This is a genomic window from Micromonospora sp. NPDC005252 (assembly GCF_042872475.1).
GTDB lineage: Bacteria > Actinomycetota > Actinomycetes > Mycobacteriales > Micromonosporaceae > Micromonospora.
This window is the reverse complement of record NZ_JBIAKN010000017.1, coordinates 1-57,671: the sequence shown is the minus strand read 5'-3', so window position 1 is coordinate 57,671 and position 57,671 is coordinate 1. Positions and strand designations below refer to the sequence as shown.

47 protein-coding genes, 1 tRNA gene and 1 pseudogene (1 of these 49 running past the window's edge) are annotated in these 57,671 nt (G+C 71.7%); 29 read left to right on the top strand and 20 right to left on the bottom strand.

What is annotated here, in order from left to right; genetic code table 11:
* Positions 1–50, bottom strand: partial view of a pyridoxal-dependent decarboxylase gene (locus ACFYPH_RS28860; protein WP_355068182.1) — the beginning only. 1,390 nt of this gene lie to the left of the window's left edge; the window shows 50 of its 1,440 coding nt (coding positions 1–50); its start codon is at positions 48–50; the stop codon falls past the left edge of the window.
* Positions 51–300: 250 nt separating this feature from the next.
* On the opposite strand from ACFYPH_RS28860, the gene ACFYPH_RS28855 reads away from it, so the two are divergent.
* Entirely contained in the window at positions 301–2,586 is a 2,286-nt protein-coding gene (locus tag ACFYPH_RS28855; RefSeq protein ID WP_387186185.1) for a cellulose binding domain-containing protein, read from the top strand.
* A 199-nt stretch (positions 2,587–2,785) separates the two neighbouring features.
* Here ACFYPH_RS28855 and ACFYPH_RS28850 read toward each other — a convergent pair whose 3' ends face one another.
* Positions 2,786–3,781, bottom strand: a complete 996-nt coding sequence (locus ACFYPH_RS28850) for an LLM class flavin-dependent oxidoreductase (RefSeq protein ID WP_387186182.1) — start codon at positions 3,779–3,781, stop codon at positions 2,786–2,788.
* A gap of 60 nt (positions 3,782–3,841) precedes the next feature.
* Positions 3,842–4,321, bottom strand: coding sequence for an Lrp/AsnC family transcriptional regulator (locus ACFYPH_RS28845; RefSeq protein ID WP_354861434.1), 480 nt, complete (start codon positions 4,319–4,321; stop codon positions 3,842–3,844).
* Between the two features lie 83 nt (positions 4,322–4,404).
* Between ACFYPH_RS28845 and ACFYPH_RS28840 the strand changes: the two genes are divergently transcribed.
* A complete protein-coding gene (locus tag ACFYPH_RS28840; protein WP_387186178.1) occupies positions 4,405–5,583 on the top strand; it encodes a trans-sulfuration enzyme family protein in 1,179 nt (392 codons plus the stop codon).
* Here the strand turns inward: ACFYPH_RS28840 and ACFYPH_RS28835 are convergent, their stop codons facing one another.
* The 3 genes from ACFYPH_RS28835 to ACFYPH_RS28825 form a co-directional block, all read right to left on the bottom strand.
* On the bottom strand, positions 5,584–6,234 hold the full coding sequence (locus tag ACFYPH_RS28835; RefSeq protein ID WP_387186175.1) for an epimerase: 651 nt from the start codon (positions 6,232–6,234) through the stop codon (positions 5,584–5,586).
* 153 nt (positions 6,235–6,387) lie between these two features.
* Entirely contained in the window at positions 6,388–7,155 is a 768-nt protein-coding gene (locus tag ACFYPH_RS28830; RefSeq protein WP_354861440.1) for a transcriptional regulator, read from the bottom strand.
* An 18-nt stretch (positions 7,156–7,173) separates the two neighbouring features.
* Positions 7,174–7,248: transfer RNA gene (locus tag ACFYPH_RS28825), tRNA-Leu, on the bottom strand.
* A 97-nt stretch (positions 7,249–7,345) separates the two neighbouring features.
* On the opposite strand from ACFYPH_RS28825, the gene ACFYPH_RS28820 reads away from it, so the two are divergent.
* The 8 genes from ACFYPH_RS28820 to polA all read left to right on the top strand — a co-directional run bounded on the left by ACFYPH_RS28820 (position 7,346) and on the right by polA (position 17,400).
* Entirely contained in the window at positions 7,346–7,969 is a 624-nt protein-coding gene (locus ACFYPH_RS28820) for an ANTAR domain-containing response regulator (protein ID WP_234584542.1), read from the top strand.
* 55 nt (positions 7,970–8,024) lie between these two features.
* Positions 8,025–9,212: a hypothetical protein gene (locus ACFYPH_RS28815; protein ID WP_387186172.1), complete on the top strand. Its 1,188-nt coding sequence runs from the start codon at positions 8,025–8,027 to the stop codon at positions 9,210–9,212.
* Positions 9,213–9,577: 365 nt separating this feature from the next.
* Positions 9,578–10,729 carry a branched-chain amino acid ABC transporter substrate-binding protein gene (locus ACFYPH_RS28810; protein WP_354861444.1) on the top strand — a complete coding sequence of 384 codons (1,152 nt, stop codon included), beginning with the start codon at positions 9,578–9,580 and terminating at the stop codon, positions 10,727–10,729.
* A gap of 64 nt (positions 10,730–10,793) precedes the next feature.
* Positions 10,794–11,777, top strand: coding sequence for a branched-chain amino acid ABC transporter permease (locus ACFYPH_RS28805; RefSeq protein ID WP_354861446.1), 984 nt, complete (start codon positions 10,794–10,796; stop codon positions 11,775–11,777).
* Entirely contained in the window at positions 11,774–12,931 is a 1,158-nt protein-coding gene (locus tag ACFYPH_RS28800) for a branched-chain amino acid ABC transporter permease (RefSeq protein WP_354861447.1), read from the top strand. The genes ACFYPH_RS28805 and ACFYPH_RS28800 overlap by 4 nt, the downstream gene beginning before the upstream one ends.
* Positions 12,924–13,865 (top strand): ABC transporter ATP-binding protein, encoded by a 942-nt coding sequence (locus tag ACFYPH_RS28795; protein ID WP_354861448.1) that lies wholly within the window; start codon positions 12,924–12,926, stop codon positions 13,863–13,865. Before ACFYPH_RS28800 ends, ACFYPH_RS28795 begins: the two co-directional genes overlap by 8 nt.
* The gene (locus ACFYPH_RS28790; RefSeq protein ID WP_387186167.1) at positions 13,852–14,565 is read left to right on the top strand and encodes an ABC transporter ATP-binding protein; all 714 of its coding nucleotides are present in this window, start codon (positions 13,852–13,854) and stop codon (positions 14,563–14,565) included. Before ACFYPH_RS28795 ends, ACFYPH_RS28790 begins: the two co-directional genes overlap by 14 nt.
* 135 nt (positions 14,566–14,700) lie before the next feature.
* Positions 14,701–17,400, top strand: a complete 2,700-nt coding sequence (polA, locus tag ACFYPH_RS28785) for a DNA polymerase I (protein WP_363935964.1) — start codon at positions 14,701–14,703, stop codon at positions 17,398–17,400.
* Between the two features lie 173 nt (positions 17,401–17,573).
* Here the strand turns inward: polA and ACFYPH_RS28780 are convergent.
* From ACFYPH_RS28780 to ACFYPH_RS28765, 4 genes and pseudogenes are all read right to left on the bottom strand, one after another.
* Positions 17,574–17,918, bottom strand: a pseudogene (locus ACFYPH_RS28780) (DUF3140 domain-containing protein); the annotation flags it as partial.
* Positions 17,905–18,123 carry a DUF2945 domain-containing protein gene (locus ACFYPH_RS28775; protein WP_354863267.1) on the bottom strand — a complete coding sequence of 73 codons (219 nt, stop codon included), beginning with the start codon at positions 18,121–18,123 and terminating at the stop codon, positions 17,905–17,907. The gene ACFYPH_RS28775 and the pseudogene ACFYPH_RS28780, both read right to left, overlap by 14 nt.
* Positions 18,124–18,159: 36 nt before the next feature.
* A complete protein-coding gene (locus tag ACFYPH_RS28770; protein WP_354863266.1) occupies positions 18,160–18,711 on the bottom strand; it encodes a Uma2 family endonuclease in 552 nt (183 codons plus the stop codon).
* Between the two features lie 108 nt (positions 18,712–18,819).
* Positions 18,820–19,626, bottom strand: a complete 807-nt coding sequence (locus tag ACFYPH_RS28765) for a class I SAM-dependent methyltransferase (protein WP_355068195.1) — start codon at positions 19,624–19,626, stop codon at positions 18,820–18,822.
* Positions 19,627–20,096: 470 nt separating this feature from the next.
* Here ACFYPH_RS28765 and rpsA point away from each other — a divergent pair, with 470 nt between their 5' ends.
* Positions 20,097–21,596 carry a 30S ribosomal protein S1 gene (rpsA, locus tag ACFYPH_RS28760; protein ID WP_109819865.1) on the top strand — a complete coding sequence of 500 codons (1,500 nt, stop codon included), beginning with the start codon at positions 20,097–20,099 and terminating at the stop codon, positions 21,594–21,596.
* A gap of 538 nt (positions 21,597–22,134) precedes the next feature.
* Positions 22,135–23,319 carry a dephospho-CoA kinase gene (coaE, locus tag ACFYPH_RS28755; RefSeq protein ID WP_363940077.1) on the top strand — a complete coding sequence of 395 codons (1,185 nt, stop codon included), beginning with the start codon at positions 22,135–22,137 and terminating at the stop codon, positions 23,317–23,319.
* A gap of 31 nt (positions 23,320–23,350) precedes the next feature.
* Here coaE and ACFYPH_RS28750 read toward each other — a convergent pair whose 3' ends face one another.
* Entirely contained in the window at positions 23,351–24,934 is a 1,584-nt protein-coding gene (locus tag ACFYPH_RS28750; protein ID WP_387186162.1) for a hypothetical protein, read from the bottom strand.
* A gap of 341 nt (positions 24,935–25,275) precedes the next feature.
* On the opposite strand from ACFYPH_RS28750, the gene uvrB reads away from it, so the two are divergent.
* The gene (gene uvrB / locus ACFYPH_RS28745; RefSeq protein WP_363940081.1) at positions 25,276–27,384 is read left to right on the top strand and encodes an excinuclease ABC subunit UvrB; all 2,109 of its coding nucleotides are present in this window, start codon (positions 25,276–25,278) and stop codon (positions 27,382–27,384) included.
* Between the two features lie 152 nt (positions 27,385–27,536).
* Positions 27,537–28,394 (top strand): helix-turn-helix transcriptional regulator, encoded by an 858-nt coding sequence (locus ACFYPH_RS28740; RefSeq protein ID WP_363940083.1) that lies wholly within the window; start codon positions 27,537–27,539, stop codon positions 28,392–28,394.
* Positions 28,395–28,507: 113 nt separating this feature from the next.
* Here the strand turns inward: ACFYPH_RS28740 and ACFYPH_RS28735 are convergent, their stop codons facing one another.
* Positions 28,508–28,801 carry an antibiotic biosynthesis monooxygenase family protein gene (locus ACFYPH_RS28735; protein WP_387186159.1) on the bottom strand — a complete coding sequence of 98 codons (294 nt, stop codon included), beginning with the start codon at positions 28,799–28,801 and terminating at the stop codon, positions 28,508–28,510.
* A 387-nt stretch (positions 28,802–29,188) separates the two neighbouring features.
* Between ACFYPH_RS28735 and ACFYPH_RS28730 the strand changes: the two genes are divergently transcribed.
* A complete protein-coding gene (locus ACFYPH_RS28730) occupies positions 29,189–30,187 on the top strand; it encodes a TerC family protein (RefSeq protein WP_387186156.1) in 999 nt (332 codons plus the stop codon).
* Positions 30,188–30,224: 37 nt separating this feature from the next.
* Here ACFYPH_RS28730 and ACFYPH_RS28725 read toward each other — a convergent pair whose 3' ends face one another.
* Positions 30,225–31,142 (bottom strand): NlpC/P60 family protein, encoded by a 918-nt coding sequence (locus tag ACFYPH_RS28725; protein WP_355068203.1) that lies wholly within the window; start codon positions 31,140–31,142, stop codon positions 30,225–30,227.
* 59 nt (positions 31,143–31,201) lie between these two features.
* On the bottom strand, positions 31,202–32,299 hold the full coding sequence (locus tag ACFYPH_RS28720; RefSeq protein WP_354861414.1) for a dipeptide epimerase: 1,098 nt from the start codon (positions 32,297–32,299) through the stop codon (positions 31,202–31,204).
* A 44-nt stretch (positions 32,300–32,343) separates the two neighbouring features.
* Between ACFYPH_RS28720 and ACFYPH_RS28715 the strand changes: the two genes are divergently transcribed.
* Entirely contained in the window at positions 32,344–33,141 is a 798-nt protein-coding gene (locus ACFYPH_RS28715; RefSeq protein ID WP_387186153.1) for a tyrosine-protein phosphatase, read from the top strand.
* Here the strand turns inward: ACFYPH_RS28715 and ACFYPH_RS28710 are convergent.
* From ACFYPH_RS28710 to typA, 3 genes are all read right to left on the bottom strand, one after another.
* The gene (locus tag ACFYPH_RS28710; protein WP_355068207.1) at positions 33,110–33,811 is read right to left on the bottom strand and encodes a lysoplasmalogenase; all 702 of its coding nucleotides are present in this window, start codon (positions 33,809–33,811) and stop codon (positions 33,110–33,112) included. The genes ACFYPH_RS28715 and ACFYPH_RS28710 overlap by 32 nt on opposite strands.
* A gap of 55 nt (positions 33,812–33,866) precedes the next feature.
* Complete coding sequence (locus ACFYPH_RS28705; protein WP_387186149.1) at positions 33,867–34,718, bottom strand: serine hydrolase; 852 nt, start codon at positions 34,716–34,718, stop codon at positions 33,867–33,869.
* A gap of 113 nt (positions 34,719–34,831) precedes the next feature.
* A complete protein-coding gene (typA, locus tag ACFYPH_RS28700; protein ID WP_387186146.1) occupies positions 34,832–36,700 on the bottom strand; it encodes a translational GTPase TypA in 1,869 nt (622 codons plus the stop codon).
* A 133-nt stretch (positions 36,701–36,833) separates the two neighbouring features.
* Between typA and ACFYPH_RS28695 the strand changes: the two genes are divergently transcribed.
* Entirely contained in the window at positions 36,834–38,249 is a 1,416-nt protein-coding gene (locus ACFYPH_RS28695) for a DedA family protein (protein ID WP_387186143.1), read from the top strand.
* Between the two features lie 33 nt (positions 38,250–38,282).
* Positions 38,283–39,167 (top strand): transglycosylase SLT domain-containing protein, encoded by an 885-nt coding sequence (locus ACFYPH_RS28690; protein ID WP_387186140.1) that lies wholly within the window; start codon positions 38,283–38,285, stop codon positions 39,165–39,167.
* 58 nt (positions 39,168–39,225) lie between these two features.
* On the opposite strand, the gene ACFYPH_RS28685 is transcribed toward ACFYPH_RS28690, so the two are convergent.
* Positions 39,226–41,352, bottom strand: a complete 2,127-nt coding sequence (locus ACFYPH_RS28685) for an efflux RND transporter permease subunit (RefSeq protein ID WP_354861425.1) — start codon at positions 41,350–41,352, stop codon at positions 39,226–39,228.
* Between the two features lie 122 nt (positions 41,353–41,474).
* On the opposite strand from ACFYPH_RS28685, the gene ACFYPH_RS28680 reads away from it, so the two are divergent.
* The 5 genes from ACFYPH_RS28680 to ACFYPH_RS28660 all read left to right on the top strand — a co-directional run bounded on the left by ACFYPH_RS28680 (position 41,475) and on the right by ACFYPH_RS28660 (position 46,670).
* A complete protein-coding gene (locus tag ACFYPH_RS28680; protein ID WP_354861427.1) occupies positions 41,475–41,990 on the top strand; it encodes a MarR family transcriptional regulator in 516 nt (171 codons plus the stop codon).
* A 2-nt stretch (positions 41,991–41,992) separates the two neighbouring features.
* The gene (locus ACFYPH_RS28675) at positions 41,993–43,666 is read left to right on the top strand and encodes a CocE/NonD family hydrolase (RefSeq protein WP_387186136.1); all 1,674 of its coding nucleotides are present in this window, start codon (positions 41,993–41,995) and stop codon (positions 43,664–43,666) included.
* Between the two features lie 161 nt (positions 43,667–43,827).
* Entirely contained in the window at positions 43,828–44,709 is an 882-nt protein-coding gene (locus ACFYPH_RS28670; protein WP_363939670.1) for a hypothetical protein, read from the top strand.
* Between the two features lie 108 nt (positions 44,710–44,817).
* Positions 44,818–45,393, top strand: coding sequence for a metalloregulator ArsR/SmtB family transcription factor (locus ACFYPH_RS28665; RefSeq protein ID WP_355134706.1), 576 nt, complete (start codon positions 44,818–44,820; stop codon positions 45,391–45,393).
* On the top strand, positions 45,390–46,670 hold the full coding sequence (locus ACFYPH_RS28660) for an MFS transporter (RefSeq protein ID WP_363939671.1): 1,281 nt from the start codon (positions 45,390–45,392) through the stop codon (positions 46,668–46,670). Before ACFYPH_RS28665 ends, ACFYPH_RS28660 begins: the two co-directional genes overlap by 4 nt.
* Before the next feature lie 48 nt (positions 46,671–46,718).
* Here the strand turns inward: ACFYPH_RS28660 and ACFYPH_RS28655 are convergent, their stop codons facing one another.
* Entirely contained in the window at positions 46,719–46,922 is a 204-nt protein-coding gene (locus ACFYPH_RS28655; protein ID WP_007462771.1) for a cold-shock protein, read from the bottom strand.
* A gap of 195 nt (positions 46,923–47,117) precedes the next feature.
* Here ACFYPH_RS28655 and ACFYPH_RS28650 point away from each other — a divergent pair, with 195 nt between their 5' ends.
* Both ACFYPH_RS28650 and ACFYPH_RS28645 read left to right on the top strand, forming a co-directional pair.
* The gene (locus ACFYPH_RS28650; protein ID WP_354863203.1) at positions 47,118–47,801 is read left to right on the top strand and encodes a 50S ribosomal protein L11 methyltransferase; all 684 of its coding nucleotides are present in this window, start codon (positions 47,118–47,120) and stop codon (positions 47,799–47,801) included.
* A 101-nt stretch (positions 47,802–47,902) separates the two neighbouring features.
* On the top strand, positions 47,903–48,511 hold the full coding sequence (locus ACFYPH_RS28645) for a VTT domain-containing protein (RefSeq protein ID WP_363939673.1): 609 nt from the start codon (positions 47,903–47,905) through the stop codon (positions 48,509–48,511).
* 228 nt (positions 48,512–48,739) lie between these two features.
* On the opposite strand, the gene ACFYPH_RS28640 is transcribed toward ACFYPH_RS28645, so the two are convergent.
* Positions 48,740–49,393, bottom strand: a complete 654-nt coding sequence (locus ACFYPH_RS28640) for an MBL fold metallo-hydrolase (RefSeq protein WP_354862801.1) — start codon at positions 49,391–49,393, stop codon at positions 48,740–48,742.
* A gap of 294 nt (positions 49,394–49,687) precedes the next feature.
* Between ACFYPH_RS28640 and rsgA the strand changes: the two genes are divergently transcribed.
* From rsgA to uvrC, 4 genes are all read left to right on the top strand, one after another.
* Positions 49,688–50,758 (top strand): ribosome small subunit-dependent GTPase A, encoded by a 1,071-nt coding sequence (rsgA, locus tag ACFYPH_RS28635; protein ID WP_354862803.1) that lies wholly within the window; start codon positions 49,688–49,690, stop codon positions 50,756–50,758.
* 180 nt (positions 50,759–50,938) lie between these two features.
* Positions 50,939–53,884 (top strand): excinuclease ABC subunit UvrA, encoded by a 2,946-nt coding sequence (uvrA, locus tag ACFYPH_RS28630; RefSeq protein WP_355067596.1) that lies wholly within the window; start codon positions 50,939–50,941, stop codon positions 53,882–53,884.
* A gap of 160 nt (positions 53,885–54,044) precedes the next feature.
* Positions 54,045–54,530: a Rieske (2Fe-2S) protein gene (locus ACFYPH_RS28625; RefSeq protein ID WP_387186129.1), complete on the top strand. Its 486-nt coding sequence runs from the start codon at positions 54,045–54,047 to the stop codon at positions 54,528–54,530.
* A gap of 140 nt (positions 54,531–54,670) precedes the next feature.
* On the top strand, positions 54,671–56,659 hold the full coding sequence (gene uvrC / locus ACFYPH_RS28620) for an excinuclease ABC subunit UvrC (RefSeq protein ID WP_387186127.1): 1,989 nt from the start codon (positions 54,671–54,673) through the stop codon (positions 56,657–56,659).
* The last annotated feature ends 1,012 nt before the right edge of the window (positions 56,660–57,671 follow it).

Here is a 57,671-nt window from a genome sequence, read left to right as displayed (position 1 = left end):
GCGTGGCCGGCGCGGCGGAACTCGTCCGGGTCCATGTGCGGGGCGCTCACCCGTACGAGTTGATCAGGCATCCCACCGCGGGGCAAGAGCACACGGTTCACGGCGGGGTGTGACATCCGTCGATATTGCGGAGCGGAAAGCGCTTGCCTTACGATGCGGCTGAGCCGGATCCGCGAGTTCCAGGGCGTTTCACCCCGACCAGATCGCCGTTCGTCGCTGCGGCGGCGGGCCGTTCACCGTGCTTCCCGGGCAGGGCAGGTGGACCACAGCGGTCATCACCGGATCCTCCGGAGGCAGTTCATGCACCCGTCCAGACAACGGCTGATCCTGCTGGCCGCGTCGACGGCCACCGCCGTCGTGGCCGGCGCCGTCGGCACGGTCGTCGCCTCGGCCGCCGCCGTCGGCTGTCGCGTCGACTACCAGGTCACCAACCAGTGGCAGGGCGGCTTCGGCGCCAACGTCACCATCACCAACCTCGGCGAGGAGGTCAACGGCTGGGCCCTCACCTGGTCGTACGCCGCCGGCCAGCAGGTCACCCAGGCGTGGAACGCCACCGTCACCCAGTCCGGCGCCCAGGTGACCGCGCGCAACGTCGACTACAACGGCGCCCTCGCCACCAACGGCATCGCCTCGTTCGGGTTCAACGCCTCGTGGACGAGCAGCAACCCGGTGCCGGCCAGCTTCGCGCTCAACGGCGTCACCTGCACCGGGGCGCCGGCCACCGACGGCCCGACCACCCCGCCACCGACCACCCCACCGCCCACGACGCCACCGCCCACGACGCCGCCGCCGACCACTGCGCCGCCGACGACGCCGCCACCCACCACGCCTGGAGCCGGGGCGAAGCAGATGGAGAACCTGGACCGAGGGTTGATCAGCGTCCGCTCCGGCAGCGGCAACCTGGTGTCCTGGCGGCTGCTCGGCACCGAGACCTCCGGCGTGGCGTTCAACCTCTACCGGGGCTCGACCAGGGTCAACGCCACCCCGATCACCGGCGCCACCAGCTACCTCGACAGCGGCGCGGCGGCCGGGTCGGCGTACACCGTGCGGGCCGTGGTGGGCGGCGCCGAGCAGGCGGCGTCCGCGCCCGCCCTGCAGTTCGCCAACGGCTACCTGGACGTGCCGTTGCAGGTGCCGGCCGGCGGGACCACCCCCAGCGGGGAGAGCTACACCTACAGCGCCAACGACGCCTCCGTCGGCGACCTCAACGGCGACGGCACCTACGAGATCGTGCTCAAGTGGGATCCGTCCAACGCCAAGGACAACTCCCAGTCCGGCTACACCGGCAACGTCTACGTCGACGCGTACACCCTGACCGGCACCCGGTTGTGGCGGATCGACCTGGGCCGCAACATCCGCGCCGGCGCCCACTACACCCAGTTCCAGGTGTACGACTACGACGGTGACGGCCGCGCCGAGGTGGCCATGAAGACCGCCGACGGCACCCGCTCCGGCACCGGTCAGCTCATCGGTTCGTCGTCGGCGGACTACCGCAACTCCAGCGGCTACGTGCTCTCCGGCCCGGAGTACCTGACCATGTTCAACGGTCAGACCGGCGCGATCGCATCCACCGTGAACTACGACCCGCCGCGCGGCACCGTGTCGTCCTGGGGCGACTCGTACGGCAACCGGGTGGACCGGTTCCTCGCCGGCACCGCCTACCTGGACGGGCAGCGTCCCTCGCTGATCATGGCCCGGGGCTACTACACCCGGGCGGTCATCGCGGCGTGGGACTTCCGCAACGGCACGCTGACCAAGCGCTGGACGTTCGACTCGAACGCCTCCGGCAACGGCGCCGCCGCGGGTCAGGGCAACCACCAGCTCTCCGTGGCCGACGTCGACGCCGACGGCCGCCAGGAGATCGTCTACGGCGCCGCCACGATCGACGACAACGGTCGGTTGCTCTACTCGACGGGCAACGGGCACGGCGACGCCCTGCACGTCGGGGACCTCGACCCGGGCCGCGCCGGCCTGGAGGTGTTCAAGGTCGACGAGGACGCGAGCAAGCCCAGCTCCTGGTTCGCGGACGCCCGTACCGGTCAGATCCTGTGGTCCACGCCGGCTTCCGGCGACAACGGCCGGGGTGTCTCCGCGGACATCTGGGCGGGCAGCCCCGGCGCGGAGTCGTGGTCGGCGGCCGTGTCCGGCCTGGCCAGCACGCGCGGGCAGAACGTCGGGCGCAAGCCGTCGTCGACGAACTTCCTCGCCTGGTGGGACGGCGACCCGGTCCGCGAGCTGCTGGACGGCACGAAGATCGACAAGTACGGCACCAGCGGCGAGACCCGGCTGCTCACCGGCGATGAGGTGGCGTCCAACAACGGCACCAAGTCCACGCCGGCGCTCTCCGGCGACATCCTCGGCGACTGGCGCGAGGAGGTGATCTGGCGAACCACCGACAGCCGGGCGCTGCGCATCTACAGCACGCCCACCCCGACCAGCACCCGGATCCACACCCTGATGCACGATCCGCAGTACCGCGTGGCGATCGCGTGGCAGAACACCGCCTACAACCAGCCGCCACACCCGGGGTTCTTCATCGGCGACGGAATGGCCAGCCCACCCACCCCGAACATCTACCTACGCTGATCTGACCCTGGCGGTCCTGATCGGGTTCGCCTAGGGTGGCAGGCACCGGGCCGCAGCCGCGGAATCCGCACAGCTCCGGCCCGGTGCTCCACACCGCGGCATTCCCGACCCGTCCCGACCGGGAATGCCGTACCACCACCGGCACCAACATTAGGCACCGTCCGGGTCGCGGGGGTGACGCTGACGTGAAGATCGTGTTTCACGCGTCCCGGCGCAGGCCCCCCGCCACCTGCTCGGCGATCAACTCGTACGACCGCACCCGGTCGGCGACGTCGTAGACCAGGGTGGTGAGCATCAGCTCGTCCGCGCCGGTGCGCTCCTGCAACTCGGTCAACTGCCGGCGCACCGTCTCCGGCGAGCCCAGCGCCTGACCGTCACGGCGCTGCAGCACGAACTCCCGCTCCATCTCGGTGTACGGGTACGCCGCCGCCTCGTCGGGCGTCGACAGCGGCTCCGGTCGACCGGAGCGCAGCTTCAGAAACGACAGCGCGCTCGGCCCGGCCAGCCACTCGGCCCGCTCGTCGGTCTCGGCGCAGACCGCGTTGACGGCCACCATCGCGTACGGCTTGTCCAGCCACTGCGACGGCCGGAAGTTCTGCCGGTACAGCGCCAGCGCCGGCAGCGTGTTCGCCGAGCTGAAGTGGTGCGCGAAGGAGAACGGCAGACCCAGCAGGCCGGCCAGCTGGGCGCTGAAGCCGCTGGAGCCGAGCAGCCAGACGGCCGGCTGCTCACCCCGACCCGGGGTGGCGATGATCTGCCCCGGCTTCTCCCCGCTGAAGTAGTTCATCAGGTCCGCCAGCTCACGCGGGAAACCCTCCGCCGACAGGCCCTCCATGGTGCGCCGCAACGCCAGCGCGGTCACCTGGTCGGTGCCCGGGGCCCGCCCGATGCCCAGGTCGATCCGACCGGGGTGCAGCGCCTCCAGGGTGCCGAACTGCTCGGCCACCACCAGCGGCGCGTGGTTGGGCAGCATCACCCCGCCCGAGCCGAGGCGGATCGTCGACGTGTTCGCCGCCAGGTGCGCCAGCAGGACCGCCGGCGCGGAGCTGGCGATCGCCGGCATGTTGTGGTGCTCGGCCACCCAGAACCGGTGGTAGCCCAGCTCCTCGGTGCGTCGGGCCAGCTCGGTGGTGGCCTGCAGGGCCGCTCCGGCGGTCGTCCCGCGAGCGACCGGGGCAAGATCAAGAACAGACATCGGTACGGTGATCACACGCAGTGCCAACTCCCTGGCCTGCCCATTCATTCCGGCTGCCGCTCACCCCACCCCGCGGGCCTGCTCGAAGATCAGGCTGGTCTGCGTGTGCTGCACCACCGGGTCGACCGCGAGATGATCCAGCACGAAGTCCCGCAGCGCGTCACCCGACGCCGCCCGCACGTGCAGCACGTAATCCTCCGCGCCGGCCACGTGGAACACCGACACCACCCCGGGCAGGCGCACCGACCGGGCCCGGAACGCGTCCACCGCCGCCCGCTCGTGCGCGGTCAACCGCACCGACACCAACGCCTGCAACGGCAGACCCAGCGCGGCCGGATCCACCTCCGCGTGGAAACCCCGGATCGCCCCGCGCTCGCGCAACGCCCGCGTCCGTGTCAGGCACGTCGACGGCGCCACTCCCACCCGCTCGGCGAGCGCGTTGTTCGGCAACCGGCCGTCCGCCGCCAACTCGGCGAGGATCGCGCGGTCCACCTCGTCCAGGGCCGGATACGGCCGCACTTCGTTCGGCTCAGGGGGCATCCGAGCATCCTCCACCGAATATCCCGACGAAGCCAGCCCTCATCTCAGAATTATTCACCAAACCATTGCCCTCTCGGCACCGGATGTTCGACGCTACCGCCATGACGACGGTGGACACCCGGGCCGTACACGCCGGCCGCGACGACCTGCGCACGCTCGGCGTGCACGTGCCACCGATCGACCTCTCCACCACCAACCCACTGCCCTCGGTCGACGACGGCGGCAACGCCTACGAACAACTCGCCACCGGCGGCACCCTCCCCGCCGACGGCAGCGCCGTCTACCAGCGGCTCTGGAACCCCACCGTCGCCCGCTTCGAGACGGCCCTCGCCGAACTGGAGGGCACCGCCCAGGCCGTCGCCTTCGCCAGCGGCATGGCCGCCCTCACCGCCACCCTGCTCGCCGCCACCCGCGACGGCCACCGCCACATCGTCGCCGTCCGACCCCTCTACGGCGGCACCGACCACGTCCTCGCCACCGGCCTGCTCGGCACCACCGTCACCTGGGCCCACCCCGACCAGGTCGCCGCCGCCATCCGCCCCGACACCGCGCTGGTCGTCATCGAGACGCCCGCCAACCCCACCCTCGACCTCGTCGACATCGCCGCCCTCGCCACCGCCGCCGGCGACGTACCCCTGCTCGTCGACAACACCGTCGCCACCCCCGTGCTCCAGCAACCCGCCCGGCACGGCGCCACCCTCGTCCTGCACAGCGCCACCAAGAGCATCGGCGGGCACGGCGACGTCCTCGCCGGCGTCGTCGCCTGCGACGCCGACTGGGCCGTCCGACTGCGCCAGGTCCGCGCCGTCACCGGCGCGATCCTGCACCCCCTCGGCGGCTACCTCCTGCACCGCGGCCTGCAGACCCTGCCGCTGCGGGTCCGCGCCCAACAGGCCACCGCCGAGAAACTCGCCGGCTGGCTCGCCGACCACCAGGCCGTACACCGGGTGCACCACCCCTCGGCGTACGACCCGGCGGCGCTCGTCGGCCGGCAGATGTCCGGACCCGGCAGCCTCCTGGCCTTCGAGGTACGCGGCGGTGCGCCCGCCGCCGCCACCGTCGCCGCCGCCTGCCGACTGATCACCCACGCCGTGTCCCTCGGCGGCGTGGACACCCTCATCCAGCACCCCGCCTCGCTCACCCACCGGCCCGTCGAGGGCGACGCGAAGCCCGACGGCGCGCTGCTGCGCCTCTCCGTCGGCCTGGAAGACCCCGACGACCTGCGCGCCGACCTCGCCCAGGCGCTCGACACGATCGCCTGATCAGCGCAGCTCGCGGTTGCCCAACACCCGGGTCGGCGCGCCCTCCCGGGCCACGCGCAGCATCGCCCGACCGATCCCGTCCGTCGTGGTGACCTGGTTGGGGAAGAGGCGCCGCAGCACCGGGAACAGCGGACGGGTGACCGCGTACCCCAACCGGTACCACCGCGTCTTCGACACCGCCCCGTGCGTCGGCTGGATGAAACCCGGTCGCGCCGCGTACCCGTTGGGCAGCAGATCGATGATCGCGTTCTCGGCACGGCCCTTGACCCGCGCCCACATCACCCGACCCTGTTCGGTCGAGTCGGTGCCGACGCCCGAGACGTAGACGAACGTGACCCGCGGGCTCACCTCGGCCAGCAACCGGGCCGCGGCGAGGGGATAGTCGTAGCTGATCCGGGTGTACGCCGCCTCGTCCAGACCCAGCGACGAGACGCCCAGGCAGTAGAAGCAGGCGTCGACGCCGGTCAGCTCCGCGCGTACCGTCTCCAGGTCACCCACGTCGGGGACCGTCAGCTCCCGCAGCTTCGGATCCTGCCGACCGGTCGGCCTCCGGCCGACGGTGAGCACCTCCCGCACGTCCTCGGCGAGCAGACACTCCCGCAGCACGCCCTGGCCGACCATCCCGGTCGCACCGAAAATGACCACCCGCATCAGAACCCGCCCTCTGTCGTCGACCCCCGCACAGGCTCCCACGCACGCGATGCCGCTGCCCCATCCACCGGTCGATCATGAAGTTATCGCCTTCGATGTCGGCGTGTCGGCGCAATAACCTCATGATCACCAGGGTTGGGCGGCCTGGCGGGGTCAGGACTTGGGGCCGACGTGCCGGTCGAGCGCGGCTACCGCGTCGCGCCGCGCCACCGACAGCGAGTTGCGACGGTTCATCCGCCAGGCGATGCCGAGCAGGTCGAGGCCCCACTGGCAGAGCCCCATGATGTCCGTCGACTCGTTGACAAACATGTAGCGCGGGTAGACGTACGCCCTGCCGCGCATGGTCACCCGGTTGGCGATGCGGCAGCCGTCGGAGTGGAACAGCCCTCTCAGGAAGTCGCCGGGGTGCTGCTCCATGATCGGCCTTTGCCAGTCGGCGAGGACGATCGGTCGCTCGTGCTTCTTGCCGGGACCGTGCTGCGGGAGCAGGCAGGGCCAGTGGAGGCCGTAACTCTGCACGCCCACGCAACCCTGCTTCTGGACCCGTTGCACCTTCGAGGCCAACACGGCTCGCATGGCCACATCGCACGCCTCGATCAGCCCGGGCCAGGCATTGGAACAGTAGATGCGCAACACCGGAACACGCGCCGCCGTCACCAGGTGGCCGTCGCCCAGGTAGAGACCGAGCAGGTAGGCGTAGGCCGCGGGGTCTGTCGGACTATCGACACCTTCACGGCAGCGGAAACACCGGAGCTGGGTGCCCTGGAACTTCGCTTCCGGCCGGTCGTTGCACCAGTGCCAGACCGTGCGATATGGCAGACCGACAGCCCGAGCGGTGTCGGCGACAGTGCCGCCCGCGAGGAAGAACTGGCGTGCACGAGCACGGATCTCAGGTGGATGCACGGGACCATGCTCGAACATCCGTACGACATTAATTTGTGCCCTCGGTGGGATTCGAACCCACACTGTATGGAGTTTGAGACCATTGCCTGCTGCCAGTTGGGCTACGAGGGCGCTTCCCTGATTCAGCCCTGACAGGATACCCACTACGCTGAGGGCGGTGACACCCGGCTGGGCGGGTGTCGGGTTCGAACTGGTGGGGGTAGGGCTGGTGGCTGAGATGCCGACGGATGCCGAGCGCAGGCGCGTACTGATCGCCGAGGACGAGGCGCTGATCCGGCTGGACCTCGCCGAGATGCTTGTCGAAGAGGGCTACGAGGTGGTGGGGGAGGCCGGCGACGGCGAGACCGCCGTGCGCCTCGCCGAGGAGCTGAAGCCCGACCTCGTCATCCTCGACATCAAGATGCCGATCATGGATGGGCTGGCCGCCGCCGAGCGGATCGCCGGCGCCCGGATCGCCCCGGTGATCATCCTGACCGCGTTCAGCCAGCGGGACCTGGTGGAGCGGGCGCGGGCGGCGGGCGCGATGGCGTACCTGGTGAAGCCCTTCCAGAAGAGTGACCTGGTCCCGGCGGTGGAGATCGCGCTGTCGCGCTACTCGGAGGTCGCGGCCCTGGAGGCGGAGGTCGCGAGCCTGACCGACCGCCTGGAGATCCGCAAGACGGTCGAGCGCGCCAAGGGCGCGCTGATGACGACGTACGGGATGACCGAGCCGCAGGCGTTCAAGTGGATCCAGCGCACGGCGATGGACCACCGGATGACCATGAAGGAGGTCGCCGAGCGGATCCTCGCGGAGACCGCCGGCGGCGAGGTGGCGCAGCAGCCGACCGTCTGAGCGGCTGCTCTGCTCGGGGTCACCGCGGGCGGCGGGTGGTGGTTAGCATCGACGGGTGTCCGTCCGACGGGTGATCGCGGTGTTCGGCCTCTTCGCGCTGCTGCTCGCCGGCTGTGACGGGCCGGCCGCGTCGACCGGTGAGCGGCTGTCCGCTGGTGCCGCGCCCGCGCTGCGGCCGGCATGGCAGGCGTTGACGCTGCCGGCGCCGCCGGGTGGCGCGGGCCGCCTGTTGGTACGCGACGTGGCGGCGTGCGCGGGCCGGTGGTTCCTGGTCGGCGGCGTCGCGGACGCCGCTGGCGGCACGCGCCCGGCGGTCTGGACCAGCGTGGACGGTACGGCGTGGACGGTCCTGCCGGTGCGGGCGGATTCGTTCTACGGCAAGCAGAACGTGCTGTCGTCGGTGGCGTGCCGCGACGGCCGGGCGGCGGTGATCGGCGCGAAGGTCGGCGGGGCGCACGGCTATCCGCGGGTGAGCACGTGGCGGCAGGTGGCCGACGGCGCGCTCGTCGAGGTGCAGGCGTCCTTCGAGACGTACGGCGGACCGAAGGCGGTGAACGTGTCCCGCCTGGCGGCGGGTCCGTCGGGCTGGTTGATCGTGGGGAACCGTTCGGCGGGTGCGGCCTCGTGGGTGTCGTCACCGGAGGCGGCGGAGTTCGCGCTGGTGGAGGGCGCGCCGGGGCTGGCGAGTGACACCACGGGGGTGACCTGGGCGTTCGACGCCGCGGCGACGTCGTCGGGTTGGCTGGCCGTGGGTGGTCTGCTGCCGGCCGGCCGGATCGACCGGGACCCGGCGGTGTGGTCGTCGCCGGACGGGCGGTCGTGGCAGCGCACGGTGTTGCCGGGTGGCGCGGAGTACGAGGAGTTGCAGCGGGTGGCGCTGGCCGGTGGGGTGCCGGTGGCGGTCGGGCTGCGGGGTGCGACGTTCGGCGCGTGGCGTCAGGAGGCGGCGGGCTGGGTGGCGGCGGGGACGTTCGGGCGGCGGTCCGCGGCGGGGGTGCCTCAGGTGGCGTCGCTGGTGGCCTCCGGTGATCGGCTGTTCGCCGCGGTGACGGACGGTGCGCGTTACTCGGTGTGGGTGTCGACCGATCGGGGTGGATCGTGGCGGGAGGCCGCGATGCCGCTCGATGTGGCGGCGGGTGCCGACCGGGACGTGGCGCTGGTCGCGGTGGGTGAGCGGTGGTGGCTGGCGGTGGACGACGGTTCGCGGTCCGGGCTGTGGTGGGCGGGCGGGGTGGGCGCCTGAGGGTGGGGCCTGGTGGTCCCGTGGCCGGGCGGCCGACTGTCCGGATTGTTTGCGCAGGTCAGATCGTCTTTTCGGTGGGCTCCGTCGGTCCGGGTGGGTGGGCGGGCGCTCAGACCGACCGTGGGCTTAAGGACCGATCGACGGATTCACCTGTTACGGGCATCGACAGGATTGCCCGCGTCTTCGTAACGGTTTCGCAGACCCCGCGTTCAGGCCTTCCGGGACGGTATGCGGTGTCGGTACGCTCCGCCATCACGAGCCGTTACGCAGGGGGCGTCCCTGCGGGGTGGGTGGATCTGCGGTCCGCGTGCTGTCGCCGTCACTACGGGTCAGCCGCGTCCGCATCTGGAGGAGGTCAGGAAGCCGTGAGGCGAAGCTATGTACGGGCGCTGGGCACTGTTGCGCTCGCCGCGACCCTGGTGGTCGCGGCTGGTTGCCAGGATTCCGGTGGCGGCGACGGTGGGACCGCGTCCGGTGACTGCGGTGGCAAGATCGCGATCTTCGGCGCGTTCACCGGTGACAACGCGGGTCTGGTGATCCCGTCGCTCAACGGCGCGAAGCTCGCCGTGAAGCAGTTCAACGAGGCGAACCCGAACTGCAAGGTCGAGATGCAGCCGTTCGACACCCAGGGTGACCCGGCTGTCGCGACCCCGTTCGCGAACCAGATCGCGGGTGACAAGTCGTTCCTCGGTGTCATCGGTGGCCACTTCTCCGGTGAGTCGGACGCCACCATGCCGATCTACCAGGCCGCTGGCCTGGCCATGATCAGCCCGTCGGCGACCCGTACGGACCTGACCCAGAAGGGCAACACGTCCTTCTACCGGGTCGTCGGCAACGACGGCACGCAGGCCGGCGCGGTGGCGAGCTACCTGAAGGCGCAGAACGCCGCCAAGGTCTTCATGATCGACGACGGCAGCGCCTACGGCGCGGGCATCACCGCCGAGCTGGGCAAGAACCTCGGCCCGGCGCTGGCTGGCAGCGACAAGATCCAGGAGAAGCAGTCGCAGTTCGACGCGACCATCTCCAAGATCAAGGCGAAGCAGGCCGACTTCGTCTTCTACGGCGGTTACACCCGTGAGGCCGCTCCGCTGGTGAAGCAGATGCGCGCCGCCGGTGTCCAGGCCAAGTTCGTCGGCCCGGACGGCCTGTACGACCCGGCGTTCCCGGCGGGTGCCTCCGGCGGCGCCGAGGGCGCGATCATCACCTGCCCGTGCCTCCCGGCCGACAAGGCCGGCGGCACCTTCGCCGCCGACTACCAGAAGGAGTACGGCATCGCGCCGGGCTCCTACGGCGCTGAGGGCTTCGACGGCGCGCAGATCTACCTCGACGCGTTCAAGGCCGGCAAGAAGACCCGGGCCGACATCCTGGCCTTCGTGAAGTCCTACGACAAGCAGGGCGTGTCGAAGTACATCAAGTTCGACGACAAGGGCGACGTCGACCCGTCGAAGGTCGTCATCTGGGCCTACCAAATCAAGGGCAAGGAGATCACCGCGCTGCAGGAGCTCAAGCTCAGCTGACGGCACGGCAAACGGGGTGCGGCCGGGGTTTCTCCCCGGCCGCACTCGATTCAAGGAGACCCCGGTGAATTTCGACGAACTCTTCGGCCACCTCGGCCAGCACACCGTCGACGGGTTGTCCAAGGGGGCGATCTACGCCCTGATCGCCCTGGGCTACACCCTCGTCTACGGCGTCCTTCGCCTGATCAACTTCGCTCACTCCGAGGTCTTCATGGTCGGCACCTTCGCGGTGCTGGGCGTGTGGAGCGCCTTCGGTGTGCAAAATAACCCGCCGGTCGGACAGGCCGTGCTCTTCCTCGTACTCGGTCTGGTGGCCGCGGCGGTCGCGTCGGGCGGCACGGCCCTGGCGATCGAGCGGATCGCCTACCGGCCGCTGCGCCGCAAGAACGCCCCGCCGCTGATCTTCCTGATCACCGCGATCGGCCTCTCCCTGGTGCTGGTCGAGGTCTTCGGCCTGCTGCTGCCCGACACCGTCGGCGGCACGTTCCCGGACCTGTTCGGCCGGCCGCGGCAGATCGTCGGCATGCCGACGATGATCAAGCAGGAGACGCTGTTCTCCATCGGCGGCACGAACATCACCAACATCCAGGTGATCGTGTTCGTGTCGGCCGTGGTGATGATGGCCGCGCTGGACTGGTTCATCAACCGCACCCGGTACGGGCGGGGCGTGCGCGCCGTCGCCCAGAACCCGGAGACGGCGGCCCTGATGGGCGTCAACCAGGAGCGCGTGATCATGCTGATCTTCGTGCTCGGCGGGATGATGGCCGGCGCGGCCGCGCTGCTGTGGAGCATGCGCTTCGGCTTCACCCAGAACAGCATCGGCTTCGTGCTGGGCCTCAAGGCGTTCACCGCCGCCGTTCTCGGCGGTATCGGCAACCTGCGCGGTGCCCTGGTGGGCGGCCTCTTCCTCGGTCTCGTCGAGGTCTATGGAGCCACCCTCTTCGCGTCGAACTGGGAGGACGTCATCGCCTTCGTGGTGCTGATCGCGGTGCTGATGTTCCGGCCCACCGGTCTGTTGGGTGAGTCGCTGGGGAGGGCCCGCGCATGATGAACTCCATTCGCGGCGCCGACCGGCGTCGGGTCAGCCTGCTTACCGGCGTCGGCGACCGGTTCCGGGCGCTGCCGAAGTGGCAGCGGGCCGCGGCCTTCCTGGCCTTCGTGGCGTTCCTCTACTACCTGCCGCTACTCGGTATCCCCGGCCTCACCTGGCTGCGGACCGACTCGATCGCCGGCGGCAACAACTGGGCCGGTGTGCTCTTCATCTGCGCCATCTACGTGCTGGTCGCGATCGGCCTGAACGTGGTGGTCGGCCTCGCCGGTCTGCTGGACCTGGGTTACATCGGCTTCTTCGCCGTCGGGGCCTACAGTGTGGCGCTGTTCGGTTCGGTGAACTCGCCGGTGGTGAAGTGGATCCAGCAGAAGTTCGACCTGCCGCCGACCTGGGCGGTCACCTGGGCGATCTGCCTGTTCATCGCGATCGTCCTGACGATGATCTTCGGGGTGCTGCTGGGCTGGCCGACGCTGCGGCTGCGCGGCGACTACCTGGCCATCGTGACCCTCGGCTTCGGTGAGATCATCCGGATCGTGGCCCGCAACGCCACCAGCATCACCAACGGCAACCAGGGCATCTCCGCGATCCCGGGGCCGGAGGGCCCGCCGTCGGCCGACAACCAGATCTTCGGGCTGATCGACGCGAAGCCCTGGTACTGGCTGGCAATCACGGTGGTGCTGCTGATGGTCTTCGCGGTGCGCCGGCTCGAGCACAGCCGGGTCGGCCGAGCCTGGCTCGCCGTCCGGGAGGACGAGGACGCCGCGGCGGTGATGGGGGTCTACCCGTTCAAGTTCAAGCTCTGGGCGTTCGCCATCGGCGCCGCCCTGGGCGGGCTCTCCGGGTTCCTCTTCGCCAGCCGTAACGCGTTCATCGACCCGACCCAGTTCAACGCGAACCTCTCCATCCTCTTCGTCGCCATGGTCGTGGTCGGCGGCTCGGGGAACATGATCGGGGTCTCGCTCGGCGCGGTGCTGCTCGCCTACCTGCCGGAGCGGTTCCGGGAGGTCGCCGACTACCGGTGGCTGGCCTTCGGCCTGGCCATGGTCGTGGTGATGATCCTGCGTCCGCAGGGCCTGATCCCCAGCCGGCGGCGGGCCCGCGAGCTCAAGGACCGCGCGGCGGCGGCAGAGGAGGCGCCCGCTCATGTCTGACCAGACGACCGACACCGTGACGCCGAAGATCCCGACCCAGCCGGGGCCTCGGCAGGTGCTTCTCGAAGTCGACGACGTCACGCTCCGCTTCGGCGGCGTGGTCGCCCTCGACAAGATCAATTTCCAGATCTACGAGGGCGAGATCCTCGGCCTCATCGGGCCGAACGGCGCCGGTAAGACCACCAGCTTCAACGTGATGACCGGGGTCTACAAGCCGACGTCGGGCGCGGTCCGGTTCCGGGGCCAGAAGGTGACCGGCCGCAAGCCGCACCAGATCAGCCAGTTGGGCATCTCCCGGACGTTCCAGAACATCCGTCTCTTCCCGGAGATGACGGCGCTGGAGAACGTCATGGTCGGCACGGACTCCCGGCACAAGACCAGTGTGCCGGGGGCGCTGTTCCGGCTCTACCGGGTGCGACCCAAGCCGGAGGAACTGCCGCAGGTCACCGCCGCGTCCGGGATCGTCCGGACCTGGCAGCAGGTGCGCCTGAAGGCCGCGAAGATCTTCGGCCTGTCCCGGCACATCCTGGAGGAGCGGGCGGCGGAGGCCAAGGCGCTCGAGTTGCTGCGCTTCGTCGGGATCGCCGACCGGGCCAACGACGAGGCGCGCAACCTGCCGTACGGCTACCAGCGGCGGTTGGAGATCGCCCGCGCGCTGGCCACCGAGCCGAAGCTGATCTGCCTGGACGAGCCGGCCGCCGGCTTCAACCCGGCGGAGAAGGAGGAGCTCCTCACCCTGATCCGCAAGATCCGTGACATGGGCCTGACCGTCCTGCTCATCGAGCACGACATGCGGCTGGTCATGGGTGTCACCGACCGGATCGTGGTGCTGGAGTTCGGCCGCAAGATCGCCGAGGGTGCGCCCGCGGAGGTCAGCCGCGATCCGAAGGTGATCGCCGCGTACCTGGGGGAGCCCGCCGATGACGCTGCTTGAGCTCGAGAACGTCGCCGTCGCGTACGGCCGGATCGAGGCGTTGCACGGGATCAGCCTCACCGTCAACGAGGGTGAGGTGGTGGCCCTGATCGGCGCGAACGGCGCCGGCAAGACCACCACGATGCGGGCCATCTCCGGGACCAGGTCGCTCAGCACCGGGAAGATCACGTTCAACGGTGAGGACATCAGCAAGCTCCGCGCCGACCTGCGGGTGGTGCGGGGGTTGTGTCAGTCGCCGGAGGGGCGGCAGATCTTCCCCGGCATGACGGTCATGGAGAACCTGGACATGGGGGCGTACACCCGGCGGGACTCCGCCGGCATCGCCGCCGACCTGGATCGGGTGCTGACCCTCTTCCCACGGCTGGCCGAGCGGCGCAAGCAGGCCGGCGGCACCCTCTCCGGCGGCGAGCAGCAGATGCTCGCGGTCGGTCGGGCGCTGATGAGCCGTCCGAAGCTGCTGCTGCTCGACGAGCCGTCGATGGGTCTGGCACCGCTGGTGATCCGGCAGATCTTCGACATCATCAGCGAGATCAACGAGCAGGGCACGACGATCCTGCTGGTCGAGCAGAACGCCCAGCAGGCGCTGTCGCGGGCACACCGCGGCTACGTGCTGGAGACCGGTCAGATCGTGAAGGAAGGGTCCGGTCAGGACCTGCTGCACGACCCGTCGGTCAAGGAGGCGTACCTCGGCGTGGCCTGAGCCACCGCATCCGGCGGCCGGTCGTCCCCTCGTGGGCGGCCGGCCGTCGGCGTGCGTGCCGTGGGTTGTGTTTTCGCGCCCGTGGCGCGGTGCCGCCACCCTGGGTTGTCGGTGCGACGGACTAGAGTCGCTGCCGTGACAGCTACGACGCCGCGCCTGCTCCTCGTCGACGGACATTCCCTGGCATACCGGGCCTTCTTCGCCCTGCCGGTGGAAAACTTCTCCACCACGACGGGTCAGCCGACCAACGCGGTGTACGGCTTCACCTCAATGCTGATCAACGTCCTGCGCGACGAGCAGCCCACCCACATCGTCGTCGCCTTCGACGTCTCCCGCCGGTCCTTCCGCACCGAGAAGTACGCGGAGTACAAGGCCGGCCGCAGCGAGACCCCGACCGACTTCAAGGGCCAGGTCAGCCTCGTGAAGGAGGTCCTGGCGGCGCTGCAGATCCCGGTGGTCGAGATGGAGGGCTACGAGGCCGACGACGTCATCGCGACGCTCGCCTGCCAGGCCCGCGACCAGGGGATGACGGTGCTGATCAGCACCGGCGACCGGGACGCCTTCCAGCTCGTCGGTGACCAGGTCACCGTGCTCTATCCCCGCAAGGGCGTCTCCGACCTGGCCCGGATGGACCCGGCGGCGATCGAGGCGAAGTACGGCGTCGGGCCCGAGCGCTACCGCGACCTCGCCGCCCTGGTCGGCGAGACCAGCGACAACCTCCCCGGCGTGCCGGGCGTCGGCCCGAAGACCGCCGCCAAGTGGATCACCATGTACGGCGGCGTGGAGGGCGTGATCGCCCGCGCCGACGAGATCAAGGGCAAGGCCGGCGACAGCCTGCGGGAACGGCTCGCCGACGTGATCCGCAACTACGAGATCAATCGCCTGGTCTCCGACCTGGAGCTGCCGCTGCGCCCGGAGGACACCCGCTGGGCCGGCTGGGACCGGGAGGCCGTGCACCAGGTCTTCGACACGCTGGAGTTCCGCATCCTGCGCGACCGCCTCTACCAGTATCTGGAGGCCGTCGAGCCGGAGGCCGAGTCGGGCTTCGACCTGACCGGTGAGGTGCTCACCGAGCCGGGTGGGCTCGCCGCCTGGCTGGGCACGCACGCCCCGACCGGCACCCCGGTCGGGCTCGCGGTCAAGCTCGACACCGGCCCCAACCGCCGGCACACCGCCTCGATCACCGGTCTGGCGCTGGCCAGCGCCGGGGGCGCGGCCGCCTGGGTGGACCCGACCGGGCTCGACGCCTCCGACGAGAGCGCCCTCGCCGCGTGGCTGGCCGACGCGCAGCGGCCCAAGGTGCTGCACGACAGCAAGCCGGCGGTGCTGGCCTGCGCCGCACACGGCTGGGAGCTGGCCGGCATCGTCCGCGACACCCAGATCGCCGCGTACCTGGCCCGTCCCGACCAGCGGTCCTACGACCTGACCGACCTGGCCCTGCGCTACCTGCACCGCGAGCTGCGGGTGGACGTGCCCGAGACCGGGCAGCTCACCCTCGACGGGCTGGGCGACGAGGGCGTGGCCGAGCAGAACCTCATGCTCCAGGCCCGCGCCACCCTCGACCTCGCCGACGCGATCGACGCCGAGCTGTCCCGCGACGGTGAGCAGTCCGCGCGGCTGATGGCCGGGGTGGAGCTGCCGCTGATGCGGGTGCTCGCGGGCATGGAGCGCACCGGCATCGCCGCCGACAACGACTACCTGCACGAGTTGGAGGCGCACTTCGCCGGCGAGGTCAAGACCGCCGCGCAGGGCGCGTACGAGGCGGTGGGCCGAGAGTTCAACCTCGGCTCGCCCAAGCAGTTGCAGGAGATCCTCTTCACCGAGCTGGGCCTGCCGAAGACCAAGAAGATCAAGACGGGCTACACGACCGACGCCGACGCCCTGCAGTGGCTCTACGCGCAGCAGCCGCACCCGGTGCTGGCCCATTTGCTGCGCCACCGCGACGTCGCCAAGCTCAAGTCGACGGTGGACGGCCTGCTCAAGTCCGTCTCCGACGACGGCCGGATCCACACCACCTTCAACCAGACGGTGGCGGCCACCGGGCGCCTCTCCTCGACCGAGCCCAACCTGCAGAACATCCCGATCCGCACCGAGGAGGGCCGGCGCATCCGCCGGGCCTTCGTGGTGGGTGAGGGGTACGAGTGCCTGCTCACCGCCGACTACAGCCAGATCGAAATGCGGATCATGGCGCACCTTTCCTCGGACGACGCGCTGATCGAGGCGTTCAACTCCGGGGCCGACTTCCACGCCGCCACCGCCTCGTCGGTCTTCGGCGTGCCGGTCGACGAGGTCACTCCGGACCAGCGGCGCAAGATCAAGGCGATGAACTACGGCCTGGCGTACGGGCTCAGCGCGTTCGGCCTGTCCCAGCAGCTCAACATCAACACCGAAGAGGCGCGCGGCCTGATGGAGAACTACTTCGCCGGCTTCGGCGGAGTGCGCGACTACCTGCACCAGGTCGTCGCCCGGGCCCGTCAGGACGGCTACACCTCGACCATTCTGGGTCGCCGCCGCTACCTGCCCGACCTGGTGAGCGACAACCGGCAGCGCCGCGACATCGCCGAGCGGATGGCTCTCAACGCCCCCATCCAGGGGTCGGCCGCCGACATCATCAAGGTGGCGATGCTGCACGTCGACACCGCGCTCGCCGACGCCGGCCTGCGCTCCCGGATGCTGCTACAGGTGCACGACGAGCTGGTCTTCGAGGTCGCCCCGGGTGAGCGGGAGGCGTTGGAGGCGCTGGTGCGGCGTGAGATGGGTGGGGCGTACCCGCTGTCGGTGCCGCTGGAGGTGTCGGTCGGCGAGGGCCGGGACTGGAACAGCGCTGATCACTGATCTGGTTGTTGGTTGCGGTGGGGGGTTCCGGGGCAGCCCGACCCGCTCCGGGCGGTCAGGCTTGATCCCTGCGCGGGTCGGGCTGCCCCGGAACCCCGACCGGGTCGCCCTGGTCGGGGTCGCCGGCCTCGCCCTTAATGTGATCTTGAAAGTGATCCTTGGTCGCTGGGTTACTTCATGGGGTCGTGGCCCCAGTTCATGAGGGACCAGCGCCACTTGGTGTCGCGGACGTCGCCAGAGGGGCGCTGGGCCATGTGCCGGCGGACGTAGCCGACCACCTTGCGCATGTGCTTGTAGTCGCCCTCGGACAGGTCGGCGCGCTTTCGACGCAGCAAGTCGACGATCTTCCGACCCGAGTCGTGGCCGACGGACTCGCCACCGCCGGAGCGGCCACCCTTGTGCCAGCCGACCTGCTTCGACTCGTCGGTCTCCAGCCAGGTCGACAACTCACGGGGCTTCATGTTCACCGCCTCGGTGAACTCCCGGTAGGTGTCCCGGCCGTCGTCACCTCTGCTCATGGCGCAACGCCTCCGGTCGGTGGGCCACGTCGCGGCCCGTACCGTCACTGCGGACCCGGTACTGCGGGTCGTCGGGAGCCGCGTTCACGGCCCGCCCCCGGATCCGAATCCGGTCGGTGATCTCCTCCTGCACCACGCCGTACGCGCGGCTTCCGTGGGCCGACCAGGAGACGTGGTCGCCCGTGTGGAACCTCTGCTCGGCCATGCGCCTCGGCTACCCGACCCGGTCGGGGTGAAACGGCTACGGGGTGATCTCGGCGATGGGCAGCTTGATGTCGAACGGCTCAGTCAGCTCGATCACGTCAGGCCCGTCGGCGACCAGCTCGTACTGCCGCTCACCGCCCGGCCCGACCCGGTCGCCGATCCGGTACGCGTACACGTGCACCGGGTCCTGCTCGATCCGCCAGTAGAACGCGATGCCGGCGGCGGCGTACTCCCCGGGCTTGGCGAACCGGTCGATCCGCCGCGTGCCCGGCGAAACGACCTCGACGGCGAGCACCACATCCTTCGGTTGCAGGATGGAATGGACGGACGCCACGCCGGCACGGTGCAACAGCACGTCGGGCTGTCGGCTCGTGTTGTGGCTGAGCTTGACACCGATGGCTTGGGCGGCGCCGAGGTGCTGCGGTGCGTGGCTGTGCAGCCAGAGCCACAACAGGCTGGAGATGTTCTGGTGGCCCAGGGTGGGGGAGGGGGTCACCTGGATAACTCCGTCGACGAGTTCGACGCGGGGGGCGTCGTCCGGCAGGGCGAGCAGGTCCTCCAGCGTGTAGTCGGCACGCTGCTGCCGCATCGGATCCGGACACCAGGGGGCAGGTGATGTCGGGATGGGCTCGGCGCTCATGCAGCCGAGCCTACCGGCGATCGATGGTATGCAGGTCGGACCACGGGTGCGACGCGGTCAATCGAGCGGCTTCTCGGTGACGAAGATGGCGGTGCCGGGGAAGAGCCGTCCGCGCAGCGGGCTCCACTGCCCCCAGATCCCCTCGTGTCCCTCCGGCCACTCCGGCTCGACCAGGTCCAGCAGCCGGAACCCGGCGCCGACCAGCTCGCGGATCCGGTCGCCGAGGGTGCGGTGCTGCTCGACGTAGGTGGCGACGCCGGTCTCGTCCTGCTCGACGTAGGGGGAGCGGTCGAAGTACGAGTGCACGGCCGTCAGACCGCCCTCGCCGGGATCGTCGAGGAAGATCCAGCGCATCGGGTGGGTCACGGAGAACACCCACCGGCCGCCCGGGCGCAGCACCCGGTGCACCTCGGCGAGCAGGGTCGCCGAGTCGTCCACGAAGGGGATCGCGCCGAACGCCGTGCAGGCCAGGTCGAACGAACGGTCGGCGAACGGCAGGGCGAGCGCGTCGGCCTGCACCAGCGGTACGCGTACCCCGGTGCGGTCGGCGGCCTGCGCGGCGTGCCGCAACATGCCGGCGGACAGGTCGAAGGCGATCGGACGCGCGCCCTGGGTGGCGAGCCAGCGGGCGGCGGCCGCGGCGCCGCAACCCACCTCCAGCACCCGCCGCCCCGACACGTCGCCGAGCAGGCGGGCGTCGGCCTCGCGCAGCCCCTCCGGACACCAGACGAAGTCCACGTCGCCGAGGAACCCCCCGTGCTCGGCCTGGTAGTCGTCGGCGTCGGTGTCCCACCAGCCGCGGTTGGCCCGCCGGGCCTCGGCGTCACCCACCCGGCGCCGGGTCACCCGGCTGTCGTCATCCACGCGCCCACGCTAGGCCCCGGTCAACCCGATGGGGGCGGCGGCGCGGCCTGATCGACTCGGTTTCCGCGAAGTCGTGGTGCCCGGGCCGGTGGGAAGCGCTGATTTTCCGGAAACCACGTCGATGAGGCGTGGCGCGCGGCCCGTCCGGCCGGCCCGCCCAGCGGGGCGCCTGGGGCCCCTGTGACGTACGAGACAGGAGGGGTCGTTTCCGGGCGATTGTTCGGCTTTCGCAGGTCATGGTGCGGCGACGAGTCGGGAGGGCTTGCACGCTGTGGTAATGCGCACGGTAGGCTAGACGATGCGCTCGCGGATCGTGTGTCTCGGCAGGGAGCAGGTGCGCGGTCGACGGAGCACATCATGATCCCACTAGGTGATCGTTCGGTGTGCCCGGCGACGGATCCGCTGGCGCGAACAGGTCACCGCGACACCAGCCTGCTGTGACAACCCATCCGACCGGAGCAACCGCCCACATGACGAGCAGCATCGAGGCCCCCTCGAGCGCCACCCGGGTCACCCACGACGATCTCGGTTCCGAGGAGGCATTCCTCGCCGCGATCGACGAGACCATCAAGTACTTCAACGACGGCGACATTGTCGAAGGCACCGTCGTCAAGGTCGATCGGGACGAGGTCCTGCTCGACATCGGCTACAAGACCGAGGGTGTCATCCCCTCTCGGGAGTTGTCGATCAAGCACGACGTGGACCCCGCCGAGGTTGTGACGGTTGGTGACCACATCGAGGCCCTGGTCCTCCAGAAGGAGGACAAGGAGGGTCGTCTGATCCTCTCCAAGAAGCGGGCGCAGTACGAGCGGGCCTGGGGCACGATCGAGAAGATCAAGGACGAGGACGGTGTCGTCCGCGGCTCGGTCATCGAGGTAGTCAAGGGTGGCCTCATCCTGGACATCGGGCTGCGCGGCTTCCTGCCCGCGTCCCTGGTCGAGATGCGGCGCGTGCGCGACCTGCAGCCGTACGTCGGGCGTGAGCTCGAGGCCAAGATCATCGAGCTGGACAAGAACCGCAACAACGTGGTCCTGTCCCGCCGGGCCTGGCTGGAGCAGACGCAGTCCGAGGTGCGCACCGAGTTCCTCAACAAGCTGCAGAAGGGCCAGGTCCGCAAGGGCGTCGTGTCCTCGATCGTCAACTTCGGCGCCTTCGTGGACCTCGGCGGCGTCGACGGTCTGGTGCACGTCTCCGAGCTGTCCTGGAAGCACATCGACCACCCGTCCGAGGTCGTCGAGGTCGGCCAGGAGGTCGAGGTCGAGGTTCTGGACGTCGACCTGGACCGCGAGCGCGTCTCGCTGTCGCTGAAGGCGACGCAGGAGGACCCGTGGCGGCAGTTCGCCCGCACCCACGCGATCCAGCAGATCGTGCCGGGTAAGGTCACCAAGCTGGTGCCGTTCGGTGCGTTCGTCCGGGTGGACGACGGCATCGAGGGCCTGGTCCACATCTCCGAGCTGGCCGAGCGCCACGTGGAGATCCCGGAGCAGGTCGTCCAGGTTGGCTCCGAGGTCATGGTCAAGGTCATCGACATCGACCTGGAGCGCCGCCGGATCTCGCTGTCGCTCAAGCAGGCCAACGAGGGCTTCGTCGAGGGCGAGGAGCACTTCGACCCGACCCTCTACGGCATGGCCGCGACGTACGACGCCGAGGGCAACTACATCTACCCGGAGGGCTTCGACCCGGAGACGGGCGAGTGGCTCGAGGGGTACGACAAGCAGCGCGAGACCTGGGAGAACCAGTACGCCGAGGCCCGTCAGCGTTGGGAGGCCCACACCAAGCAGGTGCAGACCTCTCGCGCCGCCGACGCCGAGGCCGCTGCCAACCCGACTCCGGCCGTTCCGGCTGCCGGTGGCGGCACCACCTCCTCGTCCAGCCCGGCCCCGAGCCGGCAGGCCGAGGAGCCGGCCGGCACCCTGGCCACCGACGAGGCGCTCGCCGCTCTGCGGGAGAAGCTCGCCGGCGGTAAGTGACCCGCTGAACGACGACGGGCCCCGTCCCCGCGATCTTTCCGATCGCCGGGGGCGGGGCCCTCGCCATACCCGCCCCCGCTCAACGCTGGCCGCCCGCGCCCGCGCTCGTGCCTGCGCCTGCGCCTGCGCCTGCGCCTCGTGCTCGTGCCCGCGCCTGCGCTCGCGCTTCGCGCTCGTGCCCGGGCCTCGCGCCCGCGCGTCGCGCTCGTGCCCGGCACCCCGCGCTGTAGTGGCCTTGCGGCTAGATCGCGCTCGATCGTGGATGTAGGGGCCTCTGAGCGGTCGGGATGCCACTACTTCCTGGATCGAGCGCGATCTTGCGGGCGGCGGGCGGCCGGCACACGGCCGGGACGGCCGTGTGGGGAGCACGGGAGCGCGTGGGCGGCACGGGGGCGCGTGGGCCGCGCGTCGATGACACGGTGCGCGCGGGCGGCGTTGGCGCGGGCCCTGCGGGCCAAACCGGCCTACGGGGGCCGTGGGCTGGGGACGGGTGCGGGTGGGCTTGGCGGGGAGGCTCGTGATCCGGTTGACTGGTCGGGTGCTGAGGGTGGGTTTGACCGGCGGAATCGGGTCGGGCAAGAGCGCGGTGGCCGCGCGGCTGGTGGAGTTGGGCGCGGTGCTCGTCGACGCGGACCAGATTGCCCGGGAGGTCGTCGCGCCGGGCACGGAGGGCCTCGCGGAGATCGTCGCCACCTTCTCGGAGAAGGTGCTGGGCGCCGACGGCGCGCTGGATCGCGCCGCGTTGGGCGCCGTGGTGTTCTCCGACGAGGCCGCCCGCCGCCGGTTGGAGGCGATCACCCATCCCCGGGTGCGGGCGCGTACGGCCGAGCTGGTCGCCGCGGCGGCACCGGACGCGATCGTGGTCAACGACGTACCGCTGCTGGTGGAGGTGGGGCTCGCGCCGACGTACCACCTGGTGGTCGTGGTGCAGACGGCCGTGCCGACCCGGCTGGAGCGGCTGATGCGCGACCGGGGGATGGACCGCGCGGAGGCCGAGCGGCGGATTGCCGCGCAGGCCGACGACGCCCGTCGGCGTGCCGCGGCGGACGTGGTGTTGACCAATGACGGCAGTCTGGTGGCGCTGCACGCCGCGGTGGATTCGCTGTGGCGGCAGCGGCTGCGACCCTACGAGCACAACCTGCGGCAGCGGCGGGTCGTGCCGCTGCCGAGCCGCGGCGACGGGGTGGATGCGGATCCGAGCTGGCCCGAGCAGTACGCGCGGCTGGCCGCCCGGATCCGTCACGCGCTGGCCCCGGCGGATCTGCGGATCGACCACATCGGTGCGACCGCGGTGCCCGGGCTCGCCGCCGACGACGTCATCGACGTGCAGGTGGCCGTGCCCAGCATCGCCGACGCCGACGGGCCGCTGGCCGACCGGCTGGCGAACGCGGGGTTTCCCCGCGTGCCGGGGCACTGGTGGGACGATCCGGGCCCGGCCGGCCGAGGTCGGTGGGAGAAGCGGCTGCACGGCAGCGCCGACCCGGATCGCCCGGTGCGCCTGCACGTGCGGGAGGTCGAGTCGCCCGGCTGGCGGTATGCGCTGCTCATGCGTGACCACCTCCGCGCCGACCCGGATCAGCGGGGCAGGTACCTGCTGTTCAAGCGGGATCTGGTCGACGCGGCGCCGCACGTCGGTGGCTCCGGCACGGCCCGCGATCCCTGGTTCGACGAGGAGTACCTGCGGGCCGAGCAGTGGGCCGCGCGGACCGGCTGGCGACCCTGAGAGCCGTGCCACCACACCCGAGTGCGTGTGGTCAGCGTGCTCCGGGTCGGGGCGGTCGGCTCGGTGCTGTGGCGCGCGGCGGCGGGCTGAGGCGGGGCACCACGGCGGGGCTGAGGTCCACCTGCGCCCACGCGCCGGGGCCGGTGTGCAGTTCCACCCGGCGCAGCGACCCGTCGCGGTCGATCCAGTAGCGCAGGCGCGCGTCGGCCGTGCGAAGTTCCACGACGTCCACGGTCCGTCCGGCGGCGAGGTCCTCGCGTACCCGCACGGCCGCGCCGCGCCGCGTCACCGGTCCGGCGGCGGCCACTGCGGCGTCGACCAGCAGATCGAGGTCGTCGCGGGGGGACCGGGTGGGCCGCCACGACCCGGCCGGGACCGGAAACGGCGGCCGGCCCGGGGCCTCGGCGGTGCCACCGCCACCGGTCTCGGCCGGCACGTCCGTCCGGGACAGGCCGGCGGCGTCGCGGTGCAGCAGGGTCCGGCGGCCCGGTACGCCCAGGTCGGCGACCGCCACGTACGCGGTGCGGGCGGCCCAGCTCAACCAGCCGGCACCCCGCAGGTTGGTGTCCGTGCCCACCGGCGCGGTCAGCGTCAGCGTGGCACCGCCCTGGCCGCGCAGCCGGGCGGCCAGCCGGTCCAGCCGGCGCTGCTCCGCGTCCGTGAGCGCGCGCGGCAGCCCGGGTCGGCCGCCGAGCGCGTCGACCGGGCGCAGCGTGGGACGGTCGATCCGGTTGAGGAGGACCGTGACCGGCCCGACGCCGGGCAACCGGGTCACCAGTTTGTGCAGTCGGCCGTCCCGGTCGAGCCAGTAGCGGGTCGACCCGTCCGGCCCGGTCGCCGCCGTGCCGCCCGTTGCGGCGCTGCCGGGGGTGGGCGGGGTCGGGGCGGGAAACGGCGCCTGCAGGACGTCGACCGGCCCGGCCGCGATCACGTCCCGGGCGACCCAGCGGGCGTTGCCGCCGTCCATCGCCGGGGTCGGGTCCGGCCGGTCGGCGGCGAGGCCGAGGAGCAGGTCGAGGACCGGTGCCAGGCCCGCGCCGGGCGTCAGGTGGTGCAGGCGCCAGCGGTCCGCCGGTGGCACCAGGGGCGGCGCGGCCGGGGTGGGCACGGCCGCCGGGTCCGGTCGGGTGACCAGCACCGACCCGGCGCTCTGCAGCAGGCCACGCTCGGCCCCCGCCCCAGGCCCGCCCACATCCAGGTAGAGCAGGGGCCGCGACCAGTCCACCCACCCCACCAGCTCGGTACGGGCGGCGCCGGCGCCGACCGTGACCTGGACGCCGGCGCGCAGGTCCCGAAGGTTGGTGACCCGCATGGCGGCCAGCCGCTCGGCCTCGGAGACGGTCAGCGGTCGGGCCGGCGCGGGTGGGTCGGGAGTCCAGCTCAGCAGCCCTGCCACCAGCGCTGTCGCGGACGTCACAGCGGTCAGGGCGAGCAGCAGCAGCACCGTACGCCGACGACGGCCAGCTCGGGAGGGTCGGGCGCTGCCGGTGTCGGGGGCGGCCGTCTCGCGCGGGTGCCCGTCGGGGTCGGAGGACGGCCCGCCGGCGCGGACTGCGTTGCCAGCGCGGGTGGTGCTGGGGGAGGGGCCGCGCGCCGGGGCCGGAGAGGTGTCCACGGATGTGAAACGGGCGGGACGGCACGGGGTGACGAGCTGGGGGTGACGAGCTGAGGTGACGCGGCAGGGGGTGATGCGGCAGGGGCGCTCGCGGCGGCCGGTCTGCGCCTCGAGCGCGACCACACGGGTGCGCACGCCGGACGAGCCGGGTGCTGCGACCGCTGTGCCGGGGGCGGCCGGCCGTGATGACGGCCTGGCCTCCGGCCCGGTCGGCCGCCGCGAGCGGCCTACATGAAGAGGGTAGCCCCGGTGACATGGGCCACACAATGGGAATATCGAAGCCGATCACGCACCATGCGCGACGGCCGAACCTGTCGGACCTGCGGCGTACCGTTGAGGTCATGGCGCTCGACATTCCCCGGCTCGACGGCCGCTTCCAGGTCGTCAGTGAATTCCAGCCGGCCGGCGACCAGCCGGCCGCCATCGACGACCTTGAGCGCCGGGTGCGGCGCGGCGACCGCAACACGGTGCTCCTCGGCGCGACCGGCACCGGCAAGAGCGCCACCACCGCGTGGCTGATCGAGCGGCTGCAGCGCCCCACCCTGGTGCTCGCCCCGAACAAGACGCTCTGCGCGCAGCTGGCCAAGGAGTTCAGCGAGCTGCTGCCGCACAACGCGGTCGAATACTTCGTCTCGTACTACGACTACTACCAGCCCGAGGCGTACATTCCGCAGACCGACACCTACATCGAGAAGGACTCCTCGATCAACGAGGAGGTCGAGCGGCTGCGGCACTCGGCGACGATGTCGCTGCTCACCCGCCGCGACGTGATCGTGGTGGCGACCGTCTCGGCGATCTACGGTCTGGGCACCCCGGAGGAATACCTCAACCGGGCGGTCCGGGTCGAGGTCGGGCAGGATCTGGACCGCGACCAGCTGCTGCGCCGACTGGTCGACATCCAGTACACCCGCAACGACATGGCCTTCCAGCGGGGCACCTTCCGGGTCCGCGGCGACACGCTGGAGATCATCCCGGCGTACGAGGAGCTGGCGGTCCGCATCGAGCTGTTCGGCGACGAGGTGGAGAAGCTTTACTACCTCAACCCGTTGACCGGTGACGTGGTCCGTGAGGTCGACCAGCTGGTGATCTTCCCGGCGACGCACTACGCGGCCGGCCCGGAGCGGATGGAGCGGGCGATCCGCGACATCGAGGTGGAGCTGGCCGAGCGGCTGGCCGAGCTGGAGCGCCAGGGCAAGCTGCTGGAGGCGCAGCGGCTGCGGATGCGCACCACGTACGACATCGAGATGATGCGGCAGGTGGGCTTCTGCTCCGGCATCGAGAACTACTCGATGCACATGGACGGGCGGCTGCCCGGCAGCCCGCCGCACGCCCTGCTCGACTACTTCCCGGACGACTTCCTCACCGTGGTCGACGAGTCGCACGTGACGATCCCGCAGATCGGCGGCATGTACGAGGGTGACGCCTCCCGCAAGCGGATGCTCATCGACCACGGGTTCCGGCTGCCCAGCGCCGCCGACAACCGGCCGCTGCGTTTCGACGAGTTCCTGGAGCGGGTCGGCCAGATGGTCTATCTGTCGGCGACCCCGGGCACGTGGGAGCTGGAACAGGCCCAGGGTGAGTTCGTCGAGCAGGTCATCCGCCCCACCGGGCTGGTCGACCCGCAGGTCGTGATCAAGCCGACCAAGGGGCAGATCGACGACCTGATGCACGAGATCAAGCTGCGGACCGACCGCGACGAGCGGGTGCTGGTCACCACGCTGACCAAGAAGATGGCCGAGGACCTGTCGGACTACCTCCTGGAAAACGGCGTCCGGGTGCGCTACCTGCACTCCGAGGTCGACACCCTGCGCCGGGTGGAGCTGCTGCGCGAGCTGCGTAAGGGCGAGTACGACGTGTTGGTCGGCATCAACCTGCTCCGCGAGGGTCTGGACCTGCCCGAGGTGTCGCTCGTCGCGATCCTCGACGCCGACAAGGAGGGCTTCCTGCGCAGCGGCCGGTCGCTGATCCAGACCATCGGGCGGGCGGCCCGGAACGTCTCGGGCCAGGTGCACATGTACGCCGACAAGATCACCCCGTCGATGGCGGCGGCGATCGACGAGACCGACAGACGTCGCGCCAAGCAGATCGCGCACAACGAGGCACACGGGATCAGTCCGGAGCCGCTGCGCAAAAAGATCCACGACATTCTGGACGACATCTACCGCGAGGCGGAGGACACCGAAAACTCCCGGGTCGGCGGCGCGGCGCGTCAGCTCTCCCGGGGCAAGGCGCCGGTCAAGGAGACCCGCAGCCGCAGTCGGTCCACCGCCACCGCCCCGTCCCGGGAGGGGATGGCTCGCGCCGACCTCGCCCAGCTCATCCAGGAGCTCAACGACCAGATGCTGGCCGCCGCCCGCGAGCTGCAGTTCGAGCTGGCGGCGCGGATCCGCGACGAGGTCGCCGACCTGAAGAAGGAGCTACGCGGCATGGACGCCGCCGGCGTGAAGTGAGGGCGGCCCGGCCGGCGCGGGCCGGGCTGCCCGAACGGCAGGTGTGGGGCGTCCTCGCCCGGCCCGCCGGCCGACCGTTCGATTGCGGTGCGCAAGCGAAGTATTGCACTGGGTGATCGTCCTGCGTACGCTCCCTCGATGGGGAGGCCGGGATGCCGTTGCCAACAAGTCCTGTCATTCGACGCGCGCGGCTCGGCGCCGAGCTGCGCCAGTTGCGTCGGCGCGAGGCGCTGACCCTGGAGCAGGTCTGCGACCGGCTGGGCTGGGCGTCGACGTCGAAGCTGTCCCGCATCGAGCTGGGGCAGAGCCGTCCGGATCTCGCCGACGTGCTGGACCTGCTCGACATCTACCAGGTGCCGGCGTCGGCCCGCGACGCCCTGATCGTGATCGCGCGGGATGCGGCCACCAGCCGCGGCTGGTGGAAGACGCTCGGCGAGATGGGCGAGCGGCAGCGCATCTACGCCGAGTTGGAGGCGGGCGCGGCCGACATCGTCGAGTACCAGCCGGCGGTCGTGCCGGGGCTGCTGCAGACGCCGGCGTACGCCCGCTCGCGGGTCGCCGCCGGCGTTCTGCTCGCGCCGGAAATCGACGTGGAGGCGGAGGTGCGCGCCCGGGCGCTGCGGCAGGAGGTGCTGCGCCGGGCCGAGCCGCCGCGCTACACGGCGGTGCTCGCCGAGACGGTGTGCGACCCGGCTGACCTGCCGGTCGAGGTCTGGCGTGAGCAGTTGCGGCACCTGGTGGCGGTGACCGGGTTGGCCCACGTGACGGTGCGACTCCTGCCCCGCGGGGCGGCCGGCAGCGGCCTGCACCCGCTCACCCCGTACTCCTGGTATGCCTTCCCCGACCCGGCGGATCCGCGGACGGTGATGCTGGAGGCGTTGACCACCGACGTCCGGCTGGCGACCGTGCTCGACGTCGACCGGTACGAGCGGATGACGGAGGCGCTGCTGGCGGCCGCCCTGTCACCGGAGGAGACGGTCACCGCGCTGGCCCGCCGCGTCGGCGAGTGAGGGCCGATGCGGTGCCGCCCGCGCGGCCCCCGGACCCGGCGCCCCCGAGCCCGTCGGGGCCGGCGACCGGCGCGTGCGCAAGGCACGATAACCGCGGGGTACGACAGCTTCCGTCAGGCTGATACGTCGAGGAAGTGCTCGACCAACGGTGGCCCGGCGAAGTGCGGCCCGATCAGCGCCCGCCACTGGGCGAACCGTTCGGTGTCCCGGAAGTTCTTCTCGTGCGCCTCGACCGAGTCCCACTCGACAAGCAGCACGAACCGGGTCGGGGACTCGATGCCCCGGGTCATCCGCACCGACCGGCAACCGGGCGTCCCGGCGAGCACCGGGTGACCCTGGGCGTACGCGGCGACGAAGGCGTCCTCGTGTCCGGGCAGTACGTCGATCAGCGCGACTTCAAGCACCATGCCGCAAAGCCTCCCACGGGCCAGGAGCGCAGGGGCGTGCGGGTGTAGCGGCGTCCACACACTAGCCTCCTAGGACGCCGGAGGGGGTGTGCCGGTATTCCCGGCGACCCGGGTGCGCGTTCACACCCGGTGCCCGGGGTGTGATCACGGCGAGTGGTGGGCAACAATGGTCATCGAGGAGGGGAGTATTCCCCCGCGACGAAGTCGTCAGCACGGACGATCGCCGGCACCTCGGCGTTCGACCCGGCTTCGTCGGTCGCCGTCCCGTTCGCGGGTCGGGGGCGGAAGAGACCTCCGACAGTCACCAGAGTGAGCGACAGCGGCACGCCAGCCCCCACGGGGGCGTACGGTGTGCCCGACGCCGCGTGTCTGCCGGAGGAATGAACGTTGGACGTGTCCGGATTGGTGTGGGCGGGGACCCTCGTCGCACTGTCTGCGGTGCTGCTCGTCGACCTGTTGATCATCGGTCGGCGCCCGCACGAGCCGAGCGTGCGCGAATCGAGCCTCTGGGTCGCCTTCTACGTGGGCCTCGCTCTGCTCTTCGGCGTCGGCGTCTGGCTGACCGCCGGGGCCAGTCCGGCGGGGCAGTTCTACACCGGCTGGCTCACCGAGTACAGCCTCTCGGTGGACAACCTCTTCGTCTTCGTCATCATCATGGCCCGCTTCGGGGTGCCCCGGCAGTACCAGCAGAAGGTGCTGCTCATCGGCATCGTGCTGGCGCTGGTGATGCGCGGCGGCTTCATCGCCGCCGGCGCGGCGTTGATCTCGCAGTTCTCCTGGGTCTTCTACATCTTCGGCGCGTTCCTGATCTACACGGCGGTCAACCTGGCCCGCCAGGGTGAGCCGGACGAGGACGAGTTCTCGGAGAACCTGCTGATCCGGTGGAGCCGCCGGGCGCTGCCGATCTCCAAGGGCTACGACGACGCGAAGCTGATGACCCACGAGAACGGGCGTCGGCTGTTCACGCCGATGCTCATCGTGATGATCGCGATCGGCACCACCGACCTGATCTTCGCGCTGGACTCGATCCCGGCGATCTTCGGCATCACGCAGGAGCCGTACCTGGTCTTCACCGCGAACGTCTTCGCGCTGATGGGCCTGCGGCAGCTCTACTTCCTGCTCGGCGGCCTGCTCGACCGGCTGATCTACCTGAGCTACGGGCTGGCCGTCGTGCTGGGCTTCATCGGCGTCAAGCTCGTGCTGGAGGCGCTGGCCGACAACAACCTGCCGTTCATCAACGGCGGGGAGCACGTCGGGTGGGCGCCGCACATCCCGATCTGGCTGTCCCTGCTGGTCATCCTCGGCACGCTGGGCATCGCCACCATCGCCAGCCTGGTCAAGTCCGCCCGGGACCGGCGCCGCGAGCTGGCCGGGGTCCGGCGCTGAATCACCGCCGGTCGGGCCCGAAGAGGGGCCCGACCGGTCAGACCCGGTGGACGCCGACGAGGGTGGCGGCCCGATCGGCCGGTAGCTGTTCCTCCAGCACCCGTCGCCGCCGGTAGCAGGCGTGCAGCATCCGCCGGTCCGTCGGGTCGTCGGCGACGGCGGTGACGATGCCGATGTGGTGGATCTTGCGGCCGGGGCGGGCGAAGAAATAGAGGTCGCCGGGGCGTTCCGCGCCGAGGGGCAGCGGGGTCGTGGCGACGGCCTGGTCGTCGGCGTCGCGGGGCAGCAGCACGCCGAACCGGCGCCAGGCCAGGTGGACGAGGCCCGAGCAGTCGATGCCGTACGCGGAGAGCCCGCCCCAGATGTAGGCGACGTCCAACAGCCGCTGGGCCACCGCGAGCGCGTCGGCGGCGGTGGGCGGCTCAGTCGGCACCGGGACGAGCTGCCCGTCGGGCAGCCAGAGCGGCGTGGCCTGGCCGGGGACGTGGACTTCTCGCCAGCCGTCGCGGGCCGGGCCGGCCGGGATGAGGCGCGTGCCGACGACGACGCCCGCCAGCGCCACCGGCCCGCCCGGGGCGGCGTGCAGCCCGGTGACTGTGGCGTCCACGACCAGCGGGTCGCCGCTGACGGTGGGATCCACGGTGGTCAGCTGATCGGCGGGGAGCCAGCCCGGGTAGCCGCGGGGATCGAGCTTGGCGGCCGGCTGCTCGACGGCGACGACCCGTGCCCAGCCGTCCGGGCGCAGCTCGTCGATCAGCACCCGTTCGCCGAGCAGGAGCTGGCTCAGCACGCAGTCGCCGACCTGCTGGTCGGTGTCCATGCCGCGAACCCAGGTCGGGATGTCGGCGCCGGCGGTGAGCGCGGGACCGTCGACCGGCCGGACCGCCTCGGGGGAGGACCACAGCGTCGCGACGGCGACCCGGACGATGGCCTCGCGGCCCGGTTGCAGCTCCACGTCAACCCCCAGCTCGTGTCGGCTGTTCAGGGGAACCCTATGAAAGAAACCAACGGTCATCAACCGCGGGCCTGCATCTTTACTTCAGCCAGGCCGGAGATGCCCAGGCCAGGCGCATCCGGCAGCACCACGGTCGGCCCCTCGTAGCGGATTCCCCCCTGGACCGGCGACCAGGCCAGCCACCAGGCGGCGTCCAGGTCGGCGACCGCCGTGGTGCCGTACGCGGCGACCAGGCTCGCCGCCGCGCCGATGCCGACCTGACTCTCCATCATCGACCCGACCACCGTGCCGAGCCCGTGCGCGGTGGCCAGCTCGAGCAGGGTGCGCGCCGGTTGCAGGCCGCCGCACTTGGCCAGCTTGACGTTGACCAGGTCGGCGGCCCGGCGACGGATCACCTCGACCAGGTCGCGGACCCCGAAGACCGCCTCGTCGGCCAGGATCGGCACGGACACCCGGTCGCTGACCCACGCCAGCCCGTCCAGGTCCCAGCGGGCCACCGGCTGCTCGACGAGCTCCACGTCCAGCCCGGCGTCCTCGATGCCACGGATCACCCGGACCGCCTCGCGTGGCGTCCAGCCCTGGTTGGCGTCGAGTCGGATCCGGACCCCGGCGCCGACCGCCGCGCGGACCGCCCGTACCCGGTCCAGGTCGCCGGCCGCGTCCGTGCCGACCTTGAGCTTCAGCACGCCGAAGCCGTCGGCCTGCCGCTGGCGCGCGGCCGCCGCCAGGTCCACCGCGTCGCCCGCGGCGAGGGTGACGTCCGTCGGAACCCGCAGGGTGGTGCCGCCGAGCAACCGCACCAGGGGTACGCCCAGCCGCTGCGCGGCCAGGTCGTGCAGGGCCACGTCCATGGCCGCCTTCGCCGCCTCGTTGCCGACCACCGCGCGCTGCACCTCGGCGCAGCGGGCCACCAGGTCGTCCGGGTCACGTCCGGTGAGCAGCGGGCCGAGCAGTTCGCGTACGCACGCCTGCGCGCCGGCGACCGACGCTCCGGTGACCTGCCACACCTGCGGCGCCTCGCCGAAGCCGGACCGACCGTCGGCATCGACCAGTTCGACGATCAGGGTGTCCACGGTGGTGGTACTTCGCAGCGCGGTGACGAACGGGGTGTGTAAGGGGGCAGAAACCCGGTGGGTGCGTACCGCCGAGATCGTCATGTGGGGCACCCTATATGCAGGCACGCGGCGAGAGGGGACACCGGATGGTCGTGCGGGACTGGGAGCTGGTGGGCGCGCCGAACGCCCGTGACCTGGGCGGGCTGCGCGGCGTCGACGGCCGGAAGGTGCGCGCCGGACGGCTGATCCGCACTCCGGCGCTGGGTCGGCTCACCGACGAGGATCTGCCGGTGCTCGCGAAGCTGGGGCCGGCCTGCGTGCTCGACCTGCGCGCCGCCGCGGAGATCGCACTCGCCCCGACCGATCGGCTGGCGGGCGAGCCGCGGGTCGTGCATCTGCCGGTGCACGACCCGGAGCACCCGGTCTTCACGTACGTCTCGGCGGTGCTGCTCGGCCACGACCTCGACGCGTACGCGGAGCTGGCCCGGCAGGGCACGGCGGGAGCGATGGCCGAGATCTACCGATGGTTCGTCACCGGCGAGTCGGCCCGGGGCAACTTCGGCGCGGCGGTGCGGCTGGCCGCCCGGTCGGAGAACCTGCCGCTGCTCTACCACTGCTCCGCCGGCAAGGACCGCACCGGCTGGCTCACCGTCATCCTGCTCACCGCGCTCGGTGTGGACGAGGCCGCGATCCGCGCCGAGTACCTGCGCAACAACGCGCTGACCGGCAGCCTCCGCGCGGTGATCATCGAGGCGATGCGACGCCGGCAGCCCGGCCTGGACGTCGACGCGGTGCTGCCGGTGCTGGAGGTTCGCGCCGAGTACCTCGACGCCGCCTACCAGGAGGTGCGCCGGGTGCACGGCTCGTTCGACGGCTACCTGCGCGACGGGTTGGGGCTGACCGACGAGGTCCTCACGGCGCTGCGGGCGCAACTGCTGGAGTGACCGCCACGCCGGGCGGCACGTCGGCGCGGGCGACCCGCCCGATGACGATCAATGCCTGGCCGGCCGCGTACGTCGCCATCACGAGCACCGGCGCGCCGGGCGGCTGGGCCACGTCGGCCACCCCGGCGGCGATCAGCAGATCGGAGCCGAGGAACAGCGCGGCGCCCACACCGACCCGCCAGCCCTGGGTCACGGCGGTGGTGGCCATCGCCGCCAGCGCGACGGCGTAGCCGGCCACCGGCACGGCCAGCCCGGCCTCGGTCAGCCCCGCCCACATCCAGGCCAGCGCGGCGACGGTCAGCACCGCGTACACCAGCGGCATTGCGACCAGCGGCGGACGACGCAGCCGCGTCGCGGCGCCGTGCCGGGTGAAGGCCACGAGGTAGCAGACGTGGGCGGCGAGGAAGCAGACCATGCCGGCCATGAACCAGCCGGTGCCGGAGGCCAGCAGCGCCACGTCGCCGGCCGTGGAGCAGGCCAACGCGGCGAGCACCAGCCGGTCCGGCCGGGCGCCGCGTTCGGTGGCCGCCCGCCAGAGGTACGCGGCCAGCAGCGGCATCAGCAGCGGCTTGGTGAGCAGCTCGGCCACTGGACTGTCGACGGCGTTGGCCAGCAGGTTCGCCGCCGTCACGACCAGGAAGACGACGAGCAGGGTACGGCTGCGAGGCATCAGCGGCTCCGAGGTGGGGGTGGCAGCAGCCTAGCCGGATCGGCGGGCGCCGGCCTCAGAGCCGGTGGCGGGCGGCCCAGACCTGCGCCGAGACGTGCGCGATCAGGCGGCAGGCGCCGTCGACGACTCCCTCGTCGCTGTCGGCCAGGTCGGTGGTGGTGCACACGGCGATGACGTACGGCGGGGCGTCGTCGGGCAGCACCACGCCGACGCTGTGGCGCACGCCGCGCACCCAGCCGTTCTTGAGCGCGACGCGGGTGCCCTCGGGCAGGCCGGCGGCCAGGTCCTCGCGGTGCTCCTGGGCGAGCAGCACGTCCAGCATGGCGGCGCAGCCGGCCGGCGAGGCGAGGCGGCCGGGAGTCGTGGCGCCGCTGGTCAGCGCGCCCAGCAGGGCGGCCAGGTCGGCGGCGGTGACGGTGTTGGTGATGCCGGCCTCGCGGGCGGCGAAGTCCTCGATGCCCCGGCCGGTGACGCTGTTGCGGGCGCCGGCGAGCCTCCACACCTCGGCCACCGCGGGCAACCCGACGTGCCCGATGACCAGGTTGGTGGCCAGGTTGCTGGACCGCACGATCATCCGTTCGGCGAGCCAGCGCAGGGGCGCGGTGCCGCCGAGCCGGTCCCACACGGCGTCGTCGTTGTCGTAGTGCTGGGCGCAGGAGAAGCGGGGCGCGCCGGGTTGAGCCGAGTCGAACTCGTTGACCACCGGGACGTCGGCGTCCAGCTCCAGCGTGCCGGCCTCGGCGGCGCAGTGCAGCGCGGTCAGCACCCCCACCTTCATGGTGCTGGCGGCGTAGTGGCCGGCGTCGGCGTGGCGGGTCCAGGTCGGGGGCGCGTCGAGTCGACAGACGTACGCCGAGACGGTGCCCGGCACCCGGTCCAGATGGGCGTCGAGATCATCCCAGGTCATGCCGGTGACCGTAGCTGATCACGGGGCGGGCGGGCCCGCGTACCCCCGCCGGAAAGCGGACGGGCGCGCCGGCCGCAAGCGGCCGACGCGCCCGGTGCCGGGTGCTGGTGTCCTCAGCCGGCGTGCTTGCGGCGGGCGGCGGCCCGACCGCGCTGCTGCTGGTCGAGCACCACCTTGCGGATGCGCACCGCGGTCGGGGTGACCTCGACGCACTCGTCCTCGCGGCAGAACTCCAGCGCCTGCTCCAGCGAGAGCTTGCGCGGCGGGATCAGCTTCTCGGTCTCGTCGGAGGTCGAGGCCCGCATGTTGGTGAGCTTCTTCTCCTTGGTGATGTTGACGTCCATGTCGTCGGAGCGCGAGTTCTCCCCGACGATCATGCCCTCGTACACCTCGGTGGTCGGGTCGACGAAGAGCTGGCCGCGCTCCTGCAGGTTGATCATCGCGAAGGCGGTGACCGCGCCGGCCCGGTCGGCGACCAGCGAACCGTTGTTGCGGGTGCGCAGCTCGCCGAACCACGGCTCGTACGACTCGAAGACGTGGTGCAGGATGCCGGTGCCCCGGGTGTCGGTGAGGAACTCGGTGCGGAAGCCGATCAGGCCGCGCGCCGGGACCAGCCACTCCATCCGGATCCAGCCGGTGCCGTGGTTGACCAGCTGCTCCATCCGGCCCTTACGGGTCGCGAGGAGCTGGGTGATCGCGCCCAGGTACTCCTCGGGCGCGTCGATGGTCAACCGCTCGACCGGCTCGCAGGTCCTGCCGTCGATCTCCTTGGTGACGACCTGCGGCTTGCCGACGGTCAGCTCGTAGCTCTCCCGGCGCATCTGCTCGACCAGGATGGCCAGCGCCAGCTCACCACGGCCCTGCACCTCCCAGGCGTCCGGCCGCTCGGTGGGCAGCACCCGCAGCGACACGTTGCCGACCAGCTCCTTGTCGAGCCGGTCCTTGACCATCCGCGCGGTGACCTTGGAGCCCTTGACCCGGCCCACCAGCGGTGACGTGTTGGTGCCGATCGTCATCGAGATGGCCGGCTCGTCGACGGTGATCAGCGGCAGCGCGACCGGGTTCTCCGCGTCGGCGAGGGTCTCGCCGATCATGATGTCGGAGATGCCGGCGACCGCGATGATGTCGCCCGGACCGGCCGTCTCGGCCGGCTTGCGCTCCAGGCCCTCGGTCATCAGCATCTCGGAGATGCGGACCCGCTGGGTGCTGCCGTCGGTGCGGCACCAGGCCACCGTCTGGCCCTTGCTGATCGTGCCCTGGCGGACCCGGCACAGCGCCAGCCGGCCGAGGAACGGCGAGGCGTCGAGGTTGGTGACGTGCGCCTGCAGCGGAGCGCCATCCTCGTACGCGGGGGCCGGGATGGTGTCCAGCAGGGTGCGGAACAGCGGCTCCAGGGAGGTGCTGTCGTCGGGCACCGAGCCGTCGGCGGGCTGGGTCAGCGAGGCGATGCCGTCCCGGGCGCAGGCGTACACGATCGGGAAGTCGATCTGCTCCTCGTCGGCGTCCAGGTCGAGGAAGAGCTCGTAGGTGTCGTCCACGACCTCCTTGATCCGGGCGTCGGGGCGGTCGACCTTGTTGATCACCAGGATGATCGGCATCCGGGCCTGCAGCGCCTTACGCAGCACGAAGCGGGTCTGCGGCAGCGGGCCCTCGCTGGCGTCGACCAGCAGCACCACGCCGTCGACCATGGTGAGGCCGCGCTCGACCTCGCCGCCGAAGTCGGCGTGGCCGGGGGTGTCGATGATGTTGATGGTGACCGGGTCGGAGCCGTCCGCCGGCAGGTAGCGCACACCGGTGTTCTTGGCCAGGATCGTGATGCCCTTTTCCCGCTCCAGGTCACCCGAGTCCATCACCCGTTCGGTGTTCTCGCCCCGGGCGCCGTACGCCCCGGCCTGCCGCAACATGGCGTCGACCAGGGTGGTCTTGCCGTGGTCGACGTGAGCGATGATGGCGACGTTGCGGAGGTCGGTGCGAAGCTGCATACCCTCTATCCTTCCGCCTGCGCGCGCGCAGGCTGCGTCGGGGTCACCCCCAGGTGCCCCTGATCTATGGTGAAACTGCTGTCCCGGTCGTTGCACCGGCTGGCATGCTGGCTCCCGTGTCCCGGGGGCCTGAGTGCACGACCTGCTGACCTGGGTGCAAGGTCTGCCCACCCTGTGGATCTACCTGGTCGCCGCGCTGATCGTGGCGGGCGAGACCGCGGTGATCTTCGGCCTGCTGGTGCCGGGTGAGGCTACCCTGCTGCTCGTCGGCTTCCTCACCTACAACGGTACCTTGCGGCTCGGACCGGCGTTGCTCGCGATGATCGTCTCGGCGTTCGTGGGCGATGCGCTGGCCTTCCGCGCCGGGCGGCGCTTCGGCCCGAAGCTGCGTGCCGGGCTGGGCCACCGGGTCGGGCCCGAGCGGTGGCGCCGGGCCGACGCGATGCTCGCCCGGCTGGGCGGCCGGGGCGTGTTCGCGGCGCGCTGGGTGGCCTTCGCCCGCACCCTGGTGCCCCGGCTGGCCGGGTCCGCCGGCATGTCGTACCGGCGGTTCGCGCCGTGGAACGTGGCCGGCATCGTCACCTGGGTCGGCTGCTCGGTGCTGCTCGGCCACCTCGCCGGTGAGTCGTACGACACGGTCTCCCGGCTGCTCGGCCGGGCCACCGGCGCCGCACTGGCGTTGCTGGCGGGGCTGCTGGGGGTGGTGCTCTCCGGGCGGTGGCTCGGCCGCAACCCCGACCCGGTACGCGCGCTGCTGTCCCGGGCCGCCGCGCTGCCGCCGGTGCGCTGGCTCAGCGCCCGCTACGGGGTGCTGTTCTTCCTGGTGGCCATGCGGATCGGGCCGGCCTGGACGCTGCTGCTCAACCTGGCCGCCGGGCTGCTGCTGCTCTTCGCCGCCGGGCTGGCCATCGCCGGCCTGCTCGCCGTCGTGGTGCGCAACAGCGGGCTGGCGGCGCTGGACGGGGCGATCGGTGCCTGGTTCACCGCCCGCCGGACCCCGGACGCCGCCGACGCCACACTGGTCGTGGTGTCGCTGGTACGCGGGTGGGTGCTGATCGTGTTGGTGGCTCTGGTGGCGGCGGTGCTGGCGTGGCGGAATCGCCCCTGGCGCGCGGATCTGCTCAGTGTGGTCGGCACCGTGGGCGCGTTCGTGCCGCTTGTGGTGCTGGCCGTGGTGGCCGAGTTGACGCCGACGCCCGGTGGCGGTCCGGGAGGGCACGAGGCCGTCCCGTTCTCGACCCAGAACGCCGTGGTCCCGGCGAGCCTGTGCACCCTGGCGTGGCTGGTGTCGCGCAGCGCCCACTGGCCGGTGGCGGTGGCCGCGTGGACGACCGCCGCCGCGGGCGTGCTCGGGGTCGGCGCTGCACGGCTCTACCTCGGCCTGGACACGGCGAGCGGCACTGCCGCGGCGGTGCTGCTCGGGGTGCTGTGGACGGTGGTGTTCATGGTCGCCTGGGCCACCAGGGACCGGGCGGTGGGCGACCGGGCGCAGCCGGCCGACCCGGCCCGGCCGCCGCAGGGGCCCCGTCGTCCGGTCGAACCTTGCTAATCTGCGGCGACTGTCAGACGGGGGAGGACCACCATGCATGAACGGACCGGTCGGGTGGGCGCACTCGTGCTCGCCGGGCTCCTGCTCGCCGGCGGGGCGGTCGGCTGCGCCGGTAAGGGGAAACGCCCGCAGGACCAGGCCGCCCCCGTCTCGGTCACCGAAGCGCCGACGGAGGAGACCCCGGTCGACGAGGCCGCTGGCGAGCCGAGCCCCTCGCCGAGCGCGGTGGCGGCGATGGGTGCCGCCCCGAGCCGCAGCGCGTCGGCCTCCCCGACGCCCTCGAAGAAGCCGACCCGTACGACGGCGGCCCCGAAGCCGCGCGCGGTCGCCAAGCCGCCCACCGAGACGCAGGTCCCGCCGGCGCCGCCGAAGCCCGCCCCCTCGTCCTGCAAGCCCAGCTACAAGGGCACCCAGGCGAGCCGCGCCGACGTGAAGGCGGCGCTGACCGATGCCGCCAGCCGCACGTACTGGCCCGGCTCCGCACCGGAGCTCAAGATCCCGCTCAACCTGGTCAAGGCGACCGCCTGGCAGGAGAGCGGCTGGCAGTCCAACATCTACGCCTGCGACGGTGGCGTCGGGCTGATGCAGGTGATGCCGGGCACCGCCACCTGGATGAACCAGCGGTTCGAGCAGAGCTACGACATCGCCGACTACCGGGACAACGCGTACCTGGGGGCCAACTACCTGGCCTGGCTGACCAAGTACATCGGCGACATGTACTTCGAGTCCGACTTCCGACTCGACGCGGACCTGTGCACCGCCGAACTCGACTCCTGCCTGCTCAACGCCGTCATCTCCGCGTACAACTACGGGCACGGGGCGGTGGCGCAGGAGGGCGAGCCCCTCGCCATCCCCAATCCGTCGTACGTGCGCAACGTGCGGGCGTTGATGACCGAATGCGTCTGCCTGGGGTACTGAACACGTCGACGGGGGCGGGGTCGGGTGGTTCCCGGCCCCGCCCCCGTCGCGTGGGCGGTCAGTCCCGCGCGGCCACCGGCTCACGCGTCGTCGGGACGTCGACGCCCGGGTGGGCGTCGACGCGGCCTGGCCACCAGAAACGGTCCCCGAGCAGGAACGCCAGCGCCGGCACCAGGACCGTGCGGACCAGCAGCGTGTCCAGCAGGACGCCGATGCAGACGATGATGCCGATCTGCGTGAGCGTGATCAGCGGCAGCACACCGAGCACGGCGAACACCGCGGCGAGCAGCACTCCGGCGCTGGTGATCACACCTCCGGTGACCCGCAACGCGGACAACATCCCGGCGCGGGTGCCCGTGCTGCGGGCGTCCTCCCGAGCACGGGTGACCAGGAAGATGTTGTAGTCCACGCCGAGGGCGACCAGGAACACGAAGGCCAGCAGCAGCACGCCGCTGTCGAGCGCCGGGAAATCGAGCACGTGGTCGAAGAGCAGCCACGCGGCACCGAGGCTGGCGAAGAACGACGCGATCACGGTGAGCACCAGCAGCACCGGCGCCAGCAGACCCCGCAGCAGCAGCACGAGCACCGCGCCGACGAGCAGCAGGATGATCGGCAGGATCAACCGCAGGTCGCGGTCGTTGGCCTGTTCGGAGTCGTACGTGGCGGCCACCGAACCACCGACGATCGCCCCGGCGGGCGCGTCGGCGCCGGCGACGGCCGGGGGAGCGGAGCCGGGAACGGCGGCGACCGCGTCGCGCAGCGCCTCGATCGTGCGGTCCGAGGCGGTCGTGCCGGGTTCGGCGTCCAGCACCACGTCGACCTGGGCGACGGCCTCGCCGGCGTCGCCGGGTCGCGCGGAGGCGACGCCGGGAACGGCGGCGGCGACGTCGGTGACCGCCCGCACCGCCGCCGGGGTGGTGAGCACGGCCACCGGTTGGGTGCTGCCGGCGGGGAACGCCCGGGCCAGGGTCTGCGCGCCGGTCACCGCCTCGGGCTGGGCCCGGAACTGCTCGGTCTCGGACAGGCCGGTGCGGATCCCGAGCCCACCGAGCGCCAGGCCGCCGAGCAGCAGGGTGGCCAGCACCGCGACGACCACCGGACGGCGTTGCACGGCACTGCCGAGCCGACCCCAGAGCCGGCCCTCGCGCACCGGGCCGCCGACGCGGGGTACGAAGGGCCAGAACAGCCCGCGGCCGAAGAGCACCAGCACGGCGGGGAGCACGAACAGCGCCGAGAGCATGGCGAAGACCACACCGGTGGCGCAGGCCACGGCCAGTGCCCGGTTCGTCTCCTGCTCGCTGAGCAGCAGGGTGAGCACACCGAGCACCACGGTTCCGCCGCTGGCCAGGATGGGCTCCGCGGTACGCCGCAGGGCGGCGCGCATCGCCGCGAAGCGGTTCTCCTCGCGCCGCAGCTCCTCCCGGTAGCGGGCGATGAGCAGCAGGGCGTAGTCGGTGGCGGCGCCGAAGACCAGCACGCTGGCGATGCCGGTGACCTGGCCCTCTTGGAGGTTGATGCCGACGGCCGGCACGATCGTGTCCACCGCGCGCAGGGTGAGCTGCTCGGTCGCCGCGACCACGAGCAGCGGAACGATCCACAGGAACGGGCTGCGGTACGTGATCAGCAGCAGCAACGCGACCACGGCGGCGGTCACCGCGAGCAGGGTGACGTCGGCGCCGTCGAAGACGGACGACAGATCCGCGGTGAAGGCGGGGGCGCCGGTGACCTCGGCGGCCAGCCCGTCGGGCAGGTCCGCGAGCGTGTCGCGCAGCTGGGTGACGGTCTCGGTGACCGCCTCCTGGCCGCCGGCGGTGTCCAGCGGCACGGCGACGAGCGCGACGGTGCCGTCCGGGGAGACCTGCGCAGGGCTGACCCGACCACCCACCGCGAAGCGACCCAGGTCGCCGGAGCGGGCGGCGAGGGCGGCCCGGTCGGCCTCGTTCAACGCCGCACCGTCGCCCCGACTGACGACCACGATGGCCGGCTGGACGTCGCTGGACGGCAGCTGGTCCTGGAGGCGCTGCACCTGGGTCGACTCCCACTGCACGGACAGGCCGGTGGCGGAGACCGGCGCCGGGTTGTCCGGTCGGGGTATCCCGAAGACGGCCGCGCCCACGACGAGCGCGGCGGCCACGGTGAGCCAGGCGGCCAGCCGGCCCCGCGCGACAGTGGTGAAGACAGACATCGGTGACCCCTAGATCTTTCGAGAGTCGAGTATCTTGATAAACGAGATTATCGGCGGCTGTTCTATGCTGCAACCCGGGGACCGACGACGGGGAGAAGCGGCGCGAGGTGGCGACTCACGGCATGTACCGGCGGCGCGACACGCGCCGCGATCAGCTGGTCGCGGAGATCACCAACAACCTCCGGCGGTACGCGGTGGACGCCCAGCAGGTCGGCCACGCCTTCGCCAACCTGCACGGCCTCAACCCGACCGACCTGAACGCGCTGATCGCGGTCATGGACGCCGAGCTGTTCGGTGACCCGATCACCCCCGGCCGCCTCGGCGAGCAGCTCAACCTGTCGTCCGGGTCGGTCACCGCCCTGATCGACCGGCTGGAGCGGGCCGGGCACATCCGCCGGGACCGGGACACCGTCGACCGACGCAAGGTGCTGCTGCACTACGCCGACCAGGGCGCCGCGCTGGCCATGGAGTTCTTCCGGCCGCTGGGCGCCCGCACCGACACGGTGATGGACCGCTTCGGCGAGGACGAGCTGGAGGTGGTGCACCGGTTCCTGGCGGAGATGGGCGAGTCGCTGCGGGCGCACCGCGACGCGGTCCGCGCCGCCCGGCCCGAGCCGCCCCGCCGGACGACGGGCTGAGCGTGCCGGGCCGGCTCGTCGCCCGCCTCGCCGCTGCCGCGCTGCGGCTTCCCGCCGTGCGCCCCGGCCCGGTGCGGGTCACCCGCGACATCCCGATCCGGGTACGTGACGGCGTCGTGCTGCGGACCGACCACTACGCCCCGGCCGACCGGTCCGCCCCGACCGTGCTGATCCGCACCCCGTACGGGCGGGGCGGGCCGTTGCGGCTGCTCGGCTGGTTGCTCGCCGCGCGCGGTCGACACGCGGTGATCCAGTCCTGCCGGGGCACGGGCGGCTCCGGTGGCACGTTCGCCCCACTGGTGCACGAGCGCGACGACGGGGTGGACACCCTGGACTGGCTGCGCCGCCAGCCCTGGTGGTCCGGAGCGCTCGGCATGTTCGGCGTCAGCTACCAGGGCTTCGCCCAGTGGGCGCTGGCCGCCGACGCCGGCGAGGACCTGCGCGCGATGGTCGCGGTGGTGACCGCGTCGTCCACCCGGGACTCGACGTACGCGGGGGAGTCGTTCGCCCTGGACACCGTGCTGACCTGGGCCGAGCTGCTGCACGCCCAGACCGTGTCGAGGCTGGCCCGGCAGTGGGAACTCAAGCGTGGGCAGCCCCGCTTGGCTGCCGCACTGGATCACCTGCCGCTGGCCGGAGCGGACCGGGTCGCCACCGGCGTCACCATCCCGTTCTTTCAGGAGTGGCTGCGCCATCCCGACGCCGCGTACTGGAAGGGCCGGGTCTTCGCCGACCGGGTGGCCCGCGTGCGCGCACCCGTGGTCATGGTCACCGGCTGGCACGACATCTTCCTGCCCGCCCAGCTCGACGACCACGCCACCCTGCGCGCCGCGGGCGCCCGGCCGCGGCTGGTGATCGGCCCGTGGACGCACGGCAGCCCCGGTCTCTTCGTGGCCGCGTTGCGCGAGGGGCTGGCCTGGCTGGACGAGCACCTGGGCGGGTCTGCGGCCGACGAGCGGCGGCCCACCGAGGTGTCCCGCGGGGCCCCGGTCCGGCTGCACGTGGGCGGTCCCGACGGCGGCTGGCGGGACCTGCCGGACTGGCCACCACCGGCCACCGACACCCCGTGGCACCTGCACCCGGGAGGCGAGCTGGCGATCCGCCCGCCGAACCCCTCGGCCCCGGACGAGTTCCGGTACGACCCGGCCGACCCCACCCCGTCGCTCGGTGGCCCGCTGCTGGTCGCCAAGCGGGCCGGCCCGGTGGACAACCGGCACGTCGAGGCCCGGCCCGACGTCCTGACGTACACCAGCGCTCCGCTCACCGAACCGGTAGAGGTGATCGGCGGCGTACGCGCGGAGATCCACGTCCGCAGCGAGCTCGGGTACCTGGACGTCTACGTCCGGCTGTGCGATGTGGACCGGCGAGGGCGCTCTCGCAACGTGTGCGACGGACTGGTCCGGGTCGCACCCGGCCGGTTCGCCCTCGACGGGTCCGGGGCGCTGCGGGTGCCGGTGCCGCTCTGGCCGACCGCGTACCGGTTCGCGGCCGGGCACCGACTGCGCGTCCAGGTCGCTGGCGGCGCCCACCCGCGCTGGGCGCGCAACCCGGGCAGTGGGGAGCCCCTCGGCACGGCCGTTACGCTGCGTGCCGGCTGGCGGCAGGTTCTGCACGATCCGGCGCATCCCTCGGCGCTGTGGCTGCCGATCGTCCACACTGCCCCGCGCAGCATCTGAAACGAAGATACCCCATCTGAGCTGGGCGTTCATGTTTTGTGCGGGCTATGGTTGGGTCAACGCCCGGCGCCGTGCACCAGTAGGCCGGGCTCGCCTGAAGCCCAGCACCGCGTACGCGGTGTGACGTCATGTCCGGCCCCCGTCAATCGGAAGGGGGCCCCATGACCCGGGCTCCGGCGAACCTGTTTGCCGTCCGAAGTCTCCTTCTCACGCACCTCAACGTCGACCCGAACACCGTTCGCGACGCCGACCTGGAACCAGCGGAGGTCGGGATCGTCGGTGACGCGGCCCACCGGGGCGGCTACCACTGCGGATCGGACCGGGTGGTGACCAACGACTACTCGGTGGTGGAGTCGTCGCGGGACCGCAACGGTCTGACCCTCGACGCGGCGGCGCTCGACGTCGGCGGCTTCGAGGTCCGTTCCGGCGGACGTACGCACACCCTGCCCAGCTTCTCGCTCTGGTGTGTGGGTCAGTGCACCGCGAACGCGGCGGACACCCGGGACATCCGCGAGATCATCTACAGCCCCGACGGTACGACCGTGAAGCGGTGGGACCGGCTCGGCAAGCGCACCAGCGGCGACAGCTCGCACCGCTGGCACACCCACTTCAGCTTCTTCCGTGACGCCATCAAGGCCGGCGGTGACCAGCGGCCACTGTTCCGCCGCTACCTCAGCTCCATCGGACTCCTGGAGGACGACGACATGACCCCCGAAGAACACAACTGGCTGGCCACCGTCCACAAGAACCTGACCGTGCTCGACGGTCGTAACCCGATCGGTCAGGTCTACCTGCGCCTGGCCGAGGGGCGGGACGACACCGGAGCGCCGGTGACCGGCCACCCGAACCTCAAGAGCCTCGGCGTGCAGATCACCGCCATCCAGACGGCGCTGAACACGCTGGCCGGGCGCGACTTCACCGACGAACCGGCGATCATCGCGGGCGTGCTGGCCGGCCTGACGCCGGAGAAGATCGCCGCGGCCATCCCGCCTTCCATCGCCAAGCAGGTCGCCGACGAACTGGGCCGCCGGCTCGTCGCCTGAGCGAGGGGCGGCTCGTCCCCACCGGGCCGCCCCTCCCCACCACTATCCGCAAGAACGATTGGGCAATAGTCGTTGCGCAACTGCCATTGCGGATGCGATGCTCGCGCCATGGACACACCCGACGTACGCCAGGTCACCGACTCGCGAGTGCTGGCCGCCATGGCCCACCCGCTGCGCCGCCGACTGATGGACGTGCTCAAGGTGCACGGCCCGTCGACCGTCGGCCTGCTCGCCGAACGCACCGACCAGGCGCCGGCGAACGTCAGCCACCACCTCAAGGTGCTCGCCGCCGCCGACCTCGTCACCGAGGCTCCCGAGTTGGCCCGCGACCGCCGCGAACGGTGGTGGCAGCTCGTCACCCGGGGAGTGCGCTGGTCCAACGCCGACTTCGACGCCGACCCGGCGGCCCGGGCCGTCGCCGACGCCGCCACCTCACTCAACCTGGACCGGCACGTCTCCCTGGCGCGCGCCTGGCACGCCAGCGACGAGTCGGCGCAGGCCGCCTGGGCCGACGCGCCGTTCTCGACGGACAAGTGGCTGCACCTCACGCCCGAGGAACTGGCCGAGCTGAGCCGCGAGATGATCGACCTGCTGGATCGCTGGGCGGCCCGACCGCTGCCCGACGACGGCCGCGAACGCCAGCCCGTCTTCGTGTTCGTCCACGGCGTACCGGCCCGGCCGTGACGGCGGCCACCCGCACCGACCCGAGCCCGCTCCGACCGGCCGGCGGGCTGCTGCGGCATCGCGACTTCCGCCTGCTCTGGGCCGGGCAGACGGTCAGCAGCATCGGCAGCAACGTCACCACTGTCGCGCTGCCCCTGGTGGCGGTCGCCGTGCTCGACGCCGGCACCTTCGAGGTGGCGGTCCTCACCGCCGCGGCCTGGCTGCCCTGGCTGCTGATCGGCCTCCCGGCCGGCGCGTGGGTGGACCGGCTGCCACGCCGGCCCCTGATGGTGGTCTGCGACCTGCTCTGCGCCCTGGCGTTCCTCAGCGTGCCGGTGACCGCCGCCCTGGGCCACCTCACCGTCGAGCAGTTGCTGCTTGTGGCGCTCGGCACCGGCGCCGCACGGGTCTTCTTCGAGACCGCCGACCAGGTCTACCTGCCGGTGCTGCTGCGGCCCGAGCAACTGCCCGAGGGAAACGCGAAACTACAGGCCACGCAGACCGTGAGTTACGTCGTCGGGCCCGGCATCGCGGGCCTGATCGCCCAGCTCACCGGGGCGGTCGCCGCGTTGCTGCTGGACGCGCTGACGTTCCTGTTCTCGGCGGTCCTCCTGCTGCGCATCCGCACCGCCGAGCCGCGCCCCGCCCGGCCGGACCGGTCCCGGTCGCTGCGTCGGGACATCGTCGAGGGACTGCGCTTCGTCATCCGCGACCCGTACCTGCGGGTGCTGACCGTCTTCGGCGCGGCCAGCAACATCGGTCTGACCGGCTACCAGGCGGTCCTGGTGGTGTTCCTGGTGCGTGAGCTGCGGCTCGCACCGGGCCTGGTGGGCGTGCTGGTCGGAGTGATGAGCGCCGGGGGAATCATCGGCGCGCTGCTCGCCACCGCCCTGGCCCGCCGGTGTGGCACCGCGCGCGCCATGCTGATCGGGGCAGCCCTGAGCGGCCCGCCCGCCCTGCTCATCCCGTTGGCCGCACCCGGCGTCGGGCTGGTCTGGCCGGCCCTCGGCGGCGTGCTGATCGGCCTCGGAGTGGCCATCGGCAACGTGGTCAAGGGCGCCTTCCGGCAGACGTACACACCGCACCACCTGCTCGGCCGCGTGACGGTGAGCATGCACCTGCTCAACTTCGGTGCCATCCCGCTGGCGGCCGTGCTGGCCGGAGCCCTCGGCGCGCGCTACGGCGTTGGCACGGCGATCGGCGTGATGACCGCCTGGTTGGCGATCACCCCGCTGATCATGCTGATAGGGCCGCTCCGGGGGCGGCGGGACCTGCCCGCCGCCCCGGCAGCGTCTTGAGTGCACTGCGACGGCGGCCGGGGACCGACCGCCGTCACCGGCACGGAACTACATCGGGCGGACGTTGTCCGCCTGCGGGCCCTTCTGGCCCTGGGTCACCTCGAACTCGACCTTCTGGCCCTCGTTGAGCTCCCGGTAGCCGCTCGAAGCGATGGCGGAGTAGTGGACGAACACGTCCGGCCCTCCACCGTCCTGCTCGATGAAGCCGAAGCCCTTTTCCGAGTTGAACCACTTAACCGTGCCGGTTGCCATGCATCTCTCCCTGTTCAAAGCGGCGGACCACCGGCCTGTGGCCGATGGTCGCCCGTACCTGTTCGACAGTAGCGGGCGAAGCCGCGATCTGCCGGCCGAAGTGCCGTAGGTGTTTACTCGAACTCAGATGAACTCTGTGCGCGCCGGCACGCGAAAGCCGCCCCGACCACCCTCCGCTACGGCATGCTTGCGCCGATGAGGGGTGCCGCAGCCACTGCGCTGTCCGAGCTGGAGCGCGAGATCGACGCGCCCGGTTCCGGCCTGGACCGGCTTCAACTGGTGCCCACCCCGTTCGTCCCGGAGGTGCGGCTGCACCTCGCCGAGGACGCGATCGTCTGGTGGGCCCGGATGGAGGCGCTCGCCGGTCACGCCCTGCCACCGCCGTACTGGGCCTCCGCCTGGGCCGGCGGCCAGGCCCTGGCCCGGCACCTGCTGGACCATCCGGAGCTGGCCGCCGGACGCCGCGTCCTCGACCTCGCCGCCGGCTCGGGTCTGGTGGCCATCGCCGCCGCGCTGGCCGGCGCCGCCGACGTCGTCGCCAACGACATCGACCCGTACGCCGTGGCGGCCATCATCGTCAACGCGCGCGCCAACCGGGTCACCATCGACGCCAGCGGGGACGACCTGCTCGACAGCGTCGGCGTCGACGCCGATCTGGTGGTCGCCGGGGACGTGTTCTACAGCCGCCCGATGGCCGAGAGGATGCTGCCGTTCCTGCGACGGGCCGTCGCCTCCGGCGCCGAGGTGCTGGTCGGGGACCCCGGCCGGGGGCACCTGCCCGCGGACGGGCTGCGGGTGCTGGCCGACTATCCGGTGCCCACCACCGAGCCGTCGGTGGACTCGTCGCTGCGCCGGGTGCAGGTGCTGCGACCCGCGTGACGCGCGGGCCCTCTCAGGGGCGACCCCGAGGCGGATACCAGGGGGCGCTGGGGGCTGTGACCTGATGTCCGCGGGGGTGCGGCGGCCATAGCGTACGAGGCATGACGCAATGGCTGGCCCAGGTCGGAGAACTGCCCATCCTGGTGCTGATGGGCGCACTCGGGCTGGTCATGCTCTTCGACGCCGTACCGTTGCTGGGTGTGCTGATCCCCGGTGACGTGGCGATCCTGGCCGCGGTCGGGGTGGGCCGCCCGGCCACCGGGCTGGCCACCTTCGCCGCGGTGCTGGCCGGCTGCCTGGCGGGCTGGTCGCTGAGTTTCCTGGTCGGTCGCCGCTACGCCGAGCGCCTGCGTCACAGCCGGATCGGGGGCTGGATCGGTGAGTCGCGCTGGAGCGCGGCGGAGGGGATCCTCAGCCGCGGCGGTGGCCGGATGATGATGATCGCGCCGTTCCTGCCGGTGTTCAACGCGCTGCTGCCACTGGCCGCCGGCGGGCTGCGGATGTCGTACCGCCGGTTCCTCGGCTGCGCGACCCTCGGCGCGGCGGCCTGGGCCGGTCTCTACCTGGCGCTGGGCACCGCGTCGCGGTCGCTGGCCGGGCTGCTGCCGGGGGCGCCGAGCCCGCTGCTGGTGACCATGGGGGTGGGGCTGGCGCTGGCGTTCGTGGTGCTGGTGGGGGCGCGGCGGCGGTTCTCTGCTCTTGCTGGTTGAGCTGTGGCTGGTTGGGCTTGCCGTGGTTGCGGTGGGGGTGCGGGGGCCTGCCGTGCCCGGCTCCGGGCGGTCAGGCTTGATCCCTGCGCCGGGCACGGCAGGCCCCCGCACCCGTCGTGGGGGCGGTTCGTCCGGTGGTGTCGCGATCCGCCGGTGGGTTGGATCTTCAGTGGTGTTTGGTCAGCGTTGGGTGACCATCGTTCGGGGCTTGGGGGTGGTGTTGGGGGGTTACCAGCCTCGGGCTCGCCACTGGGGGAGGGATGGGCGTTCTGCTCCCAGGGTGCTGTCCTTGCCGTGGCCGGGGTAGAACCAGGTGTCGTCCGGCAGTTGGTCGAACAGCTTGTGCTCGACGTCGTCGATCAGCGCGGCGAAGCGCTGCGGGTCCTGATCCGTGTTGCCAACGCCGCCGGGAAAGAGGCTGTCGCCGGTGAACAGGTGGCCGGTGCCGCTCGGGTCGCGGTAGAGCAGCGCGATCGAACCCGGCGTGTGGCCCTTGATGTGGATGACCTCCAGCGCGCAGTCGCCGACCGCCACGGTGTCGCCATCGGCCAGCTGCTCCGCCTCGATCGGCAGCCCGGCCGCGTCGTCGGCGTGCACGAGCGCCCGCGCGCCGGTCTTGGCGACCACCTCCTCCAGCGCCACCCAGTGGTCCATGTGCTGGTGGGTGGTCACCACGGCGGTCAGACCACCGTCGCCGATCAGCTCCAGCAGCCGGGGCGCCTCGTTGGCGGCGTCGATCAACACCTGGTCGCCGGTGCCGGTGCAGCGCAGCAGGTAGGCGTTGTTGTCCATCGGGCCCACCGACAGCTTGCTGATGGTGAGCCCGTCCAACTCCCGTACCGCCGGCGGGCCGCCGTGGGTGACATCTCCGCTGTAGGTCATGACGTGTCCATATCCGTTCCGGTGGAGTAGGCAGGGGGACCGTCGGGGTCGACGGCGAACGTGGCGGCCGGTGGTGTCGTCCGCCGCGCCCCCGAGCGGCAGCGGACCCGTGGTCACGCGTCGACCCTAGCGGGCCCGCGCCGCGCCGTCGTCGCGGAAATCGCTTTCGGCGCGTCGCCCCGCGCCCTACCGTCGGCCTCACAAGCGGCACCGGGACGTCGGACGGAGGTGGTGTTCATGCCGGACGTGGCACGCGTGTTCCGCCATCACCAGCTCGACACCGATGAGGATGCCATGACGATCGATCTGACCGCCCTCGGCTGGGACGCCGACCGGGCGGCGTACGCCGCCCGACGCGGCGAGCACCACCCCGGCCGGGTGGCCCGGGTGGACCGGGGGGTCTGCACGGTGCTCACCGCCGGCGGCCCGGTCCGGGCCAGCCTCGGCCCGTCCGTGCTGGCCGCCGCCGTCCAGGACCCCTCGGCACTGCCCTGCGCGGGGGACTGGGTGCTGCTCACGCACTGGCCGGACCGCCGGATCACCGTGGCGGCCGTGCTGCCCCGGCGGGCCGCGCTGATCCGCCGTACCGCCGGCAAGGACGCCAGCGGCCAGGTGCTGGCCGCCAACCTCGACGCCGCCGCCGTGGTGGAGCCGGTGCACCCGGAGCCGGATGTCGGCCGCATCGAGCGGCTGCTCTCCCTGGTCCACGAGTCCGGGGCCCGGCCGCTCGTGGTGCTGACGAAGGCCGACCTCGCGGCCGACCCGGCCGCGCTGGCCCGCCAGCTCGCCGTGATCGCCCCCGGTGTGCCGGTGCTGTCGGTCAGCGCCGAGCGCGGCACGGGGCTGGACCCGCTGCGCGCCGAGGTCGCGCCGGGTCGCACGCTGGGGCTGCTCGGGCCGTCCGGCGCCGGCAAGTCGAGCCTGGTCAACGCGCTCGCCGGCGCGGTGATGATGCCGACCCAGGCGATCCGTCGGGTCGACGGCAAGGGCCGGCACACCACCACGTGGCGGGCCCTGGTGCCGATCCCGAACGGCGGTGCCGTCATCGACACACCCGGCGTACGGGCGGTCGGCCTGCTCGACGGCGTGGCCGGGCTGGACCGGGCGTTCGCCGACATCGCCGGGCTGGCCGAGGGCTGTCGGTACGCCGACTGTCGGCACGACGGCGAACCGGCCTGCGCGGTCCGCGACGCGTTGCGGACCGGTGAGCTGTCCACCCGTCGGTGGGAGAGCTGGCGGCGTCTGCAGTCGGAGGTCACCCACGAGAGCCGGCGGCGCGAGGCGCGGCTGGCCGCCGAGCGGCGCGGCGGGTGGCGATCGGCGCGGCGTCGGGCGGCCCGGCCGCCGTCGCCCGGAGGTTACTGACGGGCGGTCGTGCGTGGCGCGGCCGACCGGGCTGAGCTGGGGGAATGTGCGGGCGGGGAAAACTGTCACACCTCGGGGCTAGAGTTGCCGAGGCGTGTTTTCCGCGCCCGCACGACCGCTCGAAATCCCCCAGAGCGGGACAGATCCTTCGCTTCGTCTTCTCCCGGGAGTACACGCACTGTGGCCGACCGACTGATCATCCGTGGCGCGCGCGAGCACAACCTGCGTGACGTCAGTCTCGACCTGCCCCGGGACGCTCTCATCGTGTTCACCGGGCTGTCCGGGTCGGGCAAGTCGAGCCTGGCCTTCGACACGATCTTCGCCGAGGGGCAGCGTCGCTACGTCGAGTCGCTCTCCTCGTACGCCCGGCAGTTCCTCGGGCAGATGGACAAGCCCGACGTCGACTTCATCGAGGGGCTGAGCCCGGCCGTCTCGATCGACCAGAAGTCCACCTCGCGCAACCCGCGCTCGACCGTCGGCACCATCACCGAGGTCTACGACTACCTGCGGCTGCTCTTCGCCCGCATCGGTGAGCCGCACTGCCCGGTCTGCGGCGAGCGGATCTCCCGGCAGAGCCCGCAGCAGATCGTCGACCGGGTCCTCGCGATGGCCGAGGGCACCAAGTTCATGGTGCTCGCGCCGGTGATCCGCGGCCGCAAGGGCGAGTACGTCGACCTCTTCGCCGAGCTGCAGGCCAAGGGCTACGCCCGGGCCCGCGTCGACGGCGTGGTGCACCCGCTGACCGAGCCGCCGAAGCTCAAGAAGCAGGAGAAGCACACCATCGAGGTGGTGATCGACCGGCTCACCGTCAAGCCGAGCGCCAAGCAGCGGCTGACCGACTCGGTCGAGGCCGCGCTGGGCCTGTCCAGCGGGCTGGTCCTGCTCGACTTCGTCGACCTGCCGGAGGACGACCAGGACCGGGAGCGCCGCTACTCCGAGCACCTGGCCTGCCCCAACGACCACCCGCTGGCCATCGAGGATCTCGAGCCTCGGGTCTTCTCCTTCAACGCGCCGTACGGCGCCTGCCCGGAGTGCACCGGCCTGGGCACCAAGAAGGAGGTCGACCCGGAGCTGCTGGTCCCCGACCCGGAGCGCAGCCTGCGCGAGGGCGCCATCCAGCCCTGGTCCACCGGGCACAACCTGGAATACTTCCTGCGCCTGCTGGAGGCGCTCGGCGAGGCCCAGCACTTCGACGTCGACACCCCGTGGCGGGCGCTGCCGGCGCGGGCGCAGAAGACGATCCTGCACGGCTCCGACGACCAGGTGCACGTGCGCTACCGCAACAAGTACGGTCGCGAGCGCTCCTACTACACCGGGTTCGAGGGCGTGGTGCAGTGGATCGAGCGCCGGCACTCCGACACCGAGTCCGAGTGGTCCCGCGACAAGTACGAGGGCTACATGCGCGACGTGCCGTGCGCGGCGTGCGGCGGCGCCCGGCTCAAGCCCGAGGTGCTCGCGGTCACCCTCGCCGGCAAGAGCATCGCCGAGGTCTGCAACCTGTCGGTGGGGGAGTGCGCCGACCTGCTCGCCGGCATCGAGCTGACCGACCGGCAGAAGATGATCGCCGAGCGCGTCCTCAAGGAGATCAACGCCCGGCTGCGGTTCCTGCTCGACGTCGGCCTGGACTACCTCTCGCTGGACCGGCCGGCCGGCACGCTGTCCGGCGGCGAGGCGCAGCGCATCCGGCTGGCCACCCAGATCGGCTCCGGCCTGGTCGGCGTGCTCTACGTGCTCGACGAGCCGTCGATCGGTCTGCACCAGCGCGACAACCATCGGCTGATCGAGACCCTGATCCGGCTGCGCGGTCTGGGCAACACGCTGATCGTGGTGGAGCACGACGAGGACACCATCCGCGTCGCCGACTGGATCGTCGACATCGGGCCCGGCGCTGGCGAGCACGGCGGCAAGATCGTGCACAGCGGCTCGGTGCCGGCCCTGCTGAAGAACAAGGAGTCGATCACCGGGGCGTACCTGTCGGGGCGCCGGTCGATCCCGACACCGACGGGCCGCCGCCCGCAGGATCCGGCCCGCGAGCTGGTGGTGCACGGCGCGCGCGAGCACAACCTGCGCAACCTGACCGTCTCGTTCCCGCTGGGCCAGCTCATCGCGGTCACCGGGGTCAGCGGCTCGGGCAAGTCGACGCTGGTCAACGACATCCTGTACGCCGTGCTGGCCAACCAGATCAACGGCGCTCGGCTGGTGCCCGGCCGGCACACCCGGGTCTCTGGTCTGGAGCACGTGGACAAGGTCGTCGGTGTGGACCAGTCGCCGATCGGCCGTACCCCGCGCTCCAACCCGGCCACCTACACGGGGGTCTGGGACCACGTCCGCAAGCTCTTCGCCGAGACCACCGAGGCCAAGGTCCGGGGGTACGGGCCGGGCCGGTTCTCGTTCAACGTCAAGGGCGGTCGCTGTGAGGCGTGCTCCGGCGACGGCACCATCAAGATCGAGATGAACTTCCTGCCCGACGTGTACGTCCCCTGCGAGGTCTGCAAGGGCGCCCGGTACAACCGGGAGACCCTGGAGGTGCACTACAAGGGCAAGACCGTCTCGGACGTGCTGGAGATGCCGATCGAGGAGGCCGCGGAGTTCTTCTCCGCGATCCCGGCCATCCACCGGCACCTCAAGACGCTCGTCGACGTCGGCCTGGGGTACGTCCGCCTCGGGCAGCCCGCGCCGACCCTCTCCGGCGGCGAGGCGCAGCGGGTCAAGCTGGCCTCCGAGCTGCAGAAGCGCTCCACCGGGCGGACGGTCTACGTGCTCGACGAGCCGACCACCGGTCTGCACTTCGAGGACATCCGCAAGCTGCTGATGGTGCTCGAAGGGCTGGTCGACAAGGGCAACACGGTGATCACCATCGAGCACAACCTCGATGTGATCAAGACGGCCGACTGGCTGATCGACATGGGTCCGGAGGGCGGCCACCGGGGCGGCATGGTGCTCGCGACCGGCACCCCGGAGGAGGTCGCCGAGGTGCCCGAGAGCCACACCGGCCAGTTCCTGCGTCAGGTGCTCAAGCTCGACGGCGAGGCCAAGGGCGCGGCGGCGGCGACCACCCGCGCCGCCAAGGCCAACGGCGCCACCAAGACGCGGGCCAGCCGCAAGGTGCCGGCCGGCGCGCGCTGACCGCGACGCAACTCTTTCGGGGCGGGTCGGATGACGACCCGCCCCGACCCTTTTGCGGGGTGTCGCACCGATGCCGGGGTGAACTATCCGGCACAGTTGCCCGTGGAGAGAAGTGTGGCCGGCTTTTGGACCGGCGCACTGGGCGAGAGAGAGGCGAGGCATGAGCGACGATCAGGCGCTGACCGGACCGGGTACGCAGACCCGTCGTACCCTGCTCACCGGCGTCGGGGCCGTCGGCGCGGCCGTCGTCCTGGCGGCCTGCGGCAGTGAGGACGACGGCAGTGGCAGCGGTGCCCCCACCAGCGGCGGCCCGGCGGTGCCCAGCACCGGGGACGCGGGCGGCGGGGATCGGCAGAACGCCCAGTCGCTGGCCACCACCGCCGACATCCCGGTCGGCGGCGGCAAGGTCCTCGCCGCCGAGGGCGTCGTGATCACCCAGCCCACGGCCGGTCAGTTCAAGGGCTTCAGCCCGATCTGTACGCACCAGAACTGCCCCGTGACGAACGTCGACGGCGGCACCATCAACTGCACCTGCCACAACAGCAAGTTCTCGATCGAGGACGGCTCGGTGAAGGCCGGCCCGGCCACCAAGCCGCTGCCGCCGAAGGACATCAAGGTGACCGGGGACCAGATCTCCCTCGCCTGACCCGCGCGGCTCGACGGCTTGATCGACTCGCGTTCCATGAAGTCGGGGTGTCGGTAGGCATCGGACACCCCGACTTCCCGGAAACCGAGTGGATCAAGTGCTCGCGGTGGGTGTCGGGGGTGCGGACTAGGCTTGTCGACGTGGCTGACCCCTCGACCTACCGTCCCGCACCCGGCACCATCCCGGAGTCACCGGGGGTCTACCGCTTCCGCGACGGCACCGGCCGGGTGATCTACGTCGGCAAGGCGAAAAACCTGCGCAGCCGGCTCAACTCCTACTTCGGCGACGTGTGGAACCTGCACGAGCGCACCCGCCAGATGGTCACCACGGCCGAGTCGGTGGACTGGATCACCGTCGGCACCGAGGTCGAGGCGCTCCAGCAGGAGTTCACCTGGATCAAGCAGTACGACCCCCGGTTCAACGTCCGTTACCGCGACGACAAGTCGTACCCCTATCTCGCCGTCACCCTCGACGAGGAGTACCCGCGACTCCAGGTGATGCGCGGCGCGAAGCGTAAGGGTGTGCGCTACTTCGGTCCGTACTCGCACGCCTGGGCCATCCGGGAGACCCTGGACCTGCTGCTGCGGGTGTTCCCCGCGCGCACCTGCTCGGCCGGCGTGTTCAAGCGGGCCGGCCAGGTCGGTCGTCCCTGCCTGCTGGGCTACATCGGCAAGTGCTCGGCGCCGTGCGTCGGCACCGTCTCCGCCGGCGAGCACCGTGCCATCGTCGACGGCTTCTGCGACTTCATGGCCGGGCGCACCGACACCATGGTCCGCAAGATCGAGCGCGAGATGACCGAGGCGAGCGAACAGCTGGAGTTCGAGCGGGCCGCCCGGCTGCGCGACGACGTGGCCGCCCTGCGGCGGGCCATGGAGAAGCAGACCGTGGTGCTCGGCGACGGCACCGACGCCGACGTGGTCGCGTTCGCCGACGACCCGCTCGAGGCGGCCGTGCAGGTCTTCCACGTCCGCGACGGCCGGGTCCGCGGCCAGCGCGGCTGGGTGGTGGAGAAGACCGAGGACCTGACCACCGGCGACCTGGTGCACCACTTCTGCACCCAGGTGTACGGCGGCGAGCACGGCGAAGCCGACGTGCCCCGCGAGCTGCTGGTGCCCGAGTTGCCCGCCGACGCCGACGCGCTGGCCGAGTGGCTCAGCAGCCACCGGGGCAGTCGGGTGTCACTGCGCGTGCCGCAGCGCGGCGACAAGCGTTCGCTCATGGAGACGGTGGAGCGCAACGCCAAGGACGCGCTGGCCCGGCACAAGCTCAAGCGGTCCGGCGACCTGACCACCCGCGGCAAGGCGCTGGACGAGATCACTGAGGCGCTCGGCATGCGCACCTCGCCGCTGCGCATCGAGTGCTTCGACATCTCGCAGATCCAGGGCACCGACGTGGTCGCCAGCATGGTGGTCTTCGAGGACGGGCTGCCCCGCAAGAGCGAGTACCGGCGGTTCATCGTGCGGGGCGCCACCGACGACCTGTCCGCCATGTCCGAGGTGCTGCGCCGCCGCTTCGCCCGCTACCTCGACGCGCGGGCCGAGACGGGCGAGGTGGGCGTGGAGTCCGCCGACGACCCGACCGCGCCCGGCGGCGCCACGGATCCGCAGATCGGCATCCTGGTCGACCCGACCACCGGCCGGCCGCGGAAATTCGCGTACCCGCCACAACTGGTGGTCGTCGACGGCGGCGCCCCGCAGGTTGCGGCGGCCGCCCAGGCCCTCGCCGATTTGGGCATCGACGATGTCGCGCTGTGCGGCCTCGCCAAGCGGCTGGAGGAGGTGTGGCTCCCCGACGACGAGTTCCCGGTCATCCTGCCGCGCACCTCGGAGGGTCTCTACCTGCTGCAACGGGTCCGCGACGAGGCGCACCGCTTCGCCATCACGTTCCACCGCCAGCGTCGGTCGAAGCGGATGACCGAGTCGGCGCTGGACAATGTCCCCGGCCTGGGCGAGGTACGCCGCAAGGCGCTGCTACGGCACTTCGGCTCGCTGAAGCGACTCTCGACGGCGACCGTCGAAGAGATCACCGAGGTGCCCGGGGTGGGTCGACGCACCGCCGAGGCGATCCTGGCCGCCCTCGACAAGGGCGCAAAAGCGGACGACAGCGCCGAGTCGACGCCCAGCGCGTAGGCGACCCGCAGCGCGGGGGGCGACGCCCTGCGCGTAGGCGACGCCCTGCGCGTAGGCGACGCCCTGCGCGTAGGCGATCCGCAGCGCGGGGGCGACGCCCAGCGCGTAGACACACCGCGACAATCCTCGCGCCCCGCATGATCGTGCTCGATCCTGGATGTAGTGGCCTAGTTGGCAGGGTGAGGCCCCTGTTTCCTGGATCGAGCGCGATCATCCGGTGGCGGTCGGGCCGCGTGGAGGTGATCGACTCGGGTTCGGTGATGTCGGGGTGTCCGGCGCGTCCGGATGCCCCGGTATCGCCGAAGTCGAGTCGATCAACCCCCGGGATGGTGGCGTGACCCGGAGGTCGGCGTGCAGTGGCGTGTCGCCCACCGAGGGACGCCGTGCACGGCACGTTTCGGCGGGCATGATCGTGCTCGATCCTGGATGTAGTGGTCTCGCCGGCAGGGTGAGGGCCCTGTTTCCGGGATCGAGCACGATCATCAGGTGGCGGTGGGCCCGCGCGGGGGTGATCCACTCGGGTTCGGTGATGTCGGGGTGTCCCGGGCGCCCGGATACCCCGGTATCGCCGAAGTCGAGTTGATCACCACCGGGTGGTGGCGGATGTCCGTTTCCGATGGATGGTTTGGGGTGGATTCGACATCGCCGTCCCGTGGTCGGTGCCACGCTGGTGGCGGAATCGGGGACCCGGCGGGGTCGTTATACCTGGCATGCCGCCGCGACCTACCGGCTAGCGGCGCGCGGCAGCCGCCGGGAACACCCGCCCGGCCGCCACGGTTACACCCCCGCACGGCCGAGCAGCACGATTGGCCGGCCCGTGTGGCGGCCCGCCGGGAACACCCGTGCGGTCGCTACGGTTACAGCCGAGCACCACCGGCCGGCGCCGTCCGGAATGCGGAATGAGTCGCTGCCCCGGGCCGTTGCACCACCCTCCGGGACAACCCCCGTGCAGGCCCCCGGGTCGCCGGGCCAGGTCCCGCCGTGAACTTTCCCGCTCGGCACACATCCCCCC

What these genes read in the sequence shown, in the direction of transcription:
- rsgA (WP_354862803.1), top strand. Translation starts at nt 49,688, where the DNA reads ATGACGATCGATCTGACCGCCCTCGGCTGGGACGCCGACCGGGCGGCG.
- ACFYPH_RS28640 (WP_354862801.1), bottom strand. Translation starts at nt 49,393, where the DNA reads ATGACCTACAGCGGAGATGTCACCCACGGCGGCCCGCCGGCGGTACGG.
- ACFYPH_RS28655 (WP_007462771.1), bottom strand. Translation starts at nt 46,922, where the DNA reads ATGGCAACCGGCACGGTTAAGTGGTTCAACTCGGAAAAGGGCTTCGGC.
- ACFYPH_RS28800 (WP_354861447.1), top strand. Translation starts at nt 11,774, where the DNA reads ATGATGAACTCCATTCGCGGCGCCGACCGGCGTCGGGTCAGCCTGCTT.
- ACFYPH_RS28795 (WP_354861448.1), top strand. Translation starts at nt 12,924, where the DNA reads ATGTCTGACCAGACGACCGACACCGTGACGCCGAAGATCCCGACCCAG.
- ACFYPH_RS28715 (WP_387186153.1), top strand. Translation starts at nt 32,344, where the DNA reads ATGGTCGTGCGGGACTGGGAGCTGGTGGGCGCGCCGAACGCCCGTGAC.
- ACFYPH_RS28740 (WP_363940083.1), top strand. Translation starts at nt 27,537, where the DNA reads ATGCCGTTGCCAACAAGTCCTGTCATTCGACGCGCGCGGCTCGGCGCC.
- ACFYPH_RS28850 (WP_387186182.1), bottom strand. Translation starts at nt 3,781, where the DNA reads ATGTCTGTTCTTGATCTTGCCCCGGTCGCTCGCGGGACGACCGCCGGA.
- ACFYPH_RS28625 (WP_387186129.1), top strand. Translation starts at nt 54,045, where the DNA reads ATGAGCGACGATCAGGCGCTGACCGGACCGGGTACGCAGACCCGTCGT.
- ACFYPH_RS28705 (WP_387186149.1), bottom strand. Translation starts at nt 34,718, where the DNA reads ATGACCTGGGATGATCTCGACGCCCATCTGGACCGGGTGCCGGGCACC.
- ACFYPH_RS28845 (WP_354861434.1), bottom strand. Translation starts at nt 4,321, where the DNA reads ATGCCCCCTGAGCCGAACGAAGTGCGGCCGTATCCGGCCCTGGACGAG.
- ACFYPH_RS28775 (WP_354863267.1), bottom strand. Translation starts at nt 18,123, where the DNA reads ATGGCCGAGCAGAGGTTCCACACGGGCGACCACGTCTCCTGGTCGGCC.
- ACFYPH_RS28770 (WP_354863266.1), bottom strand. Translation starts at nt 18,711, where the DNA reads ATGCGGCAGCAGCGTGCCGACTACACGCTGGAGGACCTGCTCGCCCTG.
- typA (WP_387186146.1), bottom strand. Translation starts at nt 36,700, where the DNA reads ATGCAGCTTCGCACCGACCTCCGCAACGTCGCCATCATCGCTCACGTC.
- ACFYPH_RS28665 (WP_355134706.1), top strand. Translation starts at nt 44,818, where the DNA reads ATGGACACACCCGACGTACGCCAGGTCACCGACTCGCGAGTGCTGGCC.
- ACFYPH_RS28720 (WP_354861414.1), bottom strand. Translation starts at nt 32,299, where the DNA reads ATGACGATCTCGGCGGTACGCACCCACCGGGTTTCTGCCCCCTTACAC.
- ACFYPH_RS28680 (WP_354861427.1), top strand. Translation starts at nt 41,475, where the DNA reads ATGTACCGGCGGCGCGACACGCGCCGCGATCAGCTGGTCGCGGAGATC.
- ACFYPH_RS28835 (WP_387186175.1), bottom strand. Translation starts at nt 6,234, where the DNA reads ATGCGGGTGGTCATTTTCGGTGCGACCGGGATGGTCGGCCAGGGCGTG.
- uvrB (WP_363940081.1), top strand. Translation starts at nt 25,276, where the DNA reads ATGGCGCTCGACATTCCCCGGCTCGACGGCCGCTTCCAGGTCGTCAGT.
- ACFYPH_RS28735 (WP_387186159.1), bottom strand. Translation starts at nt 28,801, where the DNA reads ATGGTGCTTGAAGTCGCGCTGATCGACGTACTGCCCGGACACGAGGAC.
- ACFYPH_RS28855 (WP_387186185.1), top strand. Translation starts at nt 301, where the DNA reads ATGCACCCGTCCAGACAACGGCTGATCCTGCTGGCCGCGTCGACGGCC.
- ACFYPH_RS28830 (WP_354861440.1), bottom strand. Translation starts at nt 7,155, where the DNA reads ATGTTCGAGCATGGTCCCGTGCATCCACCTGAGATCCGTGCTCGTGCA.
- rpsA (WP_109819865.1), top strand. Translation starts at nt 20,097, where the DNA reads ATGACGAGCAGCATCGAGGCCCCCTCGAGCGCCACCCGGGTCACCCAC.
- ACFYPH_RS28710 (WP_355068207.1), bottom strand. Translation starts at nt 33,811, where the DNA reads ATGCCTCGCAGCCGTACCCTGCTCGTCGTCTTCCTGGTCGTGACGGCG.
- ACFYPH_RS28685 (WP_354861425.1), bottom strand. Translation starts at nt 41,352, where the DNA reads ATGTCTGTCTTCACCACTGTCGCGCGGGGCCGGCTGGCCGCCTGGCTC.
- ACFYPH_RS28645 (WP_363939673.1), top strand. Translation starts at nt 47,903, where the DNA reads ATGACGCAATGGCTGGCCCAGGTCGGAGAACTGCCCATCCTGGTGCTG.
- ACFYPH_RS28790 (WP_387186167.1), top strand. Translation starts at nt 13,852, where the DNA reads ATGACGCTGCTTGAGCTCGAGAACGTCGCCGTCGCGTACGGCCGGATC.
- ACFYPH_RS28840 (WP_387186178.1), top strand. Translation starts at nt 4,405, where the DNA reads ATGTTCGACGCTACCGCCATGACGACGGTGGACACCCGGGCCGTACAC.
- ACFYPH_RS28650 (WP_354863203.1), top strand. Translation starts at nt 47,118, where the DNA reads ATGAGGGGTGCCGCAGCCACTGCGCTGTCCGAGCTGGAGCGCGAGATC.
- ACFYPH_RS28670 (WP_363939670.1), top strand. Translation starts at nt 43,828, where the DNA reads ATGACCCGGGCTCCGGCGAACCTGTTTGCCGTCCGAAGTCTCCTTCTC.
- ACFYPH_RS28690 (WP_387186140.1), top strand. Translation starts at nt 38,283, where the DNA reads ATGCATGAACGGACCGGTCGGGTGGGCGCACTCGTGCTCGCCGGGCTC.